This window comes from Nesterenkonia sedimenti (assembly GCF_012641515.1).
In the GTDB taxonomy this organism is placed as follows: domain Bacteria; phylum Actinomycetota; class Actinomycetes; order Actinomycetales; family Micrococcaceae; genus Nesterenkonia; species Nesterenkonia sedimenti.
In genome coordinates this window covers 1-55,086 of the sequence record NZ_JABAHY010000015.1, presented here as the reverse complement: position 1 = coordinate 55,086, position 55,086 = coordinate 1, and the positions used below count along the sequence as shown (strand labels likewise).

The window sequence follows — 55,086 nt, the reverse complement described above, 5'->3', positions numbered from 1 at the left end:
CCAGCAGAAACCCACCCAGACCCCTGGGCAGGGCGCTGCTGGTCGACCCTACATGACATCAAAAGTCATAAGCATCATCCCCCGGATCAGACTCGAGCAGATCCCGGGGATGAGGAGCATTGGAGCTTCACCCAAGAGCCCTGGATGAAGAAGGCGAATACATCTCAGAATCGGACCCTGGCCCACCACCAGATTGGGCAGTAGACGATGCTGCCTAACCCCGGCCTGCCTTTCCCTCCGCCACTCACAACCCCGGCCCCGGGGCCAGTGGTGGAGGGAGGGGAAGCAAGGTGGCCGTGTACCTCTCCAGGGATTGTCCCCTGAATGCGGGCACAAACCCGGCGAGACTCCTCGCATCGAAGGGACCAACCAGAAGCCCCCAGCTCTTTCAAGGAGTCACTTCCAACCCTCAGGCAGGGAACCCACCCGCCCCACCTTCATTGCACGAACTTCACGACTTGGCCCCGGAAACGGACTGGCCACAGTAGCTTGAAAATTTCATAGAGACCCCGGGGTGGCGACGGTTGGGGACTGTCGCAGTTCGTAGTCAGGGAATAGTCCTGGCTGTGAATGCGTCAGTATGGTGCGGAAACAGTTCTAAGTGATCAAGGAGCCTGAATGACTGCCACCGCCACCGCTGAACCTCGCCTCGATCAGGGAGCGCTCGACTCCCTCTTCGCTGATGCCCACACCGTGCATAAGTTCAGCTCCGAGCCCGTCGACCCCGAGGTGGTGCAGCGGGCATACGAGGATCTTCGGTGGGCTCCCACTGCTTTCAACGCTCAGCCGCTGCGACTGACCGTCCTGACTCCCGGTGCTGAGCGCGAAGCAGTCGTGGAACACTTCATGGAAGCCAACCGGCAAAAGTCCCTTGAGGCTCCCCTGACCGTGATCGCCGCGTACACCGAGGACTGGCACGAGCACATGCCCCAGCTGGCGCCCCAGAATGAGGGTGCGCGCGAGAAGTTCGGCACCCAGGAGAAGATGCGCAAGGTCGTCGGTGAGCAGTCCGCCCTCATCCAGGTCGGTTACCTCATTCTCGCCCTTCGGGCACGAGGACTGGAGGTCGGCCCCATGACCGGTCTGAGCCCCGCCGGAATCGACTCCGTGGTGCACACCGAGAACGGCTGGAAGACCCTAGTTGCCATCAACATTGGCCTCCCCGCCGCCGACGGGGCAGTACGGCCCCGAGGAGGCCGTTTGGAGTTCGAGCAGGCCTCACAGGTGTTCTAACCAACCCTTCAGGAACCTTTGAGGTTATATCCTCTGCATATGCAGTAAGGACACCTAGATTGGCAGTGGCAGGTTGAAGTAAACCGCCTATCAATCCTCGACAAGAAGGAGGCAGCATCATGGCTGAAATCTCACTTCCCGGAGTCAAGATCGCACTGCTGACCACCAACGGTGTGGAACAGCCCGAGCTCACCGAGCCCTACGCCGCCATCAAAGACGCAGGTGCCACACCTGTCATCGTCTCCCCTGAGGAGAAGCAGATCCAGGCGATGAAGGGCGACTGGGAGCACGCAGACCACTTCGATGTGGACGTGCATCTGCCCTCCGCAGATGCAGGGGACTACGACGCCCTGGTCCTGCCCGGCGGGACCCTCAACGCTGACACTCTGCGAGTCGACGAGGACGCCCAGGAATTCGTCAAGGCATTCTTCGACGCAGATAAGCCGGTGGCATCCATCTGCCACGGCCCCTGGATCCTCACCGAGATCGGGCAGGTCAAGGGACGCAAGATGACCAGCTACGCCTCTCTGCGTACCGACCTCACCAACGCAGGTGCCAACTGGGTGGACGAATCCGCCGTAGTGGACGGCAACTTGGTCACCTCCCGCAACCCCAATGATCTCGAGGACTTCAACCGCAGCTTCCTGACCCTGGTCTCCCAGCGTACGGTTGGAGCATGAGCACACCAGTACCCGAACCAACCACCACCGGTCAGCTGCGTCGCGAGCGGCTGCTGGCCTCCCGCCTCTACGTCTGCACGGATCTGCAGCGTTTCATCACGAGGCCGGAGGCCGGCCCGGTGGATGAGTTGGACTTCGACGCCCTCCGGCAGTTCTACGTGGATGCGTATGCCGGAGGCGTCGACATCATCCAGGTCCGGGACAAGAAAGTCTCCGCCCGGACCGAGATTGCAGCACTGACCCTGCTGAAACAGGTCGCCGATGAATTCGGTGGGCTCTCCGCGGCCAATGACCGCGCAGATCTCGCCCTGATCAGCGGCGTCGACGTCTTCCACGTCGGCCAAGAGGATCTCGCCACCGACCAGGCGAGACAACTGCTCGGCGATGACGTCGTCATCGGACGTTCTTGCCGCACCTTTGAACAGGTGCGGGAAGCCGACTCCGATATCGGTGTGGACTACTTCTGCACCGGACCAATCTGGGAGACCCCCACCAAACCAGGCCGGGCCGCGGTCGGCACCCAGCTGCCGCAAGAGGCAGCCAAACTGGACTCCGCAAAGCCCTTCTTCGCCATCGGCGGGATCAACGCGGAGAACATCGGGGAGGTCACCGGGGTCGGCGCCGACCGCGTGGTGGTCGTCCGCGCGGTGACCGAGGCTGTTGACGTGACTTCCGCCGCGAAGGCTCTGCGCGAGCAGCTGCCTGCTTAGCCTTCTTTCCCTTCTTCGGGCCTGCCGCCGGCTCCAATTGGCTTCGCCCGGAAGACTGTTTCCGTCCCCGGGCGAGGCCAATGAACTCCTGAATCTCCGGCGAATCCTTCGCGCGCAGCCACACCAAAGAAACAGTGAAGCCGGGGTGGTCAGTCAGGGTCCTGATCACCACGTCTTTGCGGCTCAGCGCCCGTGCCACGGAGTTCGGCAGCAGCAACAGTCCCGCGCCCGAGGCCACCACCTCCATGGCCATACGCTCATCAGCAGCCAGTTCCGCCCCGGAACCACTGACCCCCATATCAGCGGGGTCAATAAACGGCTCCTCGGCGATATCCACCCAGTCCACCGCCTCCTCAGCAGCTGCCACCCAGTGATCTGAGGCAGCACACACCACGGCCTGCTCCGTATAGATCTGCACCCGGTGGAAGAGCTCCGTCTCGGATAGCTCAGCGAGGTCCCCGGAACTGCCATCAGAACCGCCCGGCTCCTGCGCCCGGTGCCGAAGATAGCCGATATCCGCCTCTCCGGATCTCACCCGCTGAAGTGCACCGGCGTCCTCGTCATACCGAACCGTCAACGGGATCTCGGGGTAGCGCTGACGCCAGCGGCTGACCCACTTATCCGGGCTGGCTCCCGGGATAGCACCGAGTACCAGCCCCTGGGGTGGCTCGCCATCCTCTTGCTCGGGCAGTATCGGGCGGTTGCTGGTCATGCTGGGAACTTTACTACTGGTGATCCGCTCCGAACCCCATGGCAGTCACCCCGAAAGAAAAACCTCCGGCTGCCTCACCACTGATGTCAGGGTGAGACAGCCGGAGGCGGAGTTTCAGGGATAACTGATCAGTGCTCAGCTGACCTTTTTGCGCAGGAAGTCCACGCTGCGCTCCCAGGCGAGCTTAGCCTTCTCAGCGTCGTAGGTGCCGATGAGGTTCTCGTCATTGTGGAAAGCGTGGCCGGCGTCGTAGTAGAAGAACTCGACCTCAGCACCGGACTCCTCACGGATCTGGTCCTCCTGCTGGCGGGCCTGCTCCTCGGGGTACATCTCATCCTGCTTGGCGTAGTGACCCTGCACGGCAGCCTTGACCCCGGTGTAGGACTCCGGCACAGCCTGGCCCACGCCGTAGAAGGGCACAGCCGCGGAGACCTTCTCACCCTGCTGAGCGGCCAGAGCGAGTACGAAACCACCGCCCATGCAGAACCCGATGGCGCCGACCGACTTCGAGGTGACCGCCTCATGGGCCAGCAGGAAATCAGTGGCACCGGCCAGCTGCTTGGCGCCCTCGTCAGCCGGCAGTTTAGACATCATCTCGCCGGCCTCATCACCGTCGTGGGTGATCCATCCGCCGTAGAGGTCCGGCGCCAGGGCCACGAAACCCTCAGCTGCCAGACGGTCGGTGACTTCCTTGATGTGGTCAGTCAGACCCCACCATTCCTGGATGACGATGATGGCCGGGCCCGAACCCGAAGGCGGAGTGGCGAGGTAGCCGTGGCCGGTGTCAGTGACATCCGAATCAGGGAGCGGGAAGGTGATGTTCTGGTGGGGTGTCTTCTCTGCCATGGGATCCTCCTTCAGGAAACACGTCGACCCTCCTCAGCGTACTGAAGAGGGCCGACGTCGTGAAGTGCGTCTTGGAATAGGGCTAACCGCCGCCGGGACTACTCCAGCTCGTCGGCCAGTTCGGTCTCGTAGAGCTCCTCGAACTCAGCCTGAACCCGCTCCAGCTCCTCGCGCACATCGGCGTCGGCGCTCAGGACATCCTGCAGGGTCTCGGCCAGCTCGAGGTCAGCGCCGGGCAGGAAGACACGGGCGTGGTCCTGAACGCGGGCCCGGTCCAGCTGCTCCACTGCGGTTTCGAACTGGGGCTGCTCCTCGTAGACCGAGGACATATCAGCGTCCTGGTGGGAGGGGACGTAGCCGGTGGCCTCGGAGAAGTAGGCCTGGGACTCAGCCGAGGTCATATGACCGACGAACATGGCCGCGGCCAGCTGCTCCTCGGGATCGGAGGCGGAGGCGATCATCAGACCGGCACCACCAGTGGGGGTCTCACCCTCGGCGGCGGGACCATCGGGCAGGAAAGCAGTGCCGACCTCGAAGTCCGCAGCCTCCAGGATGCCGCCCAGGGATCCGGTGGACTGGATGGTCATCGAGGAGACCCCGGAGGAGAAGTCATCGGTCTGGGAGCTGGCGGAGACATGAGCCCAACCGTCCTGGACACCGGACTGGGCGAACTCAATGGCCTCGGCCGTGGCGTCAGAGCTGACCATGGAGAGGTCCCACTCATCGGACCAGCCGCCGCCGTAGCCCCAGACGAGGTTCGCCAGACCCCATGCGGGGTACTCATTCGATGGCGGGAAGGAATAGCCGTAGCTGGCGATGTCCTCATCAACGATTGTCTGGGCGTATTCGGCGACTTCCTCCCAGGTTTCGGGGGCGCCGTCGAGCCCTGCCTCCTCAAAGTGATCCACGTTGTAGTAGAACAGCGGGGTGGAGCGGGCGTAGGGCACACCATAGTGGTGGTCCTCGTAGAGGTAGTCCTCGTAGAGGGCCTCAACATAGCCGGATGAGTCGACGTCGGCGGCCTCCAGGAGGTCATCCACAGGTGCCAGTGCGCCATTGAGGTAGTTGGGGAACCAGGTGGCGTCGGAGAGCACGATGACGTCAGCGTTGTCACCGCCGCCGGTCTGGAACCAACGGTTGGTCTCCTCGTAGTCGGCACCGGAGGTGATGACATTGACCTCGATGCCGGTCTCTTCGGTGAACTGCTCGATCAGCTCGTTCTCCTGGTCCTCCGAGCCACCGGGGTGGTTGGTGGCGAAGGTGATCTCATCGGCCGGTTCGACATCCGACCAGTCGGTGTCGGCGACCTGGTCCTCAGCGGACTCCCCACTGGTGTCAGGACCGCAGGCGGTCAGCACCAGGGCAGCCATACCGAAGACGGCAGTGCCCTTCCAGGTGGCGGAAAGAGTGCTATTCCTCATTGAAGTGCTCCTTGCTCGGGTGAAACGGGGCTTAGGTGATTCGGGTTATTTGACCGCGCCTTGGGTCAGGCCGGCCACGATGTAGCGCTGCAGGCAGGCGAAGATGATCAGCATGGGCACGATCACCAGGACCGCCCCAGCCATGAGAATTCCGTAGCTGGCGACGTCGTCCTCCACACTGCGCAGCTGGTTCAGGGCTACCGGCAGGGTCATCGTCTCGCGGGTATCAGTGATGATCAGCGGCCACAGGAAGCTGTTCCACTCATTGACCACGGTGACCAGGGTGACAGTGGCGATGGCCGGCATGGAGACCGGCACCGCGATCTGGAAAAGCTTCCGGAAGTGGCCGGCGCCGTCGAGGTCAGCGGCTTCGAAGAGTTCCTTGGGCAGGGATTTGAAATGCTGTCGCAGCAGGAAGGTTCCGAAGGCTGTGCCGAGACCGGGCAGGATGATGCCCCACAGGGTGTCACGACCACCGAGGGCTTCAATAGTCATGAAGTTCGGCAGCATGGAGACCTCCGGCGGAACCATCAGGGCCACCAGGATCCCCAAGAAGATGATGTTGGCCCCGGGGACCCGGATGAACACCAGTGCGTAGGCGGTGGTGATCGCCAGCAATACTTTGATCGTTGAGCCCACGGTGGTGACGATGACACTGTTCTGGAAGACCTGCAGCAGCGGGATCCGCCGGTCCACGGTCTCGTAGTTGGACAGTGTGGGGTCATTGGGCAGGAAGCTGGGCTCCAGGGTGACGATCTCGTTGACCGGTTTGAAGCTGGAGGAGATCATCCAGGCCAGCGGCAGCACAATGATCAGCAGCGCGATCAGGATCGGCAGGTAGCCGGTCAGCAGAGTGTCGGCGAGATTGCGACGACTGAAAGCATCGCGCCAAGTCCCCCGGCGCAGCTGTTTGCGCTGGTCACGGGACTTCTTCTCGGGGTCCACCGTGGGGTTGGTCCGGGTGTGGGACTCCGGTTTGGGCTCCACCGGACGGCTGCGGGTGGGGTAACGGTTATCAGTGCTGGAACTCACTGGTAATGCACCTTCCTCTCCACGAACCGCAGTTGGACGGCGGTGATGATGAACAGGGTGAAGAACAGCACCACTGCGATGGCCGCAGAGTAGCCAGCCCGGTTGTACTGCCCAAAGGCCTGCAGATAGATCTCGAAGATGATGGTATTGGTGCCGTTACCGGAGGGGGTCATCACCCGCAGAATGTCGAAGGCGTTGGTCATCGAGAAGATGATGTTGGTGACCAATAGGAAGAATACGGTGGGGGTCAGCAGCGGCAGCACAATGGAGAAGAACCGGCGTACGGCACCGGCCCGGTCAATAGTGGCCGCCTCCAGGAGGTCTTTGGGAATCGACTGCAGACCCGCCAGGAAGACCACCGCGCAGTAACCGAGGTTCTTCCAGACATAGACGATGATGACCATCACCAGGTTCCAGTCGCCGTCGAGGAACCAGGCCGGAGAGTCGATGCCGAAGGCAGCCAGAATATGGGCCAGGGCACCGCGCTGGGGGTCGAAGATGAACATCCAGACCAGGGCCACCCCGACTCCGGAGAGTACATAGGGGCTGAAGACTGCAGTGCGGGCGGCGGTGCGGCCGGGGATCTTCTTATTCAGCACCAGGGCGATCAGCAGACCCAGGACCATAGAGCCGATGACGGCCCCGGCGGTGAAGATCGCGGTGACCCGCCAGACCTCGAGACCGGAGGGTGAGGTGAAGAACCGGATGTAGTTGGACATGCCCACCGGATCGGCAGTGGGGGATCCCAGCCGCCAGTCCAAGGTGGAGTAGTACATATTGCTGATCAGCGGGTAGTAGATGAACGCCAGGATCAGCAGGATATTGGGACCGGCGAAAAGCAGGAAGAGCGCCCAGTTCTTGGAGCTGGCCCGACGGCGGGCCCGTTTGCGGGCGGCCGCCAGTTCGGCTTCAGTTGGAGTGGAACGCTGCGCGGACTCAGATGGCGCGCTATCCGGCGGCGATTCGACAGTCGTCAAGCAGTTTCCCCCTCAGGTGGTGGCATCTACGCTATGGTCAGCCCTCTGGTCGACTCTTAGGTGTACCCCAGGTGAACTGCGGGTGAAGTATGAGTGTGATCACCCGCACACACCTGGAACGGTCTAGTCCATAGTAACCGCTGATCTCAGTTGGCCTTGAGGGAATGTCCAGGATGTTCGAAAAGTTGTCCCTAAGCGGGGAGCAGTATCGTTGTTCGTGGCGCTGACCAGGAAGGATGCTTGTGGATCAGGTAATGGCGATCATTCTTGCCATAGTCCTGGTCGCCCTCTTGGCAAATTTCGTGGCCGCACTGGTGGCTTTTGTGCGGCGGGGCTTCCATGAGAACTGGCTGCTGGTTGTTCTGCTGACCGGTACCACCGGGGCAGGCATGATCGCGCTGCTGATCGTCCTAGAGGACATCCTCGATGAAAACCTCAACTCTCCCTTCCGGCTCTTAGATGGGGCCCTCATCCTCACCGGTACCGCGGCACTGACCGCTGCCGTACGTGCTGCTGCTGGCGCTCGGACCCGCCAGGATGCCGCCGAAGGCCACGACTCCACCGGTTCAACCGCACCCAGGAGTGATAACCCATGAGTGCAGGTGGTCGACCATGAGTCTCGTCGCCGATATTTTGGCTGCCCTGCTGATCCTGGCCGGAACCTTCTTCTTCACCGTCGGGACCCTCGGGCTGATCCGGTTCCCGGATGTGCGCTCCCGGCTGCATGCCCTCACCAAGGCCGACAATCTGGGGCTGGGCCTGGTGCTGGCCGGTGCCGCCCTATGGCTGGGTGACTGGGCGATTGCCGGACTGATGCTGCTGTGCTGGATCTTCGCCTTGGCCGGAGCTTCGGTCTCCGCCCATGTGATCGCGGGACTGGAGGCTGACCACGCCAGCGAGCGCGAACCGGTGCATTCGGTGGACCCCGGGGAGGAGCAGAAGAACCAGGAGAGTACGACGACGCCGCGGGAGGGGGATCAGCCGTGATCTCTCCGGTGGATCTTGCCCTGGGCGCTGCAGTGCTGCTGGTGGCAGGTCTCAGCCTGGTACCCCGGTCCCGTCTGGTGGTGACTATGGGGTTCTTGGCCCTGGGCGTGTTGGTCACGATGGTTTGGCTTCGCCTGGATTCTTTGGATGTCGCTCTGGCTGAGGCAGGTATCGGCACCGGGCTGCTCTCCGGGCTGATGGTGTGGTTGGCTGTGCGCAGTCCCGAACCGCCTGGTGCCGGTGGCATGGAGCCCAGCCCTCGTCTGCCCTGGCTGCGGCCGGCGGTGGGCGTGGTCTGTGGGGCGGTGCTGACTGTGGTCACCGCTGCGGTGTGGCTGCGGGTGGAGGACCGGCTGCCGGCCTGGGGTGGACCGGTTGAGGAGCAGCTTCCCGATACTGGGGTAGAGCACGGGATCACCGGGGTCCTGCTGGCCTTCCGCGCCTACGACACACTGCTGGAATCAGCGATTCTGATGCTGACCGCCGCAGCGGTGATGGCCCTGTCCAGCACGAATCTGCATCAGGCTGCTGCCCCCATGCCGCCGGTGCCCCTCGCCCTGCCCTGGGCAACCCGCCTTCTGGTGCCGGCACTGGTGCTTCTGGGGCTGTGGCTGCTCTTCGCCGGTTCCCGCGACTCCGGCGGGGCCTTCCAGTCCGGGGCGGTATTGGCCGCCGCCCTGATTCTGATGCGCACCTCTCATATCGACCTGCGCGGACTCAGTACCTATCTGCTGCGCCCTGCCCTGGTGGTCGGCGTCGTGGTTTTCATTCTGGCCGGGCTGGTGGGGCCGATGCTGGGGCTGCCCTGGCTCTCCTGGGATCCGGATTGGGCCTTCGCGGCAGTGCTGACAGTTGAGGTTCTGCTGACCACCGGGATCGCCGCCGGTCTCTACATGCTGTTTCTGACCCTGGAGAACCCCGAGGGGGTGCGCTGATGCTGGAGCTGGGATTCGATGCGATCACCTGGTACTTGGTGATCAGCACGGCAGTGCTGATGTTCGGCATGGTGCGTCTGCTGCTGGTCCGGGATCTGGTGGCCCGGCTGGTGGCCCTGGATGTCACCGGCCTCGGGGTGCTGCTGATGCTGGTGGCTCTGGCTGCCCGTTCCTCAGATGAGACCGGGGCCCAAGCGGCCGAAACCGGGGCTGCGGGTCCGGATGCTGTACTGCAGGCGCTGGTGATCACTGGTCTGGTAATCGCGGTGGCCTTCACCGGGCTGGGTGCGGTGCTGATCCGTCGTATTGAAGGAGCCAAGGACACCGAAGGCTCGGATTCCGGGGAGGAATCTCCCAGCACAGCCGGCGAAAGGGACCGCGATGACTGAGCTGGTGGAGTTCAGCCTCGGAGCCCTGGTGCTGTTGCCGTTACTGGCAGCAGCGGTGGTCATGCTGATCGGCCATACTGCCCGCCGGGTTCTTGGTGTGGTGACCGCAGTGGTGACTGCCGGGTTCACTGTGCCGGTAGTGGCAACAGTGGCCGACGGAGACGCCCCGGAGTTGGTGCTGGGTGGGTTCACCGCGCCCCTGGGGATTACCCTGCGCGGTGACGGTCTGGCGGCAGTCTTCCTGGCTGGCACCGCCCTCATTGCCGTGGTGCTGACCGTTTTCGCCGCCCTGGTGCCGGCAGCTACCGGGGAACATCTGACTCCCTCAGGGTGGCGGCCGGGCCATCCGGGGTTCTGGCCACTGTGGCTGGGCTGCTGGGCGGGGCTGAACGGGGTCTATGTCTCCGGGGATCTTTTCAACCTCTATGTGGGCCTGGAGCTGGTGGGTCTGACAGCGGTGGCCCTGGTGGCCTTGGGGGGCCGGAAGTCCTGGGACCCGGCCCTGCGGTATCTGTTCATCGCGGTTTTGGGTTCGCTGCTGTTCCTCACTGGTGTGGGTCTGTTGGCCGCGGTGACCGGGACGCTGGATATTGCCCAGGCCCGGGCGGTACTGGAGGAGGTGGAGGATCCCACTGCTGGGCTTCTGGCGCTGAGCCTTATGACGGTGGGCCTGGGCATGAAGATCGCCCTGGTGCCGATGCATCGGTGGCTGGTTCCGGCACATTCAGCTGCTCCGGCGGTAGTCTCTCCGATTCTGTCTGGACTGGTGATCAAAGCCGGTTTGGTGATCCTGCTGCGAGTCTGGCTCTGGGCTGTTCCGCTGGTGGCCGAGGCTATCTGGTTGGCCTGGCTGCTGGGTGCCCTCGGCGCGATTGCGGTGCTGGTGGGTTCAGTTTTGGCGCTGCGCCAGGACCGGCTGAAACCACTGGTGGCCTATTCGACTATCGCCCAGATCGGGTATTGGTTCCTGGCCTTCCCGCTGCTGGTGACAGAGCACGACGACGCCGGGGCCGCCCCGGGTGCCTATAGTGCGATAGTTGCCCTGGCGGTGGGCCATATGGTCGCTAAGGGTGGTCTCTTTGCAGCCGCGGGGTATCTCAAACTGCGCTTCGGCACTGATGAGATCGCCCGGCTGCGCGGCGCCGGTGCCCAGTATCCGGCGTTGATCCTGGCCATGGGCGCCTGCGCGGTGGGGCTGATCGGACTGCCGGTTTCGCTTGGTTTCGCCGGTAAGTGGCAGTTGGCCACCGCCGCGGTGGGGGCTCAGCAGTGGTGGGTCGTCGTCGTCATCGCCGCCGGTACGCTTTTGGCCGCTGGCTATCTGCTGCGCGGGATCGCGCCTCTGCTCTTACAAGCCCCGCAGGAGTCGGATCACCAGCTTCCCGATACCGGGGATGAGACGGCACCGGCGGCTGCCGGTTCGAAAACCCGGGCAGAGGGGGCCGGGGAACTGCTGATTCTGCTCCTGGGTGTGGCCACTATCGGCACAGGTTTCCTCGGCTCCTGGATCTATGACCTGCTGGGGGTCGGCCTATGGTGAATGATCTCCTGCCGCTGATTCTGGTGCTGCTCTCGGTGTCCGTGGCGGTGGTGATCTTCCCCCTGCCGGAGCAGGCGGCGAGGCTGCGCAGCACGGTCAATATTGCCGGGGCAGTGACCAAGGTGGTCCTGGTCATGCTGTTAGTCCCGGTGGTTGTGGCCGAAGGCGCCCGCCCCGAGTTCAGTATTCCTTTCCTGCCCACCGGTGATGGGGAGGCTATCCCGCTGGTGCTGAGAGTGGACCCGCTGGCTCTGTTCTTCGCGGGGCTTTCAGCTCTGCTGTGGCTGCTGACCACGATCTACGCGATCGGTTATCTGAAGGGTAAACCGAACCGGAGCCGGTTCTTCGGGTTCTTCAGTCTCTGTGTGGCAGCCACAGTGGGGTTGAGTTTCTCGGGGAACCTCATCACCTTCTTGGTCTTCTATGAGCTGCTGACCCTGGTGACCTATCCCCTGGTGGCTCATTGGGGTGATGAGAAGTCTCTGCAGGCAGCGAAGCTGTATATGCGTTATGCCCTCGGTGGTGGTGTGGCGGTGCTGATCGGTGTGGTCTGGTTGACCATGGAGGCCGGTCCGGTGGACTTCGCCGAGGGTGGCGCTGCCGATGTCGCCGAGCTGGCAGCGACCAGCCCCGGTCTCGCAGCGCTGATCTTTGTGCTGCTGATCGGTGGGCTGGGCGTGAAGTCCGCCCTGGTGCCCCTGCATTCCTGGTTGCCGGCGGCGATGGTGGCTCCTGCCCCGGTTTCGGCCCTGCTGCATGCAGTGGCGGTGGTGAAAGCCGGTGTCTTCGGCATTGTCCGGGTGGTCGATGATGTCTACGGGATTGAGGTCGCCTGGGAACTGGGGGTATTGACCCCGCTGCTGGTCATCGCCAGTTTCACGGTGATCTATGGCTCCTATCAGGCGCTGCGTCAGAGCGAGATCAAAAAGCGCCTGGCCTTCTCCACCGTCTCCCAGGTCAGTTACGTGGTCCTGGGGGTGACGATGTTCTCGATGGCGGCCACCGCCGGTGGGGTGGTGCATCTGGTCCATCAGGGCATTATGAAGATCACCCTGTTCTTCTGCGCTGGGTTGTTCGCTGAGGCGATGGGCGCCCATAAGATCTCTGAACTGCGCGGCGCTGGCCGGCGGATGCCCTGGACCTCGGTGGCTTTCACTATCGGTGCCTTCGGGATGATTGGACTGCCTCCGACGGCCGGATTCATCTCCAAATGGCAGTTGGGCCTGGGCGCCCTGGAGTCTCCGCATCCCTGGGTGCTGGCGGTGCTGGTGGTCTCCTCCTTGTTGAATGCGGCGTATTTCCTTCCTGTGGTCTGGCTGATCTGGTTCGGTGAGACACCGGATCCAGAAACCGACGACGACGCCGCTGGCGGCACGAAGGTCAGGGAACCGGCCATGCTGCTGGTACCGGCGGTATGCACTGCGGTGATCACTGTGGGTGTGGGCGTTGCGGCATCGTTGACCTTCGCGCCTTTGGAGATCGCGCGCTTCATCGCTGAAGGGGTGTTCAGCTGATGATGGGCACTGAAGCTATCCTCTTGGGTCTGAGTCTTCTGATGCCCTTGGTGGCGGTGGCAGTAATCGCTCTGGCCGGCACTGTGAATAAGGTCCGGGCCCATCGGATCCGCCGCATGACAGCTATGGCCTCCCCGCTGGCAGTTCTGCCTGCGGCCTTGCTGACTGTCATCTTTGATGAGGCCCAGCTGGATCTGCCCTGGTTGCTCTTCGGCACTGGGTTGATGATGGATGCCCCGGCCCGGGCGCTGACCCTGATTGCTGTGCTGCTCTATGGGGCGGCACTGACCGCCATCAGCTGGGTCAAGGCAAGAGATGCCGAACGTGGTTCAGGGGCGCTGAGTGCTTTCCTGTTGGTGTGTTTCACCGGCAATATCGGCACCTATCTGGCCGCGGATGCCCTGAGTTTCTATCTGGCGTTTACCGTGATGAGTTTCTCTGCTGCGGGGCTGGTGATTCATTACCGGACTGAGGCTGCACGCCGGGCCACCCGGATTTATCTGATTATGTCGGTGATCTCAGAGACTGCGATCCTGGCCGGCTTCATTCTCTTGGTCACCGCCGAGGCCGGTGGGGTCACCGGTTCTGCACCCACGGGTCTGGTTACCGCCCTGCTGCTGATCGGTTTCGGGGTCAAGGCCGGTACCGTTCCGCTGCATGTCTGGTTGCCGGTGGCTCATCCGGCTGCTCCCCCGGCGGCCTCAGCGGTGCTCTCCGGGGCGATGGTCAAAGCCGGTCTGATCGGCTGGCTGCGGTTCCTCCCTGAGGCCGGGGGGAACACTGGGGCCAGTGAGGCTGGGTTGTGGGATGCCGAGGTGGTGGCCACTGCCGGCGGGGTTCTGCTGGCCCTGGCCCTGTTAGGTGCCTTCGCCGCCGTCGTACTGGGTGTGGTTCAGCAGGACCCCAAAGTGGTGCTGGCCTATTCGACGATCTCGCAGATGGGGTTCATCTCTGCGCTGGTGGCAGTGGGGATGATGGTGCCTGCGTTAGCGGGGCTGACCGCAGCGGCAGCGGTGCTTTACGCGGTCCACCACGGACTGGCCAAAGGGGCGTTATTCCTCGGTGTTCCGGTGGTCAAACACTATGGGACCGGTTTCACCGGCTGGCTGGTGCTGATCGGTATGGCCGGTGCGGCCCTGGCCGTGGCAGGTGCACCGCTGACCTCGGGGGCCTATGGGAAGTATGTCTCCAAGACTGCGGTGGAGGAGATCACTGTGCTCGGCATCGGTCTGGATCAGATTCTGCCGCTGGTGGCCACCGGTTCGACCTTATTGCTGCTGCGGTTCGGGTTCCTGATCTGGCAGCAGAACCGTGAGACTGAAGCCTCGGCGAGGGCGGGTGCCCAGGAGGGTGTGGCCGGTTGGTTGACCCACGCCGGGCCGCTGTTCTCCTGGTTGGGTGTCTGTCTGGCTGGGATCCTGGTGCCCTGGCTGATTGGGCAGTACTGGCTTGCCCAGCAGTGGGTTCCGGAAACCGGTGAGATCAGTTGGAGCCCCTCTGCGCTGTGGGATGCCCTCTGGCCGATCCTCTTGGGCCTATTGGTGGGCTTAGCAGCGGTGGTGCTTCGTTGGCGGACCGAACCCTGGGCTCAACGGAGCCTTCTGCAGCCCGGGGATCTTCTGGTAGCTGAGGAGTCCCTGGCTGCTCGGAGCTGGCGTGGCACCTCCTGGGGACTGGATGCGGTGCATGCCAGCTCGGCGAGATTGCAGTCGGCCTCGGCGCGCAGGGCTTCCCAGCTGACCGATGCCGGTCAGCAGGGGACTATACGCACGGAGTCGGTGCTGAAAAGCTGGGAGGGCTCAGGGCTGGTGGTGCTGGTTCTGGTGGCCATTGCCGTAGTGGTGACCATCTGGGGAGGTGTGTGGTGATGAAGTATGTGGTGGCAGTGCTGCTGCGCGCAGCCGTGCTGAGCCTGTTGTGGGTTTTCTTCTCCGGCTCCTGGGTGGAGTACGCCGTCTATGGTGCGGTCTCGGTGGTGGTAGCCACCGCAATCAGCCTCTGGGTGATGCCTCCGGTGGGGCCTGTGCGGGTGGGCAGGTGGCCCCGGCGGATGTGGTTCTCACTGCGCCTTATGGTCTGGTTCGGTTGGCAGTCAGTGCTCGGCGGTGTGGATGTGGCGGTGCGATCGTTGCGCCGCCCGGTGCAGATTGAACCGGCGGTGATCACCGCGGAGATCCGGCTGCCTGAGGGCAATGCCCGGCAGTTGGCGATGGTGATGATGAATCTGATGCCCGGCTCCATGATTCAGCGAACTCTCGACTCCTCCGGCGCCACCGCGCAGACCACCGGCCAAGGGCCCACCTGCGTACCCGAACAGGTGGAACTGCATACTCTGGCCGCCGAATTGGACCCGGCTGATCAGTGGCAGCAATTGCAGCACCGGGTCGCCCGGGCCTTCGCCTGAAGAGCTGCCATCCAGATACATACGCAGGCTTGGACAACTGGCCAGGTTCCTGGGAGGGGATCAACTAGCAAGGATCGAGTGATGACTTGAGCATGGGTGATCCTGTCCAGGGAGCGTAGACTAGTGAGAAGATCATTCGGAAGGAGACCCGGCATGCGCCAAATTACTGTGACGCTCAGTGATGAGGCTGCCCAGGCATTGGACCAGGCGATCGCTGATGGACAGTTCAGCTCCCCGGATGAGGCAGTCAACCTGAGCATTCTGGATGCTTTCGCTGATACAGACCAGATTGTGCGTTCCGCAGAGTTCCTCCACTTCCTCAATGAGGTGGCGATTCCGGCTGGCGAGCGACTCAAGTCAGACCCCTCCCGCGGACTCAGTATCGAGGAAGTGCGCAGTCGGTTTGCACAGAAGCGGCGCAAGCGAGAGCGGGAACATCAGGCAGCGTGAGCCCGGCAGAATACCGGATCGTCATTGCTCCGGAGGCATATGAGGATCTGGATGAGATCTGGGACTACATCGAAGATCTTGCCCAGGATCCCGCGCTTGCGAACAGGTATATCACCCGACTACTGGCCAGTGTCGAGAACCTGACCATGTTCCCCGAAAGCAGGCCAAGCCTTGCTGATGTTCGCCCTGGCTACCACTACTTCCAGCATGAGAAGAAGATTGTCGTTGTGTTTGAAGCTGTGGCCGAGGCAGTACACATTGTGGCCTTCTACTCCAGCCGGCAAAACTGGAGGAGTAAACTCCGCCGCCAGTTTGGCCAATAGCTCGAACCAAGGAGTTTCAGAGCCAGACGTTGCGCACCCGGGCCCAGTCAGTATTGGGGTTGAAGGTGTGTGGTGAGAACAGGGGAAAGGCGGCTCACCGCATATCGGGTTTGGGCAGAGCCGCGAGACCATGGTCGAGGTGTTCGAGGGCGTACCCCCAGGGGATCCGCTCCTGCTCCAGGCGCAGGCCGCCCAGCTGCTCCAGTGCGGCGAAACCGTCCCGCTCGACACCAGTGAGATGTTCCGGCAGCGTGCGCGGCGCATCCTTGCGGTCAGGACCGCCCAGATCCTGGTGCGCAGTCAGCGTGCTTCTGTCCATCATCACCGAATGCGTCTGTGGCAGTTGGGCACGCACCAGAGAGAGGATCTGGAATCCGTCCACGTCCAGATCGCCCCAATAGAGCACTGGGGCCTGGGCCAACCACGCAATGCCTCCCAGCTTCCGAGCTGCATAACCGGCGCTATGGATGGCCACCGTTCCAGGGATCTCCGGCAGAGCTAGAAGTGTCTGCAGGTTCTCAACTACGACGACGCCAACAGGCACCAGGTCCAGTCGGCTCAGCTCCGCTGCCGGGGCGGCCAGGTCACACAAACCGCCCGGCGCCAGCTCCGGGCCCAGGAACCGGAGCCGGATCAGCCCGGGCGGCTGAAGCAGACCCAGCGATGCCGTAGCGGCGGCAGCGGCGTACAGCGGTTCCACCAATGATGAGTGCTTCTCCAACCATTTGGAGTCCACCCCCCGGATGGGCATCTGGCGCGGGTAGATACCAGGCTGAGGGTTCCTCAGCAGCCACTCCAGAGCCTCCCGTACGCGGACGTAGTTCGGCTGGCCCAGATCGGCGATCTTCTTGATCCGGCGGCGCAGCACATCCGAGATCTGCTCCACCGGTGCCAAACCGGTGCCTGCCTGGTGGGACTCCAGCAGCACGCGCAGCTCCGCTGTCCGCGACTCAGCCGCCTGCCAATGACCTTTCCGGGTGATGAAGACCGCGACGTCGTAGGGGTCAGCCAGCACCAGCCGCGACGGCATCCGCTGGGTACCAGCGTTGGCCCACTGCTTCGACTCCCAAACCAAACGACCACCCTCACCGAGGCTTCGTTCTGCTGCGCGCCAGCTGGCAATCCAATCGGCCGCGCCTTTGGTATCTGCTAGCACTTTCTCCTGGGTGGGCGGGTGCAGCGGAATGTCCACCACCGGCTCCGCTGCACCCAGAACCGCCCATTCGGGCATCTTCCGCTCGTACAGCCGGGTCACGCGCTCCTGCGCCTCTGCAGGTGTGATCACGGCTCCACCTCAAAGAGGGTGTCGTCCACTGTCCTCTCCGCCGTGCCGACTCCGTTGCTCCCCAACTTCCCGGCATCTGAAGAGCTAGCGTGCTCGTCCTCTGCTCTGCCGGCAGCCAGCCGCTGATCGTCGAAGGCCACCGGAGAGGAGTAGGAGTGATGGCCGTCCTGGCTGGTGACCAGGGCTATGCCGCCGACGTAGTTCTCCAGCACCTGCAGCATCTTCAGCGGGGTGGCCAGGATCATGTGGAATCCGAACTCGGCGAAAATGTCCAGGGCCATCCGGGTGAACCGCGCATCAGCCTTGTCGAAGGCCTCATCCATCACGATTGAGCCATAGCTGGGGAGGTCCTCGGTCTCGCGGGTCAGCTGATACCGCAGCGCCGCGGCCAAGCAGAAGACCACCAGTTTCTGCTTCTGGCCCCCGGAGCGGCCGCGTCCGGAGTCGTAGTAGTCCAACACCTCGCCGCGGCTGTCCTGCTCCAATCCTAGGAACTTCACATGCCGGCGAGTGTCCAGGCAGTGTAAGCGCCACGTGCGGTCAGCAGCCTCGGAGGAGCCCAGAGCCCGCATCACCTTCTTCAGCACCGCAAAGCGCCGCTCAGCCTCTTGAGCCGACTCCTCCATAGCCAGGGCACCGCTGGTGATCGTGTTCAGGTCCGCCAGGAACTCCCGGACCGTGGCCGGGCGGGCCTCCTGCACCTGGATCTGCAGGTAGCGGTCAGGGGCAAACTGACTGCGCAGCAGCGACTCGTTGATCGGGTCCACCCGGCGGCGGATCTCCCGCGGGGCGCTGCGGATCCGCTCAGCCAGCAGACCCACGTTCTGCTGAGACTGCTCCTTAAGCATCTGCAGAAACCTTGCCTCAAAGTCCGGCAGCCGGTCGGCGCGCAGGGTACCCAGCAGCTCCTGATAGCCGGATCGGGCCTCGACCCCCTCCCCGAGGTCACCGGCAGCAGCAGGCCAGTCGTTGCGGAAGTTCACCGTAATCTCGGTGATCCGCTGAGCGGCGGCGCTCTGTGCCTCTGCGGCTGCGCGGATCCGTGTGTTCAGAGCGTTGGCGACCCGCCGGGCATCGGTCTCGATGCTGTTGTGGGTCACGGTGCGCTGGGTGCGATGCTCGGCGAACTCCGCGCGCAGCGCCTCAGCCACAGTCTCGGGCACCTCTGCAATCTGCTCACCCTCCAGCTCGGCAATGGCTGCCTGCAGCCGCTGCCGCTCGCTGGTGGCTGTCGCCAGTTTCTGGGAGGTCTGCTGCCAGTGTTCCTGGGCCTTCTGCAGTGCTTGTTCGGCCTCGGCAAGCTGCGTCTGAGCCTTACGGAGGTCCCCGTCTCCGGCCAGGAGCGTCGCCCGGTCAGACTCTGCGGCGGCCAGTGCCTTCTTCCGGGCGGTGACATCCACTGCGGACCATTCGACCCGCAGCACCTCTTCCAGTGCGGTGAGCCGTCGGCGGTGGGTCTGCTCGGCGCGGATCAGGGTGCCGAGCTCCTCATCCAGCTGGGCGATCTTGGCCTCAGCGGTCCGGCGCAGCTGGAGGTAGTGCTCCACCTTGGCATCGTTGTTGAACCCGAGGACCCAGGTCCGCCGGTCGTCCACCCGGGAGGTGTCATCCTTCTCGAAGGAGCGGGGCCCGCGTTTCACCTGACCGGCCCGGGTCACACCGCGGTCAGTCTCCGCCAGCTGCTGCGGGTTCTCCACGCACCGGTAGTCGAAGCGCCGGGCGAGCTCATACCGCAACCAGCTCTGAACCGAGGACGGCGCCTCCCCCACCTCGACCCGGTACACCAGGGATTCTGCCGACTCGGGTTTCACCGGAGCCGACGACTCCACGGGAATCGTCTCGAACCGCAGCCGGGCGCCCAGGTGGTGTGCCTCTACAGCGGCACTGACTGCGAACTCATGGGCGGCCGGCACCAGCATGACAGTGGCCAGCGGCCGCAGGACACGCTCAATGGCGCCGGTCCATTCGGCATGCTCATCACGGACTTTCAGCAGTTCGGCGGCGAAGGGCAGCGTCTTCTCCGGCAAACCTGCCGCCTGGGCAATCAGGGTGCGGGCCGCCATGAGACGTTCGCCCACATTGGACCGTGAGCGCTTCATCGCCGCCAGTTCGCGGTCGATCTCGGCCAGTGTCTTCTGCGCCTCGGCTTTGCGGCCCATCACCTCCTGCGCGGCCTCCCGCTGTGAGGACTCGGCCTCACCGGTGACGGCCAGCTCCCGCCCAGCAGTGCGTTTCAACTCAGCCAGCTCGGCGGCGGATGCGGGCACCGGCAACTCCGCGGCGGACAGCCGTTCCTTCAGCAGCGCCAACTGCGACTGGGCGGCCTCAACGGCCTCGCCGCGGGTACGGATAGTCTCTTCCAAGGACTCCAGCCGGGCTCCGCCGCGCTGCTCCACCGCAGCCTGAGCCTGCCGCTGACGCGCATCGGCTATCTTCTGGTCCGCAGCAGCCTGGTCCACCTGCGTCTGGGCCTCATCCACCGCCAGCACGGCTTTGGCTTCGGCATCCTGCAGCAGCTGCCGCTTCCACCCACGGGTGAAGTCCTCCAGCGCATCTGCCAAGGCCACGGTCTGCCGTTCCGCCGTCACGGCGTCGTCGTAGGTGGTGCTGACCTGCTCCAGGGGCTCCAGGTGTTCGATCTGCCGACGGGCGCGCACCACTGCCTCGTGCGCCTCAGACAGCTCACCGAACTGCTCCACCGCCCGGTCGGCCAGGGCGAATGTCTCCGGTTCGTCGAGCATGAAGTCACGGAACAAGTCGTCCAGGGAGCCGAGGTTCTTCGCCGCCTGGGTGCGGTGCAGCAGCAGGGTGGCGCGTTCCCCGACGATGCCCAGGTCGCGGGTGAAGCGGGCGGTGAAGCGTTTGTGCTGCTTGTGCACGAACGCAGCTGGGTAGTGCTTCTTCAGCTCGCGCTCCTTCAGCCCATCGCGGGCATAGGGCTGCAGATCCATCAGGCTGACCGGGGCCTCGGCGATCATGTGTAGCTCGGAAACATCAGCCGGCACCGAAGCTCCGCGCTTGGCGTGGAAGAGCTTCACCAGATGGGTCAGTTTTCCCGCCCCGTTGCCATAGCCCAGCAGGATTCCGGACCAGGTGCCGCCCTTCTCCTTCCCTGCAGTGTCCAGCGGGGGTCTGAGGTACTGGGTGGTGATCTCCCCGGAGTCAGCGTCCGCCCCCCGGCTATAGGCTCCGCGCACATATGTCAGCACTGTGCGGTCCGCCCCTCCGCTGCTGCCGTCGGCGGCTGCGGCGTTGAAGGAGGCCCGCATCCGCGGGGTCAGCACGGCGGTGATCGCGTCAACCACCGAGGACTTCCCCGACCCGGAATGCCCGGTGAGCAGGAATCCCTTGCGCGGCACCTCGATCACGTGGTGACCGTGGAAAGTGCCCCAGTTGACCAGCTCGATCCGCTCCAGCCTCCACTGGCCGGCCAGCAGCTGCCCGTCACTCATCCTGGCTCACCTCCTGAAACTCTTCATCATGCTCATCGTCGGCCGCCGCGGCGGCGACGTTGTCTTCATTCTGACCCGGGCCCCTGAGATCCTGTCCGTCCGGCGCCTGACCGCGCATGACGGCATACTCCGTCCGCACCGCTTCGATTTCCTCGGGACCGAAGATCAGCCGCAGTACTGGGGAGATCTCGAAACGCCCATCAGCAGCAGAAGTCGCGGTGCGCAGCAGGATCCCGTACTTGTCCATCTTGGTCCAGGATGCGTCGATGCGATTGGCAAAGCCGACGTCGTCGGTGGAGTACTGGGCGCGATAGGCCTTAAGGTATTCATAGACCTCCTCCTTGCCCACGATCACCCGCCCGCCCCCGGAGCTGGAGACCAGTTCGCGGCGCAGGTGCAGCAGCATGGCGGTGTCCATCAGGGTCAGCGGAGCAGTGCGCACCACCTGCGGAGCGTCCCCAGAGTAGGTCTCTGCGTTGCGCACAAACGCCACGCCGCGTTCGTCGTCGATCACCAGGTCCAGGAAGATGTCAGCCAGCCGGGAGCGGATCTCGGCGACATCGCCCAGCAGGGCCCGCCAGTTCTGCGGCTGCTTCTCGGCGGAGACATAGGGGCCCTTGATCAGCGCCGCCAGGGCGCGGCGGGAGGGTTCACGTAGGGTTCCGGCGTCACGGTCCCACAGCTTGGCGGCCGTGCTTTCCGGGTTCTCGGTTTCGGGTACGACGCCGCCCTCTAGGGTCTCATTGGCAGCTTCAGTCATACAACGGTCCTCTCGAATAGGTAGAGGGGGATGGTGCCGGTGCGAAGGGCTGGTTGCCCGGCGTCGTCGTTTTCTGTCAGGTTCACCGGCTCCCAGGTGACGGTCTCGGTGCGCCCGGCCTCGGTGCGAGTGGCCTGCTCCTCGGCCAGGACCAGCAGCCCGACCACGGAGGCAGCACCTTGGGTAGCCGGGTAGTGCCGCAGGACTTCGCCGATGGTGGAGGCGCCATGCTCTACCAGGACAGCGTTGACCTTGGCGACCAGCTCTTCCCGGTCGATTTCGGCTTCACGGACCTGCTGCTGCAGTGCGGCGAGGTCAGCCTCGGGCGCCTCGACGGTCTGAACGTCCTCTGCGGAGGCAGAGTCGGAGGGGTTGTGCAGCCTCATGCCGGACAGGTTCGTCACCGGCACGGAGGTAAGGTTCAGCTGGACTCTCATCTTCCGGAAGGGTGGTGTCCCGGCAGCGAAGACCCCGTTTGCCTCCGTGAGCGCCTGGCGGATGAGGTCGTTGACCCTGCGGTCCTCGGCCAGCTCCTCGGACTGGACGAACCGGCGCAAACTGCGCGAGAACGAGGTCATCACCTGGTAAATCTCTGCGGAGGAGTCCTGCATGGCCGGCAGCAGCCGACGCAGGCTGTAGCGCTGCCCAGGGGTCAGGCGCCGTGCGAAGGGCCGGGCCAGCAGCTGGTCGATGTCGTCCTCCAGTGCGGCGGTGCGTTCGGGGTCCAGCACCAGGGAGTAGAAGGCGCTGAAGGATTTTCCGGCCTCGGACTGGGCGAGCACGTCGACCCCCGCGAAGATGTCGTCCAGTACAGTGCCGCGGGATTCGGGGTCTTCGATCAGCTGGGCGCGCAGCCTCCGGTTTATCTCCTCCAGCTGGGTGCGCAGCCGGGCGAAGTCCTCCGGCAGCTCTGCAGCCAGCGCCAGCGCATCGATGGCGCGCTCGACGGCACTCTCCTCGGGGAGCGTGTCATCCTCGCCGGCCTGAAGGCGTGCAATCTGTGTATCGATCTTTTCCCGCTCCGCGCGCAGGGCCTCAATCCTGCGGGTGGTGTCGGGATCAGTGTCTACGGTAAGTCGGTGAACCCGCTCCACGATGGTGCTCAACCGTGACTCCGTGACCGTCGTGCGGGGCGATGTCAGCTCCTGAATGAACCGGATGGCGGATAACGCCCCTTCGGTGAGAGCGTAGAGCTCCTCCCGTGAGGCTCCTGCGCGGCGAATCAGGAACCCCGCACTCAGCCAGGCCCGCACATATTGAACGGCAGTCTGCGGCAGGTCAAACTGCCCGGTGTCCCGCAGCTCAGTCAGGTCCGCCTCTACCGCCTCAAATAATTCCGAGGCGGGCAGTTCTCTACGCTCCCCCGCCAGGTGCTCGCCGAGGATCGCCACAGCCACCGGCGCATTCTGCTGGCGCAGCAGGGCGAGAGCGGGGTTGTCGCTGATGAGTTTGCGCGCTCCCAGCGCTCCCCGGACTACTGCCATCCGCCCAGCCTAGTCCGTCTCAGAGACACCATGGGCCCCGATCCGGTCGCCCATTGTCCCTTTACCAGCGGCCGTTGCGGGGGCGGGGCTGGCAGCGCGGGCAGAAATAGCTTGAGCGGTTCATGAATTTCTCCCGGCGGATGGGCTGCTGGCAGCGGCGGCAGGCTTCACCGGATCGGCCGTAGACCTCCAGGGAGCGTTCGAAGTAGCCGGAGGCTCCGTTGACGTTGACGTAGAGGGAGTCGAAGCTGGTTCCCCCGGCTGCCAGCGCAGCCTCCATGACCTCCCGCAGCCCCTGAAGGAGCCGGCCGGCTTGGCTTCGGGTGATGGTCTCACTGCGCCGGGCGTAGTGCATTCCAGCCAGCCACAGCGCTTCATCAGCATAGATATTGCCCACTCCAGAGATCACGGTCTGATCCAGTAGCGCGCGCTTGAGCCCAGTACGACGACGCCTGAGGGTCTGGAAGAACCATTCGGAGGTGACAACCGGTTCCAGGGGGTCAGGGGCAATATGAATGGCCACCTCGGGGATCAGCCGGCCGGCTTCCGGAAGTTCTGTCTCCTGATGGCCGGTGGCTGCAGCATCGGGCATCAGTGGTGAGAGCTGCATGCCGCCGAAGATTCGCTGGTCGATGAAACGCAGCTGATTCGGCAGCGGCTCAGGTGGCTGTTCGGGGGTGGTTCTGTCCTCGAGGTTCAGGGTGACTTTGAGGTGTTTCTCCGCCGGGGCGTCATCGTTCTCCATCAGAACCTGCCCGCTCATGCCGAGGTGGATGACCAGGGCCAGCTCAGCGGGATCGGAGTCCTGCGGTTGGTCCTGCAGAGGGATCCAGAGGAATTTCCCGCGGCGTTCTGATTGGCCCAGGACCTTATCGGTCAGTTGTTGGGCAAAGACTTCGGGGCCTTCGGTGAACCGGCGGAGGCTGCGGTCATCATGGACCACTACTGATTGGATGCGCCTGCCGGCGGCCCATTGGTCCACGCCGCGGCGGACCACCTCCACCTCGGGCAGTTCAGGCACGGCTTAGACCCCGCGGACCATGCGCATTTCGATAATCCCGCGCAGGGCATCTGCCCCTTCATCCTCACCGAGGTCCTTCTCGAGACCATCGGCTTCGAAGCCGTGTTTGCGGTAGAAGGCCTGCGCCCGGGGGTTGTCCTTGAAGACCCAGAGGGCTGCGGATTTATCGTTGAGCAGTTCGGTGAGCATCTCTGAGGCCGCCCCGCTGCCGTGGTGATCCTCCAGGAGGTAGAGCAGGTATAGCTCGTGGTCGACCTCGAGGTCCTCCTCACGGGGTGGACCAATTTGGGCGATGCCGACGATTTCCCCAGCCACCTCGGTCACCCGGGTCCGGGCCCGGTGGGCCTGATCGGCCAGCATTTCCCGCCAGGAGTCGGTACGGCGCTGCAGGGCCTGGTCATTCCAGAACTGCTCGGGCAGGATCCCGGTATAGGCCTGCTGCCAGGATTTCACGTGGACTTCTGCGATGGCCGGAGCTTCATCAAGCTTTGGATGCCGGACTGTGTATCCCCCACTCATAAGAGTTACTTTATCCGGCCGGTGCCTGCCGGCCACCGTAAGCCCGGCCCCACTATGGACAATGCCCTGCAATCCGTTTGTGGGTAATGCCATCACCAGCGGCCCGGGTTGCTAGTCATGTCCGGGGAACCTGAAAGAGTATCCTGAAGACCAGTTCCGAACCATTTCCAAGGAGAGCAATGGCAGGTCAGCTTGCAACACTCGAGATCTGCGCCGGTGCAGGTGGACAGTCCTATGGACTGGAATCCGCTGGGTTTGACCATGCCCTAGCGGTTGAAATCGACAAAGACGCCGCAGCGACTCTCCAGGAAAAAGGGGGTGAGCTGTGACTTTCGGTCCCTGTTAGCCTTTACGCGCCGATTCTTCTGACTGACCCTGACCAGCCCCAGTGACCATTCGGCTTCAGCATCACTACCAGTTGCCACTAATGCGATTTTGTCGAAAACTTCCGGCGGAAGCATCCAACCGCCATCCGACTGACTCCACTTTGCATCCACTTCGTGCCCGGCGATCGTAAAGTCTGTCGCCTCACCACTTTCGAACTCGAACTCACGCTGTGCGTTGATCTCGAACATCGAGCCAAAGTGGGTCTTCTCGGTCTTCATAAGATCTTCCCACTTATACCGCCCGTATATCTCACCCTTATAGGCTTCGTCATAGGTCTGTCGAAGGACTTTNCCGCCCGTATATCTCACCCTTATAGGCTTCGTCATAGGTCTGTCGAAGGACTTTGGCCCACCTGAGTCCCTGTGGGTCCAACCTGCGCAATTCAGCCTCAACCTCGGCCAGCGCAAGATCCTCATCATATTCCGGCGGCACCATCTCCGGCCTCCCCCACAACCGTCTGTTTTCAACCCATAGTCTGGATAGCAATGAACTTACCGCAGCCAACCCCGGATTCCTGGGCATCTACCCCCCCCCCCCAGAGGCGGCGAAATATGCAGGCGATCCGTTCCCAGGATACGAAACCAGAACTCCGGATTCGACGGGCACTACATAAACGCGGCTGGAGGTACCGCGTGGCTTACCGTCCCCTGGCCAATGACCGGCGAAGAACAGTGGATATCGCCTTTCCCGGCGAAAGATAACAATCCAGATAGACGGGTGTTTCTGGCACGGCTGCCCTATTCACTATGTTCCGCCGAAGACCAACCCTGAGTATTGGCAGCAGAAAATCGAGATCAACGTCCGGCGTGACAGGGACACTGATCAGCTTCTAGAAACAGCCGGCTGGACCGTGCTCCGGTTTTGGGAGCACGAGGACGTGGAGACTGTGGTCGACCTCATCGAACTCACCCTCAGACAGGGGCAAGCGGCCGAATGACCCGTTCTAACGCGTGAGGTCCCAGAACGCCAAACCCCCGCTGCTACAGGCCGCTTGTGGGCGACCAGCAGCTAGCGGGGGTCTGGACTAAACCGCTGGGGTCTGGCTTAGCTGTCCTGCTGCAGGACGAAGGCGACGTCGAGCTCGATCTTCACCTTGTCGGAGACCAGCACACCGCCGGCCTCGAGGGCTGCGTTCCAGGTCAGGCCGAACTCCTTGCGGGAGATAGTGGTCTCAGCGGAGAAGCCGGCGCGGGTGGCGCCGAAGGGGTCAACGGCCTGGCCGCCGAACTCCACCTCGAAGGTCACGGTCTTGGAGACCCCGCGGATGGTCAGTTCGCCGGTGAGGTCGAAGGTCTCGCCGGTGGGCTGCACGCCGGTGGCTACGAAGGTCAGCTCGGGGTGGTTCTCGGCGTCCAGGAAGTCCTCGCCCTTGACGTGGGCGTCGCGGTCGCCGTTCTTGGAGTTGAAGGAATCGGCGCGGACGACGGCGTTGACATCGAAGGCGCCGGAGTCGGTGACCTTCAAGGTGCCGGTGGACTCTTCGAAGATGGCCCGCACCTTGGAGATGCCTGCGTGCCGGACGCTGAGGCCAATCTCGGAGTGGGCTGCATCCAGGGTCCAGGTGCCGGGGGTCAGAGTGATTGCCATGGGGGTTCTCCTTCTTACAACAAGAGTGGTTGGTTCCTACAGCAACCCAGCCTAGCCCAGATTTATTTCAAATTTGCAGAATTTTACTCAATGTTCACCTTCTGGTCGGATTCAGCCCTTGGCCGAAGGTTTGCCGCGATATACCAATGGTGGGACAGTAGACTCTGCCCAAGACTGCCTAGACCCAGACCCCTATGAGGAGGTGCCTGTGGGACTGCTGGACAATTTAGAACGCGGTATCGAGAAAGCTGTCCGCGGCGCCTTCTCCGGACGCGGAGGGAGCGTAGGCCCCGTGGAGATCGCCACTGCGGTACGCCGTCATATGGACCGGGAATCCTCCACCGCCGCCAATGGCGCGGCGCTGGTGCCGAATCTGTACAAAATCCGACTCAGCGAACTGGACTTCGGCGAGGCCAAGAAATACGGCACGGCCCTGGCCGAGGAGCTCTGTGAAGAGATCATCCGCCACGCCGAGTCCCAGGGCTACACCCTGCTCGGCCCGGTCAAGACCACATTCGTGAAGAATACTGAGCTCAAACGCGGTCAGATGAGCATCGAGACTCAGACCGACCGCGGCACCGACCCCAAGGCCCCTGCGGCGGCACCATCCCGGCCCCGCCGTCAGGCCCCGGCCGCCCCGGCCCGCTCGGCCACCGCCTCCCTGGAATACCAGGGCAATACCTACCCCCTGGATGGATCCACCACTGTTGTCGGCCGGTCCTCCACCGCGGATATCACCATCTCCGATACCGGTATCTCGCGTCAGCATCTGGAGCTGTCGATGCGCTCCTCCGGCTGGATCGCCCGGGATCTCGGCTCCACCAACGGCTCCTATGTGGACGGCCAGGAACTGCGCAGTGCGGAGACCGCATTGCACGACGGCGCCGTGATCACCATGGGAAACGCCCGGATGCGATTTAGGCTGGGCTGACGTGAGTGAACTCGCGATCACTGTTCTGCAGTTCGGCCTGCTCCTGCTGCTCTGGATCCTGATCCTGTCCATCATCGCCGCCCAGGGCCGCGACATGATGGTCTCCAAACGGTCGAGGACCCGAGCCTCAGCCCAGCAGGCCGCACCCCAGCCGGCACCGGCCGAGGCTGGCGGCACCCCAGCCACTGTCCACCATTCCGGGCAGACCCAGCGCCCCCGGCCACGCCGCCTGGTGGTCTCCGAAGGACCCCTGGTGGGCACCGAGGTGGAGCTGGGCTCGGCCCCGATCATGCTCGGCCGCGCCCAGGAATGCACTGTAGTGCTCGAGGACGACTACGCCTCCGGTAAGCACGCCCGGCTCTTCCCCCAGGGCTCGCGGTGGTTCCTGGAGGACCTCGGCTCCACCAATGGCACCTTCCTGGGCGAGGAACAGCTCACCCGGGCCTCCACTGTGGAGCCCGGAGACCGGATCCGCATCGGTAAAACCGTCTTGGAACTGAGGACCTGAAACCCCTATGAGTCTGGTCTTCCGCTTCGCCGCTCGGTCAGATGCCGGAGTCGTCCGCTCCAAGAACGACGACTCTGGTTACGCTGGCCGATACTTCGCTGTGGTCGCCGACGGGATGGGCGGCCACGCCGGTGGAGATGTGGCCTCCGCATCCACAGTCCTGGATCTGGCGCATCTGGACACCCGCGGCTTCGCCGAACCGGATACTGTGCTGCCCGATGAGATCCAGACTGCCAACGCCTTCCTGAATAAACTGGTCAAGACCAACCCCAAACTGGCTGGGATGGGCACCACGATCACCGCCTGCCTGATCACCGGGGAGAAGCTGCAGTTCGCTCATATCGGCGACTCCCGGGCCTACCGGCTGAAGAAGGGTCGGTTCCGCCAGGTCAGCCATGACCACACCTTCGTCCAGCGTCTGGTCGACGAGGGCCGCCTGGACCCCGAGGCAGCCGAATACCACCCTCATAAGAACGTGCTGATGCGCGTACTCGGCGATGTCGACGCCTCCCCCGAACTCGATATCACCTCCTTCCCCCTGGAGGCCGGAGAACGCTGGCTGCTGTGCTCCGATGGGCTCAACGCCGTGGTCTCCGACCGGCTGATCGAACAGAAGCTGCGCAGCACCAAGGATCTGCAGACCGTAGTGGACGAGCTGGTCGACCTCACCCTGGAGGGCGGGGCACCCGATAACGTGACCGTGGTCGCCATGGATGTGGTCAAGGCCGAGGAGTCCCATCTCGAGGGCTCCGATGAGGTGCCGCTGAGTGAAGAGGCGGTGGCCGCAGCCAGTAACGCCACCTTCGGCACTGATGACGACGGCAACCACCAGACCATGGAGCTGGAGGTTGTCCCGGTGGTCAACCGGGCTGCCCTGGAGGGGCAGTCCCGGGAGGAGTCCGAACTCTCCCCGCTGTCTGCCGCCATGGTCGAGCGCAAACTCGGCGTCCGCCCGCATACCTTGGTCGGTGCCGCCGTGGCCGCTGCCGAAACCGGCACCATTCCGGTGGTTCCGCGCAATGTGGATGAACACCCCATGGCTGCCCTGCTGACCGGTCAGCCGCTGAAACCGGTGCGGCACACCTACTCCGAGATGCTCGGTGAGCCCCGGGCTGAAGCCGAACGTGCCCAGCAGGAGGCCGCCTCCGGGGAAACCCCGGATATCCCTGAGGAATCCGCTGAACTGGAACAAGACCTCGGCGAGCTCGACGATTTGGATGAACTCGAGGAGGAGGCTGAACTGGCCTCCGAGGAGGAGGCCCCCAAGCGGCGTCGTCGAGGATGGTTCCTGCCCACCTTTGTTGCCCTCCTGGTGGTGCTGATCGCCGTGGTGACCTTCCTGGGCTATATCTGGACCCAGACCCAGTACTACGTAGGGGCCGACGACGGCGAAGTTGCCATCTACTCCGGTGTCTCCCAGTCCCTGGGACCCATCACCCTCTCCGAGGTGGCTGAACATACTGGCCTCGAGCTCAGTGACCTCCCCAGCCTTGAGCGCGACCGGGTGGAATCCGGGATCTACGCCGAGGATCGGGCCCATGCCGAGCAGATCGTGGAGAACCTCGAGCGGATCGCCGGGGGTGAGAACTGATGGCAGCAGCCTCTCCAGCCCAGCAGAAGACTGAACACCCCAAACCGCGCAGGAATGTGGAACTGATCCTGCTGCTGATCGCCCTGACCATCGGTATCGGTGCCCAGGTGCTGGTGGGAATCACCCTGGAAGACACCATCGATCAGCAGTACTGGATCGAAGGCGCCATCCAGGCCGGCCTCGCCCTGGCCTTCCATATCGCCCTGCGGGTTCGGGCCAAATACGCCGATCCCTTCATCCTGCCCATTGTGGTGACCCTCAACGGTCTGGGCATTGCGATGATCCACCGGCTGGACTTCACCGACCGCTATGCAGGCGCCGAGGTCGCCGACCGGCAGCTGCTGTGGACAGCGATCTCCATGGGTGCGGCCATCCTGCTGCTGACCCTGCTGAAGGATCACCGGAAACTGCGTCAGCTGACCTATATCTCCCTGGTGCTCAGTGTGATCCTGCTCTTCCTGCCGATTGTGCCCGGACTCGGCCAGGACATCCAGGGCGCCCAGGTCTGGATCAATATCGGCGGAATGAGCTTCCAGCCCGGTGAGCTGGCCAAGATCACCCTGGCCATCTTCTTCGCCGGGTTCCTGGCCAATAACCGGGACCTCATCCTGCTCGCCGGGAAGAAGATCGGCCGGATGACCTTCCCGCGGATCCAGGATCTGGCCCCGCTGTTCTTCGCCTGGCTGCTGGCCCTGGGCGTGCTGATCGTGCAGAACGATCTCGGTAACGCCCTGATGTTCTTCGGGCTCTTCGTCGCGGTGATCTACGTGGCCACCTCCCGGATCTCCTGGGTGGTCATCGGTTTCCTCTTCGTGGCCGCCGGAGCCCTGCTGGCCTACCAGTTCGTCTGGCACGCCCGGAACCGGTTCGATATCTGGCTCAACGCCTTCGACGACGAGATCTACGAGCAGGCATTCGGCTCCCACCAGCTGGTCCAGGGCCTGTTCGGCCTCGCCCACGGTGGGCTGACCGGAACCGGTCTGGGCTCCGGCTCCCCGGATATTGTGGCCCTGGCCAACTCAGATATGATCATCGTCGCCTTCGGCGAGGAGCTGGGCTTCATCGGCCTGGCCGCAATGCTGGTGCTCTATCTCATTCTGTTCTCCCGGTATATGCGCGCAGGCCTGGGCACCCGCGACCACTTCGGCAAACTGCTGGCAGTGGCCTTCGCGGTGGTCCTGGTGCTGCAGGTCTTCGTCGTCGTCGGCGGTATCACCCGGGTCATCCCGATGTCCGGACTGGTCAGTCCCTTCCTGGCCGCCGGTGGTTCCGCCCTGCTGGCCAACTGGCTCATTGTTGCTCTGGTACTGCTGATCAGCCATGCCGCAAGGCGCCCGATCGTCGTCGGACCCATGCTCAACACCACCGGTGAGGGTGCCAGCGGCACCGAGGACCCCCTGCGGATCAAGGAAGGCGGTGGCGCCAAGTGAATAGCGCCATCCGGCACACCTGGGTCGTCTCCGTGGGACTGTTCCTGTCGCTTTTCGCCGCCCTGAGCATCATCCAGGTCGCACTGACCGACCAGCTCGGTGATGACCACCGCAACTCCCGGCAGCTGATCGCTGATCTCGGTGCACCACGCGGGCCGATCACTGTGGACGGCAATGCGATCGCCGAATCCGTGCCCGCCGAGAACAGTCAGTACGACTACCAGCGGGTCTACCACGATCCGCATCTCTACAGCGGCATCACCGGTTTCTTCTCCGTGGTCCAGGAGCCCACCGGAATGGAATCTGCGATGAACGACTACCTCACCGGTCAGTCCGATTCGCAGTTCTTCGACCGGATCTCGGCACTGTTCACCGGTGAGACCCTGATGGGCGCCCAGGTGGAACTGACTATCGACGGCGAACTCCAGCAACTGGCCCATGACCTCATCCCCGATGATCAGCGCGGTACCATTGTGGTCCAGGATGTGAACACCGGTGAGGTCAAGGCGATGGTCTCCAAGCCGACCTTCGACGCCAATGATCTGGCCGTGCACTCCGGTGAGCAGTTCGAGGCGAATCTCAGCGAGCTCACCGAGGAGCGCGGGGTCAGCCCCTACTACATCCCCGCTTTGAACCGGCCGATCTTCCCGGGCTCGACCTTCAAGCTCATCACCACCCTGGCAATGCTGGAATCCGGCGACTACGATCCCGATACCGAACTGGAGAACCCCCAGGAGCTCGAACTGCCGCAGACCGATAGGACCCTGCCGAACTTCTTCGACGGCGGCTGCTCTCAGCGCTCTGAGGCTGAGTTCTCCTGGATCTTCGCCCAGTCCTGCAACACCCCCTTCGGTGAGGCTGCCCTGGAGCTGGGCCAGGACCCCCTGGTGGATGCCGCTGAGCGATTCGGCTGGAACGAGGGTCTGCGGATCCCGCTCTACGTCAATCCCTCCCACTTCCCCGATGAAGAGATCTCACTGCCGAGCCTCACCTACTCTGCGATCGGTCAGGAAGATGTCACCGCCACCCCGATGCAGATGAATATGGTCGCCGCCGCCATCGCCAATGGTGGCCAGATGATGCAGCCGCAGCTGGTGGACTCCGTACGCGGTTCGGACCTGCAGATTCTCGACAGCCCCGATCCGGAGGTCCTCCACGATGTGATGGACTCCTCCACCGCAGAGACACTGACCGAACTCATGGTCAACACTGTCGAGGAGGGCACCGGGCACCGCGCAGACTCCGAGAACTTCCAGGTCGCAGCCAAGACCGGTACTGCTGAACGCGGCACCGGAGACGGGACTGTGAACTCCTGGATCACTGGCTTCGCCCCCGCCGATGACCCCCAGTATGCGGTCACCGTGGTGTACGAAGGCATCGACATGAGCACTGGCAATGAACTCACCGGGTCCCAGATGCTCACTATGCTGGAAGCGGTGATGGAGGAATGAGACCCGCAGTCGGGATCACCATGGGTGACCGCTATAAGCTCACCGAGCGTATCGCCATCGGCGGTATGGGCGAGGTGTGGAAGGCCGATGACGAAGTCCTCGGCCGCACGGTCGCGATCAAAATCCTCAAAGAGGAGTACACCGGCGATGAGGCCTTCCTGCGGCGTTTCCGCGCCGAGGCCCGCCATACCGCCCTGCTGAACCACCCCGGTATTGCCGATATCTACGACTACGGGGAACAGGCTGGATCCGGATATCTGGTCATGGAGTTGGTGCCCGGGCGTCCGCTCAGCGTGCTGCTGGAGAAGGACAAGACCCTGCCCTGGGAGAAGACGCTCTCCATCCTCGCCCAGACCGGCCGCGCCCTGCAGGTCGCCCATGATCAGGGCCTGGTGCACCGGGATGTGAAGCCCGGCAACCTGTTGATCACCCCCACCCGGCGGGTGAAGATCACCGACTTCGGCATCGCCCGGCTGGCTGATCAGGTTCCGCTGACGGCAACCGGTCAGGTCATGGGCACCGTCCAGTACCTCTCCCCCGAGCAGGCCACCGGTCAGCATGCCACCGGCTCCTCCGATATCTACGCCCTGGGTGTAATCGGCTATGAGTGCCTGGTGGGGCACCGGCCCTTCACCGGGGAATCGCAGATCGCGATTGCGCTCAAACAGGTCAATGAGCCCCCACCGCCGCTGCCGGACTCCATCCCGGATCCGGTGCGCGCACTGATTATGACCATGCTGGCCAAGGACACCGAGAACCGGCCGGCCAATGCCACCAAACTCGCCGATGCCGCAGAGGCCCTGCTGCGCGGAGACACTGAGGCGGCCCTGGCTGCGGTTCCGCCCATGCGTCAGCATCTGGGGCTGGAGGCCGATGAGGACGATGTCTCCACCGCGATCCTGCCGGCCGCCGGTTCCACGGCAGTCGGCACCAAAGCGCCCTCTGCCACCACACCGGAGCAGCCTGAGGACGCCCCGGTGGAGACCGAGCAGACTGCGGTGACCCCGAAGACTGATCCCAAACCGGAGTCCACCGTGGGGTCCCGCTGGCGCTGGCCGGCGATCACCCTGATCATCCTGGTGCTGCTGGCGCTCTTCGGAGCCTGGGTGCTGCCCATGCTGGCCGCCGATGATGAGGAGCCTGAGGATGAGGGTGTGGCCAGTGCCGCCCCCACTCAGTATGTGACCGAATACGCCACTGAGACCGCCGAACCGGAACTGATCACGGTCGACGAGGAGGAACTGGTGGGCATGCCAGTTGACGAGGCCCGGGAACTCCTCGAGGATGAGGGCCTGCAGGTGCAGACCGAGCAGGTGCCCAGCAATGAACCCGAAGGCATCGTCACCGGTGTCACCCCGGCCGGGGAATTCCCCCCGGGAGCGACAGTGATCCTGTTCTTCTCCGCGGGTCCGCCACCGCCGCCGGCCACCACCGAGGCACCAGCCCCGCAGCCGACCACGGAGGAGCCGACCCCGACTCCAACCGACGACGCCGACGCCCACGGAAACACCGACGGAGACACCGACGGAGACGACGCCGACGCCCACGGAAACGCCGACGGAGACACCGACGGAGACGACGCCGACGCCCACGGAAACACCGACGGAGACACCGACGGAGACGACTCCAACACCCCGCCGACGCCCACCGAGACTGAAACCACCGCGCCCTCAGACAACGGAGACGATGATCAGAATGACTGAGGACCGTGTACTCAACGGCCGCTACCGCATCGAAGCGCTGATCGGGCGCGGTGGCATGGCTGATGTGTACCGCGCCCAGGACCTGTCCCTGCAGCGCACTGTGGCGGTGAAGATGCTGCGTCCGGACCTCGCCCGTGATCCGATGTTCCAGACTCGGTTCAAGCGGGAGGCCCAGTCTTCGGCGTCTCTGAACCACCCCAATATCGTCGGGGTCTACGACACCGGTTCGGCCGAGGTGGATGAGAACGGCCAGACTCAGGTGAAGACTCCGTTCATCGTCATGGAGTATGTGGACGGGGTGACCCTGCGGCATATTCTGCACGGCACACCCAGCCAGGAGTCGGCCCCGCCGGAGCCCGGTGAGGATGCCACTGCCCAGGCCGATCCGGTCTCCGGTGAGCACACCCGGCCCATGGACTCCGATATCCTCGGGGTCGCCGATGAGGACGCAACCCAGGCTGTTCCACATGTCAACGAACCGCTGCAGGAGAAGATCGATACTGCCCTGGGCCGGCCCCTGACCGAACAGGATGCCGCCGGCTATATGTCGGGCGTCCTGGCTGCGCTGAGCTATTCCCATGACCGGGGGATCGTCCACCGGGACATCAAGCCCTCGAATGTGATGATCTCCAATGCTGGGGATGTCAAAGTCATGGACTTTGGCATCGCCCGTGCTCTGGCCGATTCCGCCCAGACGATGACCCAGACCTCCGCTGTGGTGGGCACCGCCCAGTACCTCTCCCCGGAGCAGGCCCGCGGAGAACTGGTCGATCACCGCAGTGACCTCTACTCCGCCGGCTGTGTGCTCTTCGAGCTGCTGACCAACCGGCCGCCCTTCACCGGTGATTCCCCGGTCTCGGTGGCCTACCAGCATGTCCGGGAGGAACCACCCCGGGTCTCGGACTTCAACCGCGAGGTCTCCCCTGCCATGGAGTCCGTGGTGGCCAAGGCGCTGACCAAGGACCCCGCCCTGCGTTTCCAGACCGCAGAGGAGTTCGACACTGCCCTGTACCACGCGCTGCAGGGCATCCCGGTCGAGGATGCCGCGGCCACTGCTGCTATGGCAGCCGTCGGCGGCGGCGGTGCTGGTTTCGACGATCTGGTCCACGGGGCCGCACCCGGCCAGCTCTCGGCCCGGACCCCCGAGGACGCCGAGTACGAGGAGTACCGCGAGGAGCGTCCGGCCCGACGCAACCGCACCGGCCTCTATGTGCTGGTGGTGATTCTGGCCCTGGTCCTGGTGGGTCTGCTGATCTTCCTCTTCAGCCAGATCTTCGGCGGCGACGACGGCGACGACGGCGATGACACCGCTGTCGAAGCCGAGGAGATGGTCACCATCTCCGATGTCTCCGGGATGCCGCAGGCCGAGGCTGAGGCTGCCCTGCGCGAAGTCGGATTGGAGCCCAATGTTGAGGCTCAGGAGGATGACGAGGTCGAACCCGGCCACGCCATCGGCACCGATCCGGCCGCCGGCGAGGAGATCGAGTCCGGCTCCGAGGTGACCCTGTTCATCTCCGAGGGCCCCGATGAGACCCTGGTCCCGGAGAACCTGGTGGGCATGTCCCTGGATGAGGCCACCGCCGCCATCGAGGATGCCGGCCTCAGCGTGGGAACTGTCTCCGAGGAGGACCACGAATCCGCACCCGCCGATGAGGTCACCGCCTCCAGCCCGGAACCGGGCGCGGAGCTGCAACCCGGCGATGAGGTCAGCCTCACCGTCTCCACCGGTGAGGTGGAACTGCCCGGGGCCATAGACAACTATGTGGGCCAGTGGCGGAATATGGGCGAGGAGTACCTCGTCTCCGAGGGCTTCGAGCTGGCACCTGAGCCGCTTTGGGTCGAGACCGAGAACATCGAAAGCAGCGGTGAGCTCATCGGCTACGAGGTCAATGGTGAATCCGTCTCCGGTGGGGACCGGATCCCCAATGATGCCGTGATCCAGATCGTCGCCGGCTACCTCCCTGAGGAAGAGGAGGAAGACGAAGACTACGAGGACTCCGATGAGGAGGACGAGGACAACGGCGACTCCGATGAGGAGGAGGACGAAGAGGACGAGGACTCCGGTAACGGCAACAACGGCAATGGGAATGGAAACGGGAACGGTAACAACGGCAATGGGAATGGAAACGGGAACGGTAACAACGGAAACGGCAACGGCAATAACGACGACGCGGAGGATGAGGAGTGAGCATTAGACTCCCCCGCCCGGCCTCAGTTGCCGTGGGCAAGACCGCCCGGCTGGTCACCAAGCTCAGAGGCGGCTCCGGTTCGGCCTTTCCCGGTCTGGTCGTAGAACGACTGGACCCCCAGTTTCTGGCCCGCACCCTCGCCCAGCTGCCCCGCGGCGTCGTCGTGGTCTCCGGGACCAATGGGAAGACGACCACCACCAAGATGGTCGTGGAGCTGCTGCGCGGCCAGGGGCTGAAGGTCTTCACCAACCGTTCGGGGTCGAATTTCACCCGCGGTGTGGTGGCCTCGATCCTCGGTGAGGTGGGCATCTCGGGGAAACTCGATGCCGATATCGCCGTACTGGAGCTCGATGAGGCCCATGCGGTGCACTTCGTCAAAGCGGTCAATCCGCGGTACTCGCTGCTGCTGAATGTGATGCGGGATCAGCTGGACCGTTTCGGGGAGATCGACACCACCGCCGGGATGCTGCGCACTATCGCTGAGCACACCACCGAGGGCGTGGTGCTCAACCGGGAGGACGCCCGGGTTGCCGCCATCGCCGATTCTCTGAGGTCCCAGGAGGTCCGTTACTTCGGGTTGGATCCGAGCCTGCGCAAACATTTCCCCAGCGACGACGACCTCCATGCGACAACTGCCGCCGTTGAGGATCATGAGCCGCAGGCGGAGCCCGCCGCCGGGACTAGCGCTGATTCCCTGACCGCTGATGTGCTGCTGACGGGACTGGGCACCCAGGAGGGGACCTTCCAGCTGGGCACTGAGCGGGTGACCAGCGAATTGACCGTCAACGGCGCCTACAACACCTATAACGCGGCCGCCGCACTGGCTCTGGTGCGCCTGATCCTAGGCGCTGAGACCAACCGCACGGCCCTGCTGGAGTCCCTGCGCACGGTGGCCCCTGCCTTCGGCCGTGGGGAGTCGCTGACTGTCGGCGGCGCCCCGGTGGATCTGGTCCTGGTGAAGAACCCCGCCGGTTTCCGGCTGGGGCTCTCCAGCTTCTCCGCCGATGGGGTTGCGACCATGATCGCCATCAACGACAACTACGCCGATGGCCGGGATATGAGCTGGCTCTGGGATGTCAGCTTTGAGTCCCTGGCCGAACAGGGCGTGGCCCTGGTCTCCGGGGTCCGTGCCTATGACATGGCCCTGCGTCTGACCTATGACGGAGTGGAGATCGCAGCGGTGGAACCGGATCTGGCCCAGGCGCTGGATACCTTCCTGCGCGAGAACCCCGATACCCCACGCCGGATCTTCTGCACCTATACGGCCATGCTCGCTCTGCGCAAACACCTGGGCAGCTACACCGAAGTGGAGGCCTTCAACTGATGACAGTCCAAGGCACCGCAGACCGCAAAGAGATCCGGGTCCTTCAGCTCTACCCCCGGGATATGAATATCTACGGGGACTACGGCAACGCCCTGGTGCTCAAACGCCGCCTGGAATGGTACGGCTACCACCCGGTGATGCTGACTTATGATCCCGGTGATGAGTTCCCCACCGATCCCGATATCCTCATCGGCGGCGGTGGCCAGGACTCCGGTCAGGACAAGATCCAGGCCGATCTGCTGGGCATCGCTGAGAAGCTGCGCGGTCTCGCTGAGCAGGAGGTGCCGATGTTGATGATCTGCGGGCTCTACCAGCTCTTCGGGCATTTCTTCGAGACCCGGGAGGGTTTCCGGATCCAGGGCATCGGAGTTCTGGATGTGGAGACCTATGGCACCGATAACCGCCTGATCGGCAATGTGGTCTCCGAATCTGAGCAGTTCGGCCAGATCATCGGCTATGAGAACCACTCCGGTCAGACCTACCTCGGCTCTGGGGTGGAGCCTCTGGCCGCCAGGGTCACCACCGGTGAGGGCAATAACCAGAACGACGATGGCGAGGGCGCCCGGTATAAGAACGTCCTGGGCTCCTATCTGCATGGTTCGCTGCTGCCGAAGAACCCCGCCATCGCCGATTTCCTCATCGACACTGCGGTGCACCAGAAATTCGGTGAGCGCATCACCGCCCTGCAGGCTCCCGAAACAGCCGGTATGACCCTGAAAAACCTCACTGACCAGGCAAGAGTGACTGCTGCCACACGCCCGAGGTAGATGACTGTAGGCTGGCGCAATGGCTTATCTGCGCTATCCGCATATCCAGGGACAGACCATTGCCTTCACCGCCGCAGACGATGTCTGGCTGGCCCCCGCCGAGGGAGGACGGGCCTGGCGGCTGACCTCCGACCGGGCGCCTGTGAAGCACCCGCGGATCTCCCCGGATCAGCAGACAGTAGCCTTCATCTCCACCCGGGACGGGCATCCGGAGGTCTATGCGGCCACGATCGGCACCGGGGCCATCACTCGGCTGACCTACTGGGGCGGGCAGTACACCGCCCTGCTGGGCTGGGCACCGGATGGCCGGCTGCTGGCGGCCACCAATGCCGGGGAGTTCACCCGGCGCAATCATGTGGTCCGTGCGCTGGCCCTGGATGGTCAGTGGGAGCGCCTGGACTACGGTTCGGCCTCCGGGCTGGCCATCAGTGAGCGCGGAACAGTCGCCCTGACCACCCCCTATTCGCGCCCGCCGGCGCATTGGAAGCGGTATCGGGGCGGCACTGCCCCTAAACTCTGGCTGCATCCCGGGGGTAAGCGCAGCGGTAAGAGCCAGTGGAGCCAGCCGCTTGCCGAGGAGACCGCGGGGATGGTTGATCCGCTGTGGATCGGTGACTCCCTGGTCTTCACCTCTGACCGGGCCGCAACCTTCCCGAAGAATACCACCGAACAGGCCAATCTCTGGGTTCTGGAGAACGCCACTAAGGGAAAGAAGAAGAACCTCACCCCCACCCAGCTGACCTTCCAGGATGAGCAGACCGGCTATGTCCGCGATGCCACCAGCGACGGCGAGCGCATCATATGGCACTCCCGCGGAGAGCTCTACCTCTTGGACTCCCTGAAGGCCAGCCCCCGGCGCCTGGAGCTGACCCTGCCCGGCTCCGCGGCCGCCGAACAGCACCCCTCCCCCACAGATGCACTGCGGGCCCTGGTGCCCGATCATGGGGCCGATGCCAGTCTGGTCTCCTGGCGCGGAGCCACCTATTGGCTGGCCCACCGGGAGGGACCGGCCCGGGCCCTGGAGGCCCGCTCCGGGGTCCGCACCCGCGATCCGCTCCCCCTGGGCAAAACCGGTAAGGCTGTACTGGTCACCGATGCCGCCGGTGAGGACAGCCTCGAGATCCACACTCTGGACGGCTCAGCGGATCCACAGCGGATTCTCACCGGTGAGCTAGGTCGGGTGCTCAGCCTCGCCGCGGACCCCGTGGGCGAACGCCTGGCCGCGATCACCCATGAGGGCCGGATCCTGCTGATCAGCCTCAATGAGAAGAAAACCGGGCTGCAGCCAGAGGTCACCGAGGTTTCCCGGTCCAGCCACGGGGAATCCGCCCACCCCTCCTTCTCCCCCGATGGCCGGTATCTGCTGTTCTCCCGGCCCACCAGTGGGGAGTCCCAGCTGCATCAGCTGGTGCTGATCGACACCCGGGCCAAACAGCCCACGGCCGTGCCGGTGACCAGTGGTCAGTTCAATGACCGCAGCCCCGCCTTCACCTTCGACGGCAAATACGTAGTCTTCCTCTCCGACCGCACCTTCGATCCGCAGTACGACGCCCATGAGTTCGCGCTCTCCTTCGCCGGGGCCACCCGGCCCTGGCTGCTGCCGATCTCCGCGGCTGATCCCGCCCCCTTCGGACCCAGCCCCCAGGGCTGGCAGATCAGCTCACCCCCTGCTGGGCCCGGCTCCAAGACCGATGCCAAGGACACTGATCAGACCCCACCGGCCAGCCCGGATCTCGATGCCGATGCCGAACAGCGCCTAGTGCCCTTCCCGGTGCCCTCGGCTGAATACGCCGAACTGCGCACTGCCGCCAATGGGGTGCTGTGGATCGCCAAGAGCACCGAGACCGGTGAGCTGGGCACGCGCCGGGCCGGTGTACCCGGAGAGCAGAGCCCCGATCAGCTCATCCGCTGGGATTTCACCACCCGCAAGGCCGAACCCATTGTGGAGAAACTCAACAGCTATGCCGTCTCCGGGGATGGCCAGCGCCTGGTGATCCTGGAAGGGGAGAATGTCACTGTCGTCCCCGCTGACCGCAAGGTGGAAAACGACGACGACGCCCGGATCACTGTGGATCTCTCCCGGCTGCGCCGGTCCCTGGACTGGCAGGCTGAGGCCCTGCAGATGTTCGATGAGACCTGCCGGCTGATGACCCAGCAGTTCTGGCGCGAGGATATGGACGGTGTGGACTGGGCCGGGGTCATCGAGCGGTGGCGCCCAGTGGTGGAGAAGACCCGCACTCAGGATGATCTCGTGGATCTGCTCTGGGAAACCGTCGGTGAGCTCAACACCTCACATGCCTATGTGATCCCCGATGATAAGAAGGCCCCCGGTGCTAGGCGCCGGCTGGGCTTCCTGGGTGCCGAGTTCACCCCGGATGAGCAGGGTGTACGAATTGAGCGCATCCTCCCCGGGGAGTCCACTGAGCCCCAGGCCCGTTCCCCGCTGCATGCCCCCGGGGTCAATGCCGCAGCCGGTGATGTCATCACTGCCGTCGACGGCATCCCGGCGGATCCCAAAACCGGTCCCGGCGCCCAGCTGGTGGGTGCCGCCGAGAAGCCAGTGGAGCTGACCCTGCTGCGCGGTGAGGGTAAGGAGCAGAGCAGCCGCCGCGTCGTCGTCGTACCTCTGAGCTCTGAAGCTGAGCTGCGCTATCAGGACTGGGTGCGCTCCCGCCGGGAGTATGTGGCCGAGAAGTCCGGGGGCCGGCTGGGTTATCTGCATGTGCCGGATATGGTCTCCACCGGTTGGGCGCAGCTGCACCGTGACCTGCGGCTGGCCAGCCGTGCCGAGGGGATCATCGCCGATGTGCGGTTCAACTCCGGTGGCCACACCTCCCAGCTGGTGATCTCCCGGCTGGCTCAGCGGGTGGTGGCCTGGGCCCGGGCCCGGCATGAGGAGACCTATGACAGCTATCCCAGCCAGGCCTCCCGCGGGCCGGTGGTGCTGGTGGCCAATGAGCACTCAGGCTCGGATGGGGATATCGTCAACGGGATCGCCCAGGCCCTGGAGATTGGGCCCGTGGTGGGCGTGCGGACCTGGGGCGGTGTGGTCGGCATCGATGGTCGTTTTGACCTGGTCGACGGCACCGTGGTCACCCAGCCGAAGTACTCCTATTGGATGGAGGGCAAAGGCTGGGGCGTGGAGAACCACGGCATCGACCCCGATATTGAGGTCATCCATGATCCCGGGCAGCTTTTCGCCGCCGATGATCCCCAGCTGGACCGGGCGATCGAGGAGGCCTTCTCCCATCTTGCTGAGACACCTGCGGCGACCCCGCCGCAGCTGCCCGAGCCGAAGATGCGCTAGGCCCTGCAGAGTTTCTGGGGCGCTAGCGCCATTTCATGGTCATGAAGAACCCGACCATGGCCACACCGAAACCGATGATGATGTTCCAGCCACCGGCCATGGACAGCGGGAGCTGACCTGAGGTGATGTAGTAGGTGATCACCCAGAGCAGACCAATGATCATCAGCCCGAACATGGTCACCTTGTACCAGGTGGGCAGGGAGTCCTCATCGGTGTCGAGGTCCTCGAACCCGAAGGTTTCGGCATCGCTGAGCGGGGAGGCGGACTGGTCGGCCTGGGCCTTGCTGCCGCGGTTCTTCCTGCGCTTGGACTCTGGCACGTAGAACTCCTGAGTTTTGGGTATCCTGTGGACGTCAAATGTCTTTCCTCGCCATTCTACGCAAAGCGAGCCGCTGACCACGATGACGCTCTCACCTCCGCGCCACGCAGCCTCCCCGGTGCCGCCCTCGCCGCCTGCGGGGAAGAAGAAACCACGCCGCTCTGTGGGCTCGAAAGTTCTGGGCGGTTTCGGCGAAATCCTGATTACCCTCGGGGTCCTGGGTCTGCTTTTTGTGGTCTGGGAACTGTGGTGGACCGGTATTGAGGCAGAATCCGACCGCCAGGATTCGCTCAATGAGTTCTATGCCAATGCTCCCGAGGGTTTCCCGGAGATCAGCCCCGGCGGGGAGGATGACGAGGAGGAGGGCACTGACTCAGGGCCGACCCCCGCGGATTTCGAGGTCTGTTACACCCTCGATGACGGAACTGAGATCGGCTGCGCCCCGCATATGCGCTCCCAGACAGGTCCCGAGCAGATCATGGGCACTGTCTACGCCCCGCGGCTGGGTGATACCTGGGCCGCCCCGATCCGCCACGGCACCACCACCAATCAGATCGACCGCGGCGGTGTGGGCCACTATGTGCACACCGAGTTCCCCGATGAGCCCGGAAACTTCGCCCTGGCCGGTCACCGCAATACCAACGCTTCCATGCTGGGCAATCAGGACGATCTGCAGACCGGGGATGCCATCTATGTGGTCTCCTATGACGGGATCTATGTCTATGAGGTCGCCGAACGCCATGTGGTGACCCCCCAGTCCACTGAGGTGCTGGCCTCTCTGCCCGGTGAGCCCGGGGCGGAGGCCGAGACCGGGGTGCTGACCTTCACCACCTGTCACCCGATGTTCTCCAACCGGGAGCGGCTGATCCACCACGCTGAGATCGTGGACTTCGTGCCCATCGGTGGTCAGGCTCCGGATGAGCTGGCCCATCATGAATATATCTCGCAGCTGTTCTACACCGGGGGTGAGGCCTGATGTACGCCTGGTTCTTCAATGAGGTGCTGCCGGGTCCGCTGTGGCTGCGGATCATTCTGACCCTGCTGCTGCTGGCCGCCATCGTCTATGGGCTGATGGAGGTCGTCTTCCCCTGGCTGAGCGAGTACAGCCCGCTGGGTGATGTGACCATGGAGGAATAGGATGGTGGGACTATGACCCGCATCCTCGTCATCGACAACTACGACAGCTTCGTCTACACCCTGGTCGGCTATCTGCGTGAGCTCGGCGCCGAGACCACCGTGATCCGCAATGACGATCTCAGCCTCGAGGAGGCTAAGACTCTGGCCGCCGAACACGATGGTGTGCTGATCTCCCCCGGTCCGGGAACACCGGCTGAGGCGGGGGTGTCGGTGGAGCTGATCCGCTGGTGCGAGGAATCCCGCTCCCCCATGCTTGGGGTCTGCCTGGGGCATCAGGGCCTCGGAGAGGCCTTCGGCGCCACGGTCAGCCATGCCGAGCAGCTGATGCACGGTAAGACCTCACCAGTTTCGCATACCGGTCATACCTCCTTCGCGGGACTGCCCGAGACCTTTGAGGCCACCCGGTACCACTCCCTGGCTGTGCGGCCGGAGACGGTCCCGGATGTTCTGGAGGTCACCGCCACCACTGCCGACGGCGTGATTATGGGCCTGGCGCATAAGACCGCACCCCTGTGGGGCATGCAGTACCACCCGGAGTCCGTGCTCACCGAGGGCGGCTACCGGATGCTGGGCAACTGGCTGGAGGCCCTGGGGCATGAGGGCGCGGCAGAGAAGGCCGCCACGCTCAACCCCATCCGCCGCTGACCAGCGACTAACCGGCGTGGGGCAGCAGAACGCCCCGGGCCAGGGCACGGATCGCGGCCACTGCATCGGGGTGGTCGGTGAAGCCCTGGGTGCAGACCCCCAGCACCAATGGTTCGGGGGCCTCGATGAACGCCACATCATGACGGATACCCTCCACCCAGCCGGATTTTGATCCCCACCGGGTATCGGAACCGAAGACTTCGGGGACCACACCGCCGATGACGCCATCGCGCTGTTGGGCCAGCAGGTCGCAGCAGTAGCCGGTCAGTTCTGCATTCAGCAGATCCCCGCGGATCAGTGCGGCCATAAGCTCAGCGAGGTCCCCTGCGGTACAGCCGCTGACCGCCCCCTGGTGCCGGTAGGCGAGCATATCCCCGTAGCGACGGCGCAGTCCGCTGTGGGTGCAGCCGGCGTCGTCGAAGACTGCGGCGATATTCTCCCGGCCGGCGAGATCAATGAGCACGTTAGTGGCCTCATTGGAGGAGACGGTGATCATCCGGTGGCAGATATCGGTGATACTGAGCTGCTGGCCGGCGGGCCAGTCGGGGTCCTTCTCCTCCCCGTGGAAGCCGAAGGGAGTTCCGTCGTGGTCGCTGGGCCAGGTATCGGCAGCCAGCACTTGATCCTCGAGGCTGAACCGGCCGGCCTGAACACCTCTGGCCACGGCAACCAATACAGCCAGTTTGAGAGTACTGGCGGGGGTGAAAACCTTCTCGGGCAGGTACTCGGAGAGCACGGTGCCATCAGCGCGGACCAGCCGCCAGGCCACCACCGGTGTCCTACCGGCAACAGCGGTCAGTGTCCCGTCATCCGGTGCCTGCTGATTCATCAGTTCCCCTCAGCGAAAGCTTTGACCTGAGCCACAAAGCTGCGGGCCAATTCCCGGGACTGTCGCTCGTTCTCGGGTGCCTCCGCCTCTGCGGCCTCGGCGAGCGCGGCCCGGTCGATACCGTCCTCGGCCAGGGAGGATTCATTCCAGCCCCGGATCCGGTAGGCATCGGCCTCGGGGTGGAACTGCACACCCCAGGCGCAGTCGCCGATCCGAAAGGCCTGGACCTTACAGGCCTCATTGGTGCCCAGCAGCACCGCGTCATCGGGCAGGGCGGTCACCGAATCCTTATGGTTCTGGATCATCCGCAGCTGCTGCCCGGCCAGGGAGGCGAACAGGGGGTCCTCCGCAGCGGCGGGCAGGAGATCGATGCCCACGGAGCCACGTTCGGTCTCCCCGGAGGATTCGGTGACCTCGCCGCCGGCGACATGGGCCAGCACCTGTTCACCTAAGCAGATGCCCAGCAGTGGGATCCGCTGATCCAGGGCCTGCTGGGTCAGTTCCCGTTCTTTGGGCAGCCAGGGGCCGCGTTCATCGTTATCGGGCATGAATCCGCCCCCGAGCAGGATCACTCCGTGGTAGCCCTGGAGGGTATCGGGCAGGTTCACTCCGGAGACCAGTTCGACGACGGCGCCGTCCTCGGCCAGCCAGTTGGAGAGCCTTCCGATGCCGGAGCCTGGAGAGTTTTGGACAACAAGAATGCGCATGGGGTTCACCCTAGTGAATCGGCGACTGGCTCGGCGGTGCCGCGGACTTCGTCACGGCCGAACTGGGCGGAGTAGTGGCAGGCGGACTGCCAGTTGCGGGGGTCGGCGTCGAGCACTGCCAGATCCTGGGTGCGGCATTTCTCCTCGATCCCGGCCTCGGCGGCCTTGCCGGAGGCCACCAAGGGGCAGCGCGGGTGGAAGCGGCAGCCGCTGGGGATCTGGGAGGCATCAGGTGCCTCACCGGTGAGTACCTGGGGGTCCCCCACCGGGGAGTCCGGCAGCACGGAGACCAGGGCGCGGGTATAGGGATGCTGGGGGTCCAGCAGCACCTGTTCCACCGGCCCCTGTTCCACGATCCGGCCGAGGTACATCACCGCGATCCGGTCGGCGATATTCCAGGCCAGGCCGAGGTCATGGGTGACCACCAGGGCCCCAAGGCCGAAGTCATCCCGCAGCCTTTGGAACAGGGCGAGGATCTCGCCGCGGACGGAGGCGTCCAGGGAGGCCACCGGCTCATCGGCGATGATCAGTTGGGGGTCCAGGGCCAGGGCACCGGCGATGACCACGCGCTGACGCTGACCCCCGGAGAGCTCATAGGGGTAGCGGTTCAGGTACTGCTCCGGTGGCCGCAGTCCGGCCTGGGAGAGCGCGCTGATCACCTGGTCGTATTCATTGGAGCCTTCGATCCCGTGGATGCGCAGCCCCTCGGCCACGGCGTCGTAGACGGTATGCCGGGGGTTGAGGGCTCCGGTGGGATCCTGCAGCACCAATTGGACCTGTTTGCGGAAGGCCCGCAGTTTCTTGGTGGACTTCGGCAGGGATTTCCCGCCGAAGGTGATGCTGCCGTCGGTGGCGTCCTCCAGGGCGAGCATGGTCCGGGCCAGGGTGGACTTCCCGCAGCCGGATTCTCCGGCCAGGGCCACGATCTCCCCGGGGGCAATATCCAGGTTGACCCCGGCTACGGCCTGGGCCTGTCGACCGCCGGGAAGGTCAAAGCTGACCTTGAGGTCACGGGCGGAGAGCAGCTGGTCGTTCACGTCACGGGCTCCTGAGTGCTGGTGGGTGGGACTGGACTGCTGGGTCGGATGGATTGGCCGTCCTGGGCCACAAGGCAGGCGCTGCGGCGCAGATCTTCATCGGGTGCTTTCACCGGCAGCAGTTCGGGCACGGTGGTGGAGCAGTCATCGCGGGCCACCGGGCAGCGCGGGTGGAAGGGACAGCCGCTGGGCAAATCGGTGGGTACCGGGGGGTCACCGGCCAGTCCGCGGGGGTTGCGGCGGGCCTCGGGGTCGCCGATCACCGGGAAGGCCGAGCCCAGGGCAGCACCATAGGGGTGGCGTGGTGCGGTGAACATGGCGTGGCCCTGGCCGACTTCGACGATCTGCCCGGCGTACATCACCGCCACCCGGTCACACATATCAGCCAGCACCGAGAGATCGTGGCTGATCATGATCAGGCCCATCTGGCGTTCGGCCACCAGATCCCGCAGCAGCTGCAGCACCTGGGCCTGGACCATGACATCCAGGGCGGTGGTGGCCTCATCGGCGATGATCAGCTCGGGGTCGCAGGCTAAGGCCATGGCGATCATCACGCGCTGGCGCTGGCCTCCGGAGAGTTCATGCGGGTAGTTCTCGGCCCGCCAGGCCGGCAGCCCGACCTGATCGAGCAGTTCTGTTACTCGGCTGCTGACCGCCTTGGCGCCCATGGAGGGGTTATGCACTTCGATGGGTTCGGCGATCTGTTGGCCGATCCGGTGCACGGGGTTCAGCGCGTGCATTGCGCCCTGGAAGATCATCGAGGCCCCACTCCAGCGCACAGCGCGGAGCCGGCCGAATTTCATCGTGAGGATATCCTCGCCGTTGAAGAGCAGTTCGCCCTCGACCTTGGTCTCCTTGGGCAGCAGCCGCAGCAGGGACATTCCGAGGGTGGACTTCCCGGAGCCGGATTCACCGGCAATGCCGATGGTCTCCCCGGCCTGCAGGGAGAAGCTGACCCCTCGGACGGCGGGTACATGGCCGCGTGCCCCGCGGTAGGTGATGGTCAGATCCTGGATATCGAGCAGGGAGGTCATGGGCTCACTTCCGCAGTCGTGGGTTCAGTGCGGTCTCCAGGGCACGTCCAGCCAGGGTGAAGCAGAGCACCACCAGCAGGATCATGAGACCGGGTGCCAGGATGTACCACCAGGCTTGGGCCGTCATCGCACCGGCCGACCAGGCCTGGTTGAGCATCCTGCCCCAGGAAACTGAGGCCGGATCGTAGAGGCCCAAGAACGCGAGGGTGGACTCGGTCAGAATTGCTCCGGCCACCGCCATAATGGTCGAGGCCAGCACCAGGGGCATCACATTGGGCAGCACATGGCGGACCATCTGGTGGCCGTGGCCTGCGCCGAGGGCCTTCGCCCGCTCCATATAGGGTCGGCCCTCAACAGCTCGGGTCTGGGCGCGGACCACACGGGCGGTTCCGGCCCAGGAGGTGACGCCGATGGCGATGACCATCACCAGCATGCCGCGGCCCATAATGACCACCAGCACCACGGCGAGCACCAGGGTCGGCAGGTTCATGAACCACTCGGCGATGCGCATCAGCACCCAGGAGATCTTGCCTTCGAAGTGTCCGGAGATGATGCCGACGGTGGTGCCGATGATCATGCCCAGGAACGCCGCTGCCATTCCGATGATCAGGGTCACCCGGGTGCCCAGAATCGTCAGTTCGGCCACCGAGCGTCCGCGGTCGTCGGTGCCGAAGATATAGCCGTCTCCGGGTGGGGCCATCCGTTCGCCGGTAGCCTCGACAACTGAGGTGGCGTTCTCGGAGACCAGCATGGGTCCGAAAATCGCCAGGATGATGAAGATGCCCAGGCCGATGAGGCCGACGACGCCGCCCTTCTGCTTGGCGAACTCCTTCCAGAGTTTTCCGGAGGCACGCCGCCATCGGGCGAGCCGGATGGCCCGGGGGCTGTACTGAACTTCGGCGCTGCTGCTCATACTTTGCGTGCTCTCGGGTCGATGAACCAGTACAGAATGTCCGCGGCGAGGTTCGCCAGCACGGTGGATCCGGCGAAGATGATGAACAGCCCCTGCAGCACCGGGTAGTCCGGCACCGAGATGGCTTGGTAGAACATGTACCCCAGGCCGGGCCAGGAGTAGATCATCTCGGTGATCAGGGAGCCGTTGATGAGGTTACCCAGGGACATGAAGACCACTGTGGTGGTCGGCAGCAGGGCGTTGCGCATAGCGTGCTTACGCCGCACTGCCGCATCCCGCAGGCCCTTGGCCCGGGCGGTGGTGAGGTAGTCATTGCCCATCTCGTCGAGCATGGCCGCCCGCATGGTCAGCAGGTAGCCGGAGTACATCATCAGGGTCAGCGTCAGTGTGGGCAGCGTGAGGTGATAGACGGTGTCCAGCAGCTGCGGGAAGAACTCATCCGGGGTCTGCGCAGAGCCCATCCTTCCGGTGGGGAACAGGCGAAGCTCCCGGGAAAAGATGATGATCGCCAGCATGGAGATCAGGAAGGTGGGCGCGGCGAAGAACACCAGGGCGGAGTAGACATTGACCCGGTCGAAGCGGGTGCCGTGCCGCCAGGCGGAGGCAGCGCCGAGGCCGTAGCCGATGAACACGGCCAGGACCATGGCCACACCGCCGAGCAGGACAGTGGGGCCGACCCGGTCGACGAAGAGGTCCATCACCGGGACGTTGTATTGGATTGAAGTACCCAGGTCGCCTTGGAAGAGGTCGGTCAGATAGTTCCAGAACTGGATCATCATCGGCTCGTCGAGCCCATATTCGGCCCGCAGTCGGGCCTCCAGCTCTGGAGTGGGGTTCTCGACCTCCTGCATGAGGTTGGTCACCGGGTCTCCTGGGAGGACCCGGAAGATGAAGAAGGCCGAGAACACGATGGCCAGCAGGGAGACCAGGGTGCCCGATGCCCGGTTGATCAGGTATCGGACAAACCCTGCGTGGTTTCCCCTGGTCTTCTGCTGCGCCTGTTCGGCGCCCTGGGTGACTGTCACGAGTTACTCGCGATCCTCAGCTGTCTGCTTCCGACGGATCAGGAAGAACACCAGCAGACCGCCGACGAGCACGGCGGCACCGCCGGCACCCCACAGCACGCCGGTGGGCACCCCGCCGACCTCTTCACCGGTTGGTTCTGCCCCGTGGAAAGCCCAGGGGCCGGTCTGGCCGAGGATGGCGCCCTCATCGGCGGGCTGGGTGACGATGTTGTCGATTTTGGTGTCGGAGTAGGCCTCGCGAACATATGGGTACCAGAGGAAGACGAACGGGGCGTCGTCGTACAGAATTCGCTGAGCTTCGTGGAATGCTGCCAGGCGTTCGTCATCGTCCTGTTCTGACTGGGTGGCGGCTACGGCCTCGTCGAACTCCTCGTTGCAGTAGAAGACGTCGGTACCGGTGCCCCCCGGTTCGCTCGGCAGGACTCCGCAGGTGTTCCGCTGAAAGTTGTAGATCGGGTTGGGCTGCATGCCCCAGCCGCTGATGAACATTTCTACGTCGCCATCGGTAAAGATCGCGCTGGCGTCCTCGGAGTAGATGACCTCGAGGTCGATGCCAATCTCGTCGAGCCACTCCACGAGATATTCGGTGACGTGCTCGGTTTCAGTCGCATCAGGGGCGATGGCGATGGCGAATTCCAGGGGTTCACCATCGGGATCCTCACGCACGCCGTTATCACCCATGGGGTAACCGGCGTCGTCTAAGATCCGGTTGGCTTCCTCCAGATCAAAGTCGACCCGCTCGTCCTCGCTGGGCTCCCACCAGATCTGGGAGAAAACGTTGGGCACCATGCTGGTAGCTGGGTCAGCATGTCCACCCAGGACGTTGTCGATCAGGGTCTGGCGGTCGATGGCATGGTGGATCGCCTGGCGCACCTGCGAATCCTGCAGGGCATCATGGGCATCGCCAAATTCCTCACCGTCAGCAGTCTGTGAACCGGTATTGAAGTAAAGCCCCATCCATCGCCGGTCCGGTGCAACATTGGTCTCGATACCATCGATGCCCTCGAGGCGTTCGATCTGGGCTTCGTTGAGTCCGCCGACAATGTCTACTTCACCGGACTCCAGAGCAGCGACTGAGGTGTCAGGCTCGGTGTAGTACTGATAGACGATCTCGTCGAATCCGGCCGGTCCCCGGAAGTAGTCATCGAAACGCTCATAGCGGATGAAGGTGTCGACCTCGAAGTCAACCATCTGATAAGGGCCGGAACCGATGATGGGGAACTCATCATTGGCCCAGTCGGACCATTCACCCTCGTGCTCCTCCCAGATGTGCTTGGGCAGGATCTCCTCATCGGTGACTTCGAACCCATAGTCGAAACGATTGAGCGTGAATTCGACGGTCAGATCGTCAATGACCTCGATCTCCTCAATGAGATCGATCATCGCAGCATATTGGACCTCAAGGTTCGGGTCGTTGAAGATGATGTGGTAGGTGTACTCCACATCCTCTGCCGTGATGGGCTCACCGTCATGCCAGGTCATACCCTCGCGCAGGTGGTAGGTCCAGGTGAGGCCGTCATCGGAGACATCCCAGTCCTCGGCCAGACCGCCGGTGGGGCTGTAGTCCTCAGCATCGACTCGCACCAGCGGTTCGTAGACCAGCTGTCGGAAGGCATGCTCAATCACATAGATCTGGTTGAAGGGGTTCCACTCCTCCACCGACTGATTGGTGGCGATCACCAGGGTATCGGGGTCCTCGGAGTCAACCTCCTCGGCGGAGTCAACCTCCTCTTCGACTTCGGCACCGTTGTCCTCGGCGTCCTCGTCAGCGTGTACTGCCGGCACGGCTGCAGTTCCCAGCAGCAGTGCTCCGGTGAAACCACCGGCCAGCATCTTCTTCAGGTTGGCCATTTGTTTTCCTCACTCTGGGTGCGAGCAGATATGGGCGCAGTCACAGACTCTCACGTCTCATGTTAAGAAGTTGTTAACGCGTCCACCTGCAATTATATATTTTGCGCGTGTTCTACGTCACACTTTCAACCTGTGTTTATGCTGGAGATCATTCGATGAGTAATTGACTGCCACAGACTGTGACGAAGGCGAGGGCCGATGGGCGTCCATTCCCACTGGGGACTTCAGTTCGGCCGACTGGCGCCGGGCCCGAGGAATCTGATCACCGATGTCCCCGGGGTCCAGGTGGGTCACTGCACTCTCGATGAGGGTGAAGCTCGTACGGGGGTCACGGCAGTGCTCCCCCACAGTGGAAATATTTTTCACCAGAAGGTGCCGGCCGCCGTCGAAGTCTTCAATGGGTTCGGCAAATCGGTGGGCCTGATGCAGGTCACCGAACTGGGCACTCTGGAGACCCCGATTCTGCTGACCAATACTTTCAGCGTTCCCGAGGCGAGCGCGGCCCTGATCACCGAGGCCCTTGCTGCCAATCCGGAGATCGGCACCACCACCGGCACAGTCAACCCTGTGGTCTTTGAGTGCAATGACGGGCCGATCAATGACATTCGGGGCCGGGGCCTGCGCAGTGAGCATGCCGAGGCCGCCCTGGCTGCCGCAGATGCAGACTTCTCCGAAGGAGCCGTGGGTGCTGGCCGGGGAATGCGCAGCCACGGGGTCAAGGGCGGTATCGGTTCAGCCTCCCGGAGGGTGGCCAAATACACGCTCGGGGTGCTGGTGCTCTCCAATCATGGACAGCCGGAGGATCTGGTAGCCGGCGGTCGACCGATCGGGCCGGGTCTGGCCGAGCAGCTGGGCGCCCCATCCGAGGCAGTGGCCGAGCCGGAGCAGGGGTCGATCATCATTATTCTGGCCACCGACGCACCGGTCAGCGACCGACAGCTGCGGAGGTTGGCCCGGCGCACTGCTGTGGGCCTGGGCCGGACCGGCTCATTCATGGGTCACGGCAGTGGAGAGATCGCCCTGGCCTTCAGCACCGCGCAGACCATTGCCCATATCCCACCGCAGGAACCGGCACAGCTGCGGATTCTCGGTGATGAACAGTTGGACCCCTTCTTCCTGGCCGCAGCTGAGGCCACCGAGGAAGCTGTGATCTCTTCCCTGCTGCATGCCAAAGCAGATACCACTCGCAATGGGGAGCCCGTCCCCTCTCTTGCCGATCTCTGGCCCAGTATCCCCAACATCTAGGAGATTCCATGTCCCTGCAGTCCACCGCCGCCGATCTGGAGGCGAAATTCGGCCTGCGCGCCTATGTCTGTGCGCAGTCCCTGAGCTCCTCAGAACGTGTGGGGCACCGGCAGAGCGATTTGGCGGTCACCGCCTCGGTCTTCAAAGTCCCGGTGCTGCTGGAGGCGCTCAGTCAGGTGGCGGCCGGGGAGAACGAGGCCGAGCAGCGGGTCCTGGTCAAGGCCGATGACTACCGAGTATTGGGTGGGACCGGAATTGCCAGTTTCGCCCATGATGTGGAGCTCTCCTTCCGGGATCTGTGCCTGTCGATGATGCAGGTCTCCGATAACCGAGCCACCGATGTGGTCATGGAGATGGTCGGTTGGGATCGGATCAACGCCCGACTGCGCAGCCTCGGCCTGGAGAAGACCGTGGTGGAGGGTGACTGTCGGGATCTGTTTGCGACTATCGATGAGGATGAGCAGGCCCTGGCCGATGGCAGGATCTCCGAATCCCGGGATGAGCTGGGCGCCCCGGTGCATCTGCGGGCCCTGGACCCGAAGCGGGCCAGCCGCACTACAGCTGAGGAATGCACCGAGCTGCTGCGCCGGATCTGGCAGGCCGAGGATGTTGACCCCGAGGTCAGCCGGGGTATGCGCGAGATGATGGCCGAGCAGGTCTGGCGACACCGGCTCAGCGCCGGCTTTCCCGGTGATGACATCACTATTGCCGGTAAGACCGGGACACTGCGCCATGTGCGCAATGAGGTCGGGGTCGTGGAGTACCCCGATGGTCAGCGTTATGCAGTCTCGGTCTTCCTGCGTATCCCGGAGTCCTATCTCCGGGTTCCCCATGCCGACCAGGCGATCGGCACTCTCGGTGCCGCCGCCGTGGCTGAACTGCGAGGTGAAGCATGAGCACCCATGATGTGCTGCTGACCGGTGGGCGAGTCATCGATCCCGCCACTGGATTCGACGCTGTGGCGGATTTGGCCATCACCGGTGGCGAGATCACCTATCTGGCTGCCCCCGGCAAGGAGACCCCTGAGGCTGAGACGGTGGTGGATGCCACCGGCAAGATCCTCGCCCCCGGGTTCATCGATCTGCATGCCCATGGCCAGAATCTCACCGGCCACCGGCTGCAGGCCTTCGATGGTGTCACCACAACTCTGGAGCTGGAGTCCGGGGCAGCGCCGATCCGCTCGGCCCTGAACTGGAGCGCTGAGCAGGGTCGCCCACTGCACTATGGATTCTCCGCAGGCTGGCTGCACAGCCGAATCCTGGTGATGGAGGAGCTGGAGGATAAGGCTGATGCCCTGGATCCGCTGCCCCTGGACTCCTGGGCATCCCTGCAACACCTGCAGTCCTGGCGCGGTGAGGCAACTCCAGAGCAGATCGGCCGGATCGTTGAGCTGACTGCCAAGCAGCTGGATGCCGGGGGTCTGGGGATCGGAATGCTGCTGGGCTATGCACCCGGCACTTGTGCCGCCGAGCTGCAGGCCATTGCCGAACTGGCGGTGCAGCGGGATGTTCCATTGTTCGTCCATGCCCGCCGCGGCGGACCCGAGGGTCTCGAAGAACTTCTTGAGCTGAGCCGCAGTACTGGCGTGCAGGTGCATCTGTGTCATTTCGGCTCCACCAACTCCGGAAGCCTGGCGGAGTCCACTCAGCTGGTCTTGGACGCCTATGCCGAGGGGCTGCCCTTCACTACCGAGTCCTATCCCTTTGGAATGTCCTCCACGGTCATCGGGGCAGCCTTCCTAGATCCGGAGGTGATGAAACAGACCGGCCGGGATCCCCGCCGGATCATCGTCCTGGAGACCGGTGAGGAGATTGCCAGCTATGAACGTCTGGCCGAGCTCAGGGCTGAGGACCCCGGCACCCTGATCCTGGGCCGGACCTATGATGAGCGGATTCCTGAGGACCGGGCGGCCCTGCAGCAGGCGGTGACCCTGAAGGATGCCGCCTTCGCTTCGGATTCCATGCCGGTGAAACCTGCATCCAGTGGTTGTATGGCCGGATTGGAGAACCCCACCGATATCGATGAATGGCCGCTGCCCGAGGGGTTTGTCGTTCACCCCCGCGCAACTGGCTGTTTCACCCGGGCGATCAGCTGGCTGGCCCGCGATGCACAGGCGCTGAGCCTCTCTGAGGTGATCGCTCGTTCCAGCACCATACCGGCTCGGATCATGTCCCGGGCCTTCCCCGAGTTCAAGCGGAAGGGGACCCTTCAGCCGGGCTCCGATGCCGATCTCGTGGTCTTCGATCTGGAATCCCTGACTCCCAATGAGGATTTCACCCGGGTGGAGCCCACGACCGGCGTGGACCAGCTCTGGGTCGGTGGAGTCCAGGTGATCGAAGATGGTCAGCTCAAGCCTGAGGCTAAACCGGGCCGGGCACTGCTGGGCTGAGCCAGCTGTCACCGCTCTGTTTTCCCACTGGACACACAAAAGGGTTATAGGCAAAAATGTGTGTACAGGATGGCCCCGGATCGTTGATCTGACGCCGATGTAGGGG

The 55,086-nt window shown here is 63.9% G+C and carries 55 protein-coding genes; 33 read left to right on the top strand and 22 right to left on the bottom strand.

Features of this window, described 5'->3' with window-relative positions; translation table 11 throughout:
• From HGQ17_RS15100 to thiE, 4 genes are all read left to right on the top strand, one after another.
• On the top strand, positions 1-204 hold a 204-nt coding region (locus tag HGQ17_RS15100), incomplete at its 5' end, for a hypothetical protein (protein WP_211090657.1).
• A 414-nt stretch (positions 205-618) separates the two neighbouring features.
• On the top strand, positions 619-1,233 hold the full coding sequence (locus HGQ17_RS12685; protein WP_168888318.1) for a malonic semialdehyde reductase: 615 nt from the start codon (positions 619-621) through the stop codon (positions 1,231-1,233).
• Positions 1,234-1,352: 119 nt separating this feature from the next.
• Entirely contained in the window at positions 1,353-1,913 is a 561-nt protein-coding gene (locus HGQ17_RS12680) for a type 1 glutamine amidotransferase domain-containing protein (RefSeq protein ID WP_168888317.1), read from the top strand.
• Complete coding sequence (gene thiE / locus HGQ17_RS12675; protein WP_168888316.1) at positions 1,910-2,623, top strand: thiamine phosphate synthase; 714 nt, start codon at positions 1,910-1,912, stop codon at positions 2,621-2,623. The genes HGQ17_RS12680 and thiE overlap by 4 nt, the downstream gene beginning before the upstream one ends.
• Here thiE and HGQ17_RS12670 read toward each other — a convergent pair.
• The 5 genes from HGQ17_RS12670 to HGQ17_RS12650 all read right to left on the bottom strand — a co-directional run bounded on the left by HGQ17_RS12670 (position 2,520) and on the right by HGQ17_RS12650 (position 7,611).
• Positions 2,520-3,335: a LysR family transcriptional regulator substrate-binding protein gene (locus tag HGQ17_RS12670; RefSeq protein ID WP_168888315.1), complete on the bottom strand. Its 816-nt coding sequence runs from the start codon at positions 3,333-3,335 to the stop codon at positions 2,520-2,522. The two genes, thiE and HGQ17_RS12670, sit on opposite strands and share 104 nt — an antisense overlap.
• Positions 3,336-3,470: 135 nt before the next feature.
• A complete protein-coding gene (locus HGQ17_RS12665) occupies positions 3,471-4,181 on the bottom strand; it encodes a dienelactone hydrolase family protein (protein ID WP_168888314.1) in 711 nt (236 codons plus the stop codon).
• Between the two features lie 98 nt (positions 4,182-4,279).
• Entirely contained in the window at positions 4,280-5,602 is a 1,323-nt protein-coding gene (locus HGQ17_RS12660; RefSeq protein ID WP_168888313.1) for an ABC transporter substrate-binding protein, read from the bottom strand.
• 45 nt (positions 5,603-5,647) lie between these two features.
• Positions 5,648-6,508, bottom strand: coding sequence for a carbohydrate ABC transporter permease (locus HGQ17_RS12655; protein WP_229503562.1), 861 nt, complete (start codon positions 6,506-6,508; stop codon positions 5,648-5,650).
• Between the two features lie 122 nt (positions 6,509-6,630).
• Complete coding sequence (locus tag HGQ17_RS12650) at positions 6,631-7,611, bottom strand: carbohydrate ABC transporter permease (protein WP_168888312.1); 981 nt, start codon at positions 7,609-7,611, stop codon at positions 6,631-6,633.
• A gap of 254 nt (positions 7,612-7,865) precedes the next feature.
• Between HGQ17_RS12650 and HGQ17_RS12645 the strand changes: the two genes are divergently transcribed.
• The 10 genes from HGQ17_RS12645 to HGQ17_RS12600 all read left to right on the top strand — a co-directional run bounded on the left by HGQ17_RS12645 (position 7,866) and on the right by HGQ17_RS12600 (position 16,153).
• On the top strand, positions 7,866-8,207 hold the full coding sequence (locus HGQ17_RS12645; protein WP_168888311.1) for a hypothetical protein: 342 nt from the start codon (positions 7,866-7,868) through the stop codon (positions 8,205-8,207).
• Between the two features lie 16 nt (positions 8,208-8,223).
• Entirely contained in the window at positions 8,224-8,598 is a 375-nt protein-coding gene (locus tag HGQ17_RS12640) for a cation:proton antiporter (RefSeq protein WP_168888310.1), read from the top strand.
• The gene (locus tag HGQ17_RS15760) at positions 8,595-9,533 is read left to right on the top strand and encodes an MnhB domain-containing protein (RefSeq protein ID WP_168888309.1); all 939 of its coding nucleotides are present in this window, start codon (positions 8,595-8,597) and stop codon (positions 9,531-9,533) included. The genes HGQ17_RS12640 and HGQ17_RS15760 overlap by 4 nt, the downstream gene beginning before the upstream one ends.
• Entirely contained in the window at positions 9,533-9,922 is a 390-nt protein-coding gene (locus HGQ17_RS12630; protein ID WP_168888308.1) for an NADH-quinone oxidoreductase subunit K, read from the top strand. Before HGQ17_RS15760 ends, HGQ17_RS12630 begins: the two co-directional genes overlap by 1 nt.
• A complete protein-coding gene (locus tag HGQ17_RS12625) occupies positions 9,915-11,462 on the top strand; it encodes a complex I subunit 5 family protein (protein WP_168888307.1) in 1,548 nt (515 codons plus the stop codon). The genes HGQ17_RS12630 and HGQ17_RS12625 overlap by 8 nt, the downstream gene beginning before the upstream one ends.
• The gene (locus tag HGQ17_RS12620; RefSeq protein WP_168888306.1) at positions 11,456-12,976 is read left to right on the top strand and encodes a complex I subunit 5 family protein; all 1,521 of its coding nucleotides are present in this window, start codon (positions 11,456-11,458) and stop codon (positions 12,974-12,976) included. Before HGQ17_RS12625 ends, HGQ17_RS12620 begins: the two co-directional genes overlap by 7 nt.
• The gene (locus HGQ17_RS12615; RefSeq protein WP_211090656.1) at positions 12,976-14,844 is read left to right on the top strand and encodes a proton-conducting transporter transmembrane domain-containing protein; all 1,869 of its coding nucleotides are present in this window, start codon (positions 12,976-12,978) and stop codon (positions 14,842-14,844) included. The genes HGQ17_RS12620 and HGQ17_RS12615 overlap by 1 nt, the downstream gene beginning before the upstream one ends.
• Positions 14,844-15,380 carry a Na+/H+ antiporter subunit E gene (locus tag HGQ17_RS12610; RefSeq protein WP_168888305.1) on the top strand — a complete coding sequence of 179 codons (537 nt, stop codon included), beginning with the start codon at positions 14,844-14,846 and terminating at the stop codon, positions 15,378-15,380. Before HGQ17_RS12615 ends, HGQ17_RS12610 begins: the two co-directional genes overlap by 1 nt.
• Before the next feature lie 153 nt (positions 15,381-15,533).
• Complete coding sequence (locus tag HGQ17_RS12605; protein ID WP_168888304.1) at positions 15,534-15,830, top strand: hypothetical protein; 297 nt, start codon at positions 15,534-15,536, stop codon at positions 15,828-15,830.
• Positions 15,827-16,153: a type II toxin-antitoxin system RelE/ParE family toxin gene (locus HGQ17_RS12600; protein WP_168888303.1), complete on the top strand. Its 327-nt coding sequence runs from the start codon at positions 15,827-15,829 to the stop codon at positions 16,151-16,153. The genes HGQ17_RS12605 and HGQ17_RS12600 overlap by 4 nt, the downstream gene beginning before the upstream one ends.
• A gap of 94 nt (positions 16,154-16,247) precedes the next feature.
• Here HGQ17_RS12600 and HGQ17_RS15755 read toward each other — a convergent pair whose 3' ends face one another.
• The 6 genes from HGQ17_RS15755 to HGQ17_RS12570 all read right to left on the bottom strand — a co-directional run bounded on the left by HGQ17_RS15755 (position 16,248) and on the right by HGQ17_RS12570 (position 24,674).
• Positions 16,248-17,438 carry a Wadjet anti-phage system protein JetD domain-containing protein gene (locus HGQ17_RS15755; protein WP_168888302.1) on the bottom strand — a complete coding sequence of 397 codons (1,191 nt, stop codon included), beginning with the start codon at positions 17,436-17,438 and terminating at the stop codon, positions 16,248-16,250.
• Positions 17,435-20,890, bottom strand: a complete 3,456-nt coding sequence (locus HGQ17_RS12590) for an ATP-binding protein (RefSeq protein ID WP_168888301.1) — start codon at positions 20,888-20,890, stop codon at positions 17,435-17,437. The genes HGQ17_RS15755 and HGQ17_RS12590 overlap by 4 nt, the downstream gene beginning before the upstream one ends.
• A complete protein-coding gene (locus HGQ17_RS12585) occupies positions 20,883-21,650 on the bottom strand; it encodes a DUF4194 domain-containing protein (protein ID WP_168888300.1) in 768 nt (255 codons plus the stop codon). The genes HGQ17_RS12590 and HGQ17_RS12585 overlap by 8 nt, the downstream gene beginning before the upstream one ends.
• Positions 21,647-23,134: a DUF3375 domain-containing protein gene (locus HGQ17_RS12580; protein WP_168888299.1), complete on the bottom strand. Its 1,488-nt coding sequence runs from the start codon at positions 23,132-23,134 to the stop codon at positions 21,647-21,649. Before HGQ17_RS12580 ends, HGQ17_RS12585 begins: the two co-directional genes overlap by 4 nt.
• A gap of 61 nt (positions 23,135-23,195) precedes the next feature.
• Complete coding sequence (gene mutM / locus HGQ17_RS12575) at positions 23,196-24,155, bottom strand: bifunctional DNA-formamidopyrimidine glycosylase/DNA-(apurinic or apyrimidinic site) lyase (RefSeq protein ID WP_168888298.1); 960 nt, start codon at positions 24,153-24,155, stop codon at positions 23,196-23,198.
• Positions 24,156-24,158: 3 nt separating this feature from the next.
• A complete protein-coding gene (locus HGQ17_RS12570) occupies positions 24,159-24,674 on the bottom strand; it encodes a GNAT family N-acetyltransferase (protein ID WP_168888297.1) in 516 nt (171 codons plus the stop codon).
• A gap of 179 nt (positions 24,675-24,853) precedes the next feature.
• Between HGQ17_RS12570 and HGQ17_RS12565 the strand changes: the two genes are divergently transcribed.
• Positions 24,854-25,003, top strand: a complete 150-nt coding sequence (locus tag HGQ17_RS12565; protein WP_229503554.1) for a DNA cytosine methyltransferase — start codon at positions 24,854-24,856, stop codon at positions 25,001-25,003.
• Here HGQ17_RS12565 and HGQ17_RS12560 read toward each other — a convergent pair.
• Both HGQ17_RS12560 and HGQ17_RS15935 read right to left on the bottom strand, forming a co-directional pair.
• Positions 24,941-25,387 (bottom strand): NaeI family type II restriction endonuclease, encoded by a 447-nt coding sequence (locus HGQ17_RS12560; RefSeq protein WP_168888296.1) that lies wholly within the window; start codon positions 25,385-25,387, stop codon positions 24,941-24,943. The two genes, HGQ17_RS12565 and HGQ17_RS12560, sit on opposite strands and share 63 nt — an antisense overlap.
• A complete protein-coding gene (locus tag HGQ17_RS15935) occupies positions 25,329-25,496 on the bottom strand; it encodes a NaeI family type II restriction endonuclease (protein ID WP_168888295.1) in 168 nt (55 codons plus the stop codon). The genes HGQ17_RS12560 and HGQ17_RS15935 overlap by 59 nt, the downstream gene beginning before the upstream one ends.
• A gap of 50 nt (positions 25,497-25,546) precedes the next feature.
• Between HGQ17_RS15935 and HGQ17_RS15410 the strand changes: the two genes are divergently transcribed.
• Both HGQ17_RS15410 and HGQ17_RS15405 read left to right on the top strand, forming a co-directional pair.
• On the top strand, positions 25,547-25,762 hold the full coding sequence (locus tag HGQ17_RS15410; RefSeq protein ID WP_324615284.1) for a hypothetical protein: 216 nt from the start codon (positions 25,547-25,549) through the stop codon (positions 25,760-25,762).
• Positions 25,763-25,911: 149 nt separating this feature from the next.
• Positions 25,912-25,998, top strand: coding sequence for a hypothetical protein (locus HGQ17_RS15405; protein WP_324615285.1), 87 nt, complete (start codon positions 25,912-25,914; stop codon positions 25,996-25,998).
• 107 nt (positions 25,999-26,105) lie between these two features.
• Here HGQ17_RS15405 and HGQ17_RS12545 read toward each other — a convergent pair whose 3' ends face one another.
• Positions 26,106-26,648 (bottom strand): YceI family protein, encoded by a 543-nt coding sequence (locus HGQ17_RS12545; protein ID WP_168888294.1) that lies wholly within the window; start codon positions 26,646-26,648, stop codon positions 26,106-26,108.
• Positions 26,649-26,856: 208 nt separating this feature from the next.
• Between HGQ17_RS12545 and HGQ17_RS12540 the strand changes: the two genes are divergently transcribed.
• The 10 genes from HGQ17_RS12540 to HGQ17_RS12495 are packed head-to-tail and all read left to right on the top strand — an operon-like array spanning position 26,857 to position 41,849.
• On the top strand, positions 26,857-27,579 hold the full coding sequence (locus tag HGQ17_RS12540) for an FhaA domain-containing protein (RefSeq protein ID WP_168888293.1): 723 nt from the start codon (positions 26,857-26,859) through the stop codon (positions 27,577-27,579).
• Position 27,580: 1 nt separating this feature from the next.
• A complete protein-coding gene (locus HGQ17_RS12535; RefSeq protein WP_168888292.1) occupies positions 27,581-28,087 on the top strand; it encodes an FHA domain-containing protein FhaB/FipA in 507 nt (168 codons plus the stop codon).
• 7 nt (positions 28,088-28,094) lie between these two features.
• Positions 28,095-29,678: a PP2C family protein-serine/threonine phosphatase gene (locus tag HGQ17_RS12530; RefSeq protein WP_168888291.1), complete on the top strand. Its 1,584-nt coding sequence runs from the start codon at positions 28,095-28,097 to the stop codon at positions 29,676-29,678.
• Entirely contained in the window at positions 29,678-31,108 is a 1,431-nt protein-coding gene (locus tag HGQ17_RS12525; protein WP_168888290.1) for an FtsW/RodA/SpoVE family cell cycle protein, read from the top strand. The genes HGQ17_RS12530 and HGQ17_RS12525 overlap by 1 nt, the downstream gene beginning before the upstream one ends.
• Positions 31,105-32,559 carry a peptidoglycan D,D-transpeptidase FtsI family protein gene (locus tag HGQ17_RS12520; protein WP_168888289.1) on the top strand — a complete coding sequence of 485 codons (1,455 nt, stop codon included), beginning with the start codon at positions 31,105-31,107 and terminating at the stop codon, positions 32,557-32,559. Before HGQ17_RS12525 ends, HGQ17_RS12520 begins: the two co-directional genes overlap by 4 nt.
• A complete protein-coding gene (locus HGQ17_RS12515; RefSeq protein ID WP_168888288.1) occupies positions 32,556-34,262 on the top strand; it encodes a protein kinase domain-containing protein in 1,707 nt (568 codons plus the stop codon). Before HGQ17_RS12520 ends, HGQ17_RS12515 begins: the two co-directional genes overlap by 4 nt.
• Positions 34,255-36,450, top strand: coding sequence for a protein kinase domain-containing protein (locus HGQ17_RS12510; protein ID WP_168888287.1), 2,196 nt, complete (start codon positions 34,255-34,257; stop codon positions 36,448-36,450). Before HGQ17_RS12515 ends, HGQ17_RS12510 begins: the two co-directional genes overlap by 8 nt.
• Positions 36,447-37,775 carry a MurT ligase domain-containing protein gene (locus tag HGQ17_RS12505; protein ID WP_324615283.1) on the top strand — a complete coding sequence of 443 codons (1,329 nt, stop codon included), beginning with the start codon at positions 36,447-36,449 and terminating at the stop codon, positions 37,773-37,775. The genes HGQ17_RS12510 and HGQ17_RS12505 overlap by 4 nt, the downstream gene beginning before the upstream one ends.
• Positions 37,775-38,542 carry a type 1 glutamine amidotransferase gene (locus HGQ17_RS12500; RefSeq protein WP_168888286.1) on the top strand — a complete coding sequence of 256 codons (768 nt, stop codon included), beginning with the start codon at positions 37,775-37,777 and terminating at the stop codon, positions 38,540-38,542. The genes HGQ17_RS12505 and HGQ17_RS12500 overlap by 1 nt, the downstream gene beginning before the upstream one ends.
• A 19-nt stretch (positions 38,543-38,561) precedes the next feature.
• The gene (locus tag HGQ17_RS12495) at positions 38,562-41,849 is read left to right on the top strand and encodes a S41 family peptidase (protein WP_168888285.1); all 3,288 of its coding nucleotides are present in this window, start codon (positions 38,562-38,564) and stop codon (positions 41,847-41,849) included.
• Between the two features lie 22 nt (positions 41,850-41,871).
• Here the strand turns inward: HGQ17_RS12495 and HGQ17_RS15400 are convergent, their stop codons facing one another.
• Positions 41,872-42,168 (bottom strand): cell division protein CrgA, encoded by a 297-nt coding sequence (locus HGQ17_RS15400; RefSeq protein WP_168888284.1) that lies wholly within the window; start codon positions 42,166-42,168, stop codon positions 41,872-41,874.
• Positions 42,169-42,250: 82 nt separating this feature from the next.
• Here HGQ17_RS15400 and HGQ17_RS15395 point away from each other — a divergent pair, with 82 nt between their 5' ends.
• Genes HGQ17_RS15395 through HGQ17_RS12475 form a run of 3 tightly spaced genes read left to right on the top strand, consistent with a single transcriptional unit; the run spans position 42,251 to position 43,950 of the window.
• Positions 42,251-43,144: a class E sortase gene (locus HGQ17_RS15395; protein ID WP_168888283.1), complete on the top strand. Its 894-nt coding sequence runs from the start codon at positions 42,251-42,253 to the stop codon at positions 43,142-43,144.
• A complete protein-coding gene (locus HGQ17_RS12480) occupies positions 43,144-43,305 on the top strand; it encodes a hypothetical protein (RefSeq protein ID WP_168888282.1) in 162 nt (53 codons plus the stop codon). Before HGQ17_RS15395 ends, HGQ17_RS12480 begins: the two co-directional genes overlap by 1 nt.
• 12 nt (positions 43,306-43,317) lie before the next feature.
• Positions 43,318-43,950, top strand: coding sequence for an anthranilate synthase component II (locus tag HGQ17_RS12475; protein WP_168888281.1), 633 nt, complete (start codon positions 43,318-43,320; stop codon positions 43,948-43,950).
• A 7-nt stretch (positions 43,951-43,957) separates the two neighbouring features.
• On the opposite strand, the gene HGQ17_RS12470 is transcribed toward HGQ17_RS12475, so the two are convergent.
• From HGQ17_RS12470 to HGQ17_RS12440, 7 genes are read right to left on the bottom strand one after another with little or no spacing between them, the layout of a single operon-like run.
• Positions 43,958-44,779, bottom strand: coding sequence for a serine hydrolase (locus HGQ17_RS12470; protein ID WP_168888280.1), 822 nt, complete (start codon positions 44,777-44,779; stop codon positions 43,958-43,960).
• A complete protein-coding gene (locus HGQ17_RS12465; RefSeq protein ID WP_168888279.1) occupies positions 44,779-45,486 on the bottom strand; it encodes a type 1 glutamine amidotransferase in 708 nt (235 codons plus the stop codon). The genes HGQ17_RS12470 and HGQ17_RS12465 overlap by 1 nt, the downstream gene beginning before the upstream one ends.
• Before the next feature lie 5 nt (positions 45,487-45,491).
• Positions 45,492-46,523 carry an ABC transporter ATP-binding protein gene (locus HGQ17_RS12460; RefSeq protein ID WP_168888278.1) on the bottom strand — a complete coding sequence of 344 codons (1,032 nt, stop codon included), beginning with the start codon at positions 46,521-46,523 and terminating at the stop codon, positions 45,492-45,494.
• Positions 46,520-47,557: an ABC transporter ATP-binding protein gene (locus tag HGQ17_RS12455; RefSeq protein ID WP_168888277.1), complete on the bottom strand. Its 1,038-nt coding sequence runs from the start codon at positions 47,555-47,557 to the stop codon at positions 46,520-46,522. The genes HGQ17_RS12460 and HGQ17_RS12455 overlap by 4 nt, the downstream gene beginning before the upstream one ends.
• Positions 47,558-47,561: 4 nt before the next feature.
• Positions 47,562-48,470 carry an ABC transporter permease gene (locus HGQ17_RS12450; protein WP_168888276.1) on the bottom strand — a complete coding sequence of 303 codons (909 nt, stop codon included), beginning with the start codon at positions 48,468-48,470 and terminating at the stop codon, positions 47,562-47,564.
• Positions 48,467-49,495: an ABC transporter permease gene (locus tag HGQ17_RS12445; protein ID WP_168888275.1), complete on the bottom strand. Its 1,029-nt coding sequence runs from the start codon at positions 49,493-49,495 to the stop codon at positions 48,467-48,469. The genes HGQ17_RS12450 and HGQ17_RS12445 overlap by 4 nt, the downstream gene beginning before the upstream one ends.
• A gap of 3 nt (positions 49,496-49,498) precedes the next feature.
• Positions 49,499-51,346 carry an ABC transporter substrate-binding protein gene (locus HGQ17_RS12440; RefSeq protein WP_168888274.1) on the bottom strand — a complete coding sequence of 616 codons (1,848 nt, stop codon included), beginning with the start codon at positions 51,344-51,346 and terminating at the stop codon, positions 49,499-49,501.
• Between the two features lie 198 nt (positions 51,347-51,544).
• Between HGQ17_RS12440 and HGQ17_RS12435 the strand changes: the two genes are divergently transcribed.
• Genes HGQ17_RS12435 through HGQ17_RS12425 form a run of 3 tightly spaced genes read left to right on the top strand, consistent with a single transcriptional unit; the run spans position 51,545 to position 54,980 of the window.
• Positions 51,545-52,591, top strand: coding sequence for a DmpA family aminopeptidase (locus HGQ17_RS12435; protein WP_168888273.1), 1,047 nt, complete (start codon positions 51,545-51,547; stop codon positions 52,589-52,591).
• 8 nt (positions 52,592-52,599) lie between these two features.
• On the top strand, positions 52,600-53,487 hold the full coding sequence (locus tag HGQ17_RS12430; protein ID WP_168888272.1) for a serine hydrolase: 888 nt from the start codon (positions 52,600-52,602) through the stop codon (positions 53,485-53,487).
• Positions 53,484-54,980: an amidohydrolase family protein gene (locus HGQ17_RS12425; RefSeq protein WP_168888271.1), complete on the top strand. Its 1,497-nt coding sequence runs from the start codon at positions 53,484-53,486 to the stop codon at positions 54,978-54,980. The genes HGQ17_RS12430 and HGQ17_RS12425 overlap by 4 nt, the downstream gene beginning before the upstream one ends.
• Positions 54,981-55,086 lie beyond the last annotated feature (106 nt).

Excerpts from the sequence above, each read along its gene's own strand:
- thiE (WP_168888316.1), top strand. The coding sequence starts at position 1,910 with ATGAGCACACCAGTACCCGAACCAACCACCACCGGTCAGCTGCGTCGC.
- HGQ17_RS12475 (WP_168888281.1), top strand. The coding sequence starts at position 43,318 with ATGACCCGCATCCTCGTCATCGACAACTACGACAGCTTCGTCTACACC.
- HGQ17_RS15410 (WP_324615284.1), top strand. The coding sequence starts at position 25,547 with ATGAACTTACCGCAGCCAACCCCGGATTCCTGGGCATCTACCCCCCCC.
- HGQ17_RS12480 (WP_168888282.1), top strand. The coding sequence starts at position 43,144 with ATGTACGCCTGGTTCTTCAATGAGGTGCTGCCGGGTCCGCTGTGGCTG.
- HGQ17_RS12630 (WP_168888308.1), top strand. The coding sequence starts at position 9,533 with ATGCTGGAGCTGGGATTCGATGCGATCACCTGGTACTTGGTGATCAGC.
- HGQ17_RS12450 (WP_168888276.1), bottom strand. The coding sequence starts at position 48,470 with ATGAGCAGCAGCGCCGAAGTTCAGTACAGCCCCCGGGCCATCCGGCTC.
- HGQ17_RS12545 (WP_168888294.1), bottom strand. The coding sequence starts at position 26,648 with ATGGCAATCACTCTGACCCCCGGCACCTGGACCCTGGATGCAGCCCAC.
- HGQ17_RS12435 (WP_168888273.1), top strand. The coding sequence starts at position 51,545 with ATGGGCGTCCATTCCCACTGGGGACTTCAGTTCGGCCGACTGGCGCCG.
- HGQ17_RS12645 (WP_168888311.1), top strand. The coding sequence starts at position 7,866 with ATGGCGATCATTCTTGCCATAGTCCTGGTCGCCCTCTTGGCAAATTTC.
- HGQ17_RS12495 (WP_168888285.1), top strand. The coding sequence starts at position 38,562 with ATGGCTTATCTGCGCTATCCGCATATCCAGGGACAGACCATTGCCTTC.
- HGQ17_RS12565 (WP_229503554.1), top strand. The coding sequence starts at position 24,854 with ATGGCAGGTCAGCTTGCAACACTCGAGATCTGCGCCGGTGCAGGTGGA.
- HGQ17_RS12585 (WP_168888300.1), bottom strand. The coding sequence starts at position 21,650 with ATGACTGAAGCTGCCAATGAGACCCTAGAGGGCGGCGTCGTACCCGAA.
- HGQ17_RS12515 (WP_168888288.1), top strand. The coding sequence starts at position 32,556 with ATGAGACCCGCAGTCGGGATCACCATGGGTGACCGCTATAAGCTCACC.
- HGQ17_RS12425 (WP_168888271.1), top strand. The coding sequence starts at position 53,484 with ATGAGCACCCATGATGTGCTGCTGACCGGTGGGCGAGTCATCGATCCC.
- HGQ17_RS12685 (WP_168888318.1), top strand. The coding sequence starts at position 619 with ATGACTGCCACCGCCACCGCTGAACCTCGCCTCGATCAGGGAGCGCTC.
- HGQ17_RS15395 (WP_168888283.1), top strand. The coding sequence starts at position 42,251 with ATGACGCTCTCACCTCCGCGCCACGCAGCCTCCCCGGTGCCGCCCTCG.
- HGQ17_RS12665 (WP_168888314.1), bottom strand. The coding sequence starts at position 4,181 with ATGGCAGAGAAGACACCCCACCAGAACATCACCTTCCCGCTCCCTGAT.
- HGQ17_RS12470 (WP_168888280.1), bottom strand. The coding sequence starts at position 44,779 with ATGAATCAGCAGGCACCGGATGACGGGACACTGACCGCTGTTGCCGGT.
- HGQ17_RS12605 (WP_168888304.1), top strand. The coding sequence starts at position 15,534 with ATGCGCCAAATTACTGTGACGCTCAGTGATGAGGCTGCCCAGGCATTG.
- HGQ17_RS12615 (WP_211090656.1), top strand. The coding sequence starts at position 12,976 with ATGATGGGCACTGAAGCTATCCTCTTGGGTCTGAGTCTTCTGATGCCC.
- HGQ17_RS12590 (WP_168888301.1), bottom strand. The coding sequence starts at position 20,890 with ATGAGTGACGGGCAGCTGCTGGCCGGCCAGTGGAGGCTGGAGCGGATC.
- HGQ17_RS12530 (WP_168888291.1), top strand. The coding sequence starts at position 28,095 with ATGAGTCTGGTCTTCCGCTTCGCCGCTCGGTCAGATGCCGGAGTCGTC.
- HGQ17_RS12430 (WP_168888272.1), top strand. The coding sequence starts at position 52,600 with ATGTCCCTGCAGTCCACCGCCGCCGATCTGGAGGCGAAATTCGGCCTG.
- HGQ17_RS12580 (WP_168888299.1), bottom strand. The coding sequence starts at position 23,134 with ATGGCAGTAGTCCGGGGAGCGCTGGGAGCGCGCAAACTCATCAGCGAC.
- HGQ17_RS12660 (WP_168888313.1), bottom strand. The coding sequence starts at position 5,602 with ATGAGGAATAGCACTCTTTCCGCCACCTGGAAGGGCACTGCCGTCTTC.
- HGQ17_RS12625 (WP_168888307.1), top strand. The coding sequence starts at position 9,915 with ATGACTGAGCTGGTGGAGTTCAGCCTCGGAGCCCTGGTGCTGTTGCCG.
- HGQ17_RS12510 (WP_168888287.1), top strand. The coding sequence starts at position 34,255 with ATGACTGAGGACCGTGTACTCAACGGCCGCTACCGCATCGAAGCGCTG.
- HGQ17_RS12610 (WP_168888305.1), top strand. The coding sequence starts at position 14,844 with ATGAAGTATGTGGTGGCAGTGCTGCTGCGCGCAGCCGTGCTGAGCCTG.
- HGQ17_RS12455 (WP_168888277.1), bottom strand. The coding sequence starts at position 47,557 with ATGACCTCCCTGCTCGATATCCAGGATCTGACCATCACCTACCGCGGG.
- HGQ17_RS12670 (WP_168888315.1), bottom strand. The coding sequence starts at position 3,335 with ATGACCAGCAACCGCCCGATACTGCCCGAGCAAGAGGATGGCGAGCCA.
- HGQ17_RS12680 (WP_168888317.1), top strand. The coding sequence starts at position 1,353 with ATGGCTGAAATCTCACTTCCCGGAGTCAAGATCGCACTGCTGACCACC.
- HGQ17_RS12620 (WP_168888306.1), top strand. The coding sequence starts at position 11,456 with ATGGTGAATGATCTCCTGCCGCTGATTCTGGTGCTGCTCTCGGTGTCC.
- HGQ17_RS12465 (WP_168888279.1), bottom strand. The coding sequence starts at position 45,486 with ATGCGCATTCTTGTTGTCCAAAACTCTCCAGGCTCCGGCATCGGAAGG.
- HGQ17_RS12570 (WP_168888297.1), bottom strand. The coding sequence starts at position 24,674 with ATGAGTGGGGGATACACAGTCCGGCATCCAAAGCTTGATGAAGCTCCG.
- HGQ17_RS12525 (WP_168888290.1), top strand. The coding sequence starts at position 29,678 with ATGGCAGCAGCCTCTCCAGCCCAGCAGAAGACTGAACACCCCAAACCG.
- HGQ17_RS12500 (WP_168888286.1), top strand. The coding sequence starts at position 37,775 with ATGACAGTCCAAGGCACCGCAGACCGCAAAGAGATCCGGGTCCTTCAG.
- HGQ17_RS12640 (WP_168888310.1), top strand. The coding sequence starts at position 8,224 with ATGAGTCTCGTCGCCGATATTTTGGCTGCCCTGCTGATCCTGGCCGGA.
- HGQ17_RS12440 (WP_168888274.1), bottom strand. The coding sequence starts at position 51,346 with ATGGCCAACCTGAAGAAGATGCTGGCCGGTGGTTTCACCGGAGCACTG.